This window comes from Gammaproteobacteria bacterium, assembly GCA_041395725.1.
In the GTDB taxonomy this organism is placed as follows: Bacteria; Pseudomonadota; Gammaproteobacteria; order Pseudomonadales; family Pseudohongiellaceae; genus NORP240.
Genome location: JAWKZW010000001.1, coordinates 4,879,672 through 4,937,342, shown reverse-complemented (window position 1 = coordinate 4,937,342; position 57,671 = coordinate 4,879,672). Strand labels below are relative to the sequence as shown.

The following is a 57,671-nucleotide window of genomic DNA, read 5'->3' as shown; positions in this document are numbered from 1 at the left end:
CCATGGGCCTGCTGATGGTGGTGCTGGTGGGCTTTGGCTATGCCCGGCCGGTGCCGACCAACCCACGTAAAATCAGGTACGGCTGGGGAAATGCCGCAGTTGCCGCGGCGGGGCCGCTGATGAATCTGTTGCTGGCGGTTCTGGCCATTAACACGCTGCAGTATTTTTATCTGAACGGCACGGCATTGACCGGACAGCAGAATCTGTTTCTGTCTCTGATGGCGCAGATCAACCTGCTGCTGATGCTGTTTAACCTGATTCCTTTCGGCCCCCTCGACGGGCACTACATCATGTCCTGGGCGCTGCCCCAGGGCCTGCGTCAGCGTTACGATTACTACAACGGCCGCTACGGCGCGCAGCTGTTCCTGGCTTTGATACTGCTGAGCCTGATTGGCGTGCCGATTTTCCGTTTTCTGATGGATTTCAGCCGGGCTTTGATGCCGTATCTGGTGTTTGTGGGGTGATGTATCCCTCGCTATTGCCAGTGCTTGAGGGAATAGAGGGAATTTCGATAACAACCTGCCTGAAATTCATTGTAAGAACGTGGTGTGGGTGCTCTTGATGCGGTTTTACCGCACCCAGCTTCCATATGCCTGCCTTTGCCGCTGAAGAAATCTGTTTCTGACCTGGATCAGTTCTGGCTGGACAAAAACACGCTACCTTTGTTGCACAGGCTCCGTCCAGAGAAGTTCTGAGCACGCTGATTACAAACCTGCTTGACAGTGGTGCCCTCACGCAGGGTCAGCTGGGGTGATCGCGGCTGAGAATAAATTAGATCTGGCCAATAACGGCCTGGTTGGCCGGTTGGAACCCGGGTTGGAATGCTTTTCCCCTGTCAAACACGGGGTTCAGCTGCTCAAAAGCCGTACTGACACCAGGCCCTTTTTTAACTATCATGACCACGGTTCGGATTACGGAGCGCAACCATGAAAAACGTTTTCCTCGCAGTGTTTCTGGCAGTGGCTGTTCAACCAGTCCTGACCAGTGCCGATGTCGCTGTCCCGGGGACGAATGACAGGGAAAGCGCAAGGACAGGCGAAAGCGACGGCGTGATCAAAAATGCCGGCGTTGTAGAAAGCAAAGCTGCAATCGAAAATGCCTGGCTGGCATTCACCAACGCCAGAGGCGAGGCGGCGCTGATCCGGGGCGATGTGGAGCATCCCTCGGCCAATGACATCTTCCGGGTCATTCCCGATATCGACATGGATTCTCTCAACGAGGAGAAGCTGCAGCTGGGCACCGAGCTGTTTAATGACGGGCGCCTGTCCCGGGATGGCTCGTTGTCCTGTGCTTCCTGCCATATCGCGCTGCTGGGCGGGGTGGACCGCAGTCCGGTGTCGTTCGGTATTGGTCGCGCCATGGGTGAGCTGAACGCGCCTACCATCTTCAATGCCGCGCTGAATTTCCGCCAGTTCTGGGATGGCCGGGCGCTTACCCTGCAGGAACAGGCGCTGGGTCCGATCGAGAATCCGATAGAGCTTGGCCATGATCTCGACACCCTGATCGGCATGCTGGAAAGCATTCCAGAATACAAGCGTGCTTTCGACCGGCTCTATCCCGACGGTGTTACCGCGGCGAACCTGGGCGATGCCATCGCCTACTACGAAATCATAAACTTTACCGGGCTGGATTCGCCTTTTCTGAGCCAGTTCGATGCGCAGCATGAGCCACTGAACGCCAAGGCCCGCCGGGGTCAGCAGCGCTTCGTGGAAGTGGGTTGTGCCAGCTGTCATAACGGGGTCAATCTGGGAGGTAATTCTTACCAGCAACTGGGCGTGGCAGAAACCTGGTACGGGGACGACAGGCCGGCACTCGAAGCGGACGACGGGTTGTTCGGGCGCTCCGGTCGCGAGCAGGACCGTCACGTTTTCAAGGTGCCGACTCTGCACAACGTGGCCGCCACCGGCCCCTGGTTTCATGACGGCAGCATCACTTCTCTGCAACAGGCGGTGGACCAGATGGCCCGCCACCAACTGGGCCGTTACCTGGATAATAGCGATATCGATGAGATCGCCGCCTTCCTGCGCTCGCTGGGCGACAGTCAGAGCCTGATTGGCGACTGTGCCGTGAGCGGGACTTATTCAGCCACCATGGACTGCAGTGTCAGCCACCGGGGTTCGGGTGTAACTCAGGATGATGCCCCGGTGCTGGTCACTCTGCCGGACCCGACCGTGCTGGCCAGGCAGCATCAGCAGGCCTACGCCGAGGCCCTGGATCGCGCGGTCACCGCACCGACACGCATTGCCGCCGAGATGCAGCGTGTCCGTTCGGGTCAGGTTGCCCATTATGATTTTGTACAGTACGAGCACATTGAGATGCTGCGTCATGCGCGGGCCCTGTCGTTCCCACCGGCGAACCTGGAGCTGGAGCAGCGCAGGGAGCTGCTGGCACAGGCCGAACAGTTACAGCAGACTGCCGGGGAATACGAGTTCATCATTGCTGACTTTCTTCGCAGCCAGGCAGTCAGCAGCAGCGCCAGGGCTAATATTCAGGACCTTCTGCGGATTATGGCTATCGATGCCGATGAGAAGACGGTGTCGCTCCTGGGGCGAGCAGAGCAGAGCTTGCTGACGTTCTATGGGATGCCAGACCCGACTACGCAAAAGGATTTCGAAAGCGCAACCCGGGCACTTAGCCAGTTTGATCTGAACCCGCAGCAGCTTTCAGAGCTTCAGCTGCATGTTCGGTTACTGCTGGAAAACCTGCCCATGACCCGGGGCTGAACTGTTAAAACGCCGGATGGAAGAGAGGCTTGCTGCAATGTGTCTCGACGGCAAACTGGTCGAATGGCCGACGCATTGGGTGACCTAGCCAGAATTTGCCTGCGGTTTGGTGCACTTCCCGACAAAAGCTAACGCCCCCAATCCGTAGTCAACGTACACAAGGCTGAAGTTTGAGCCATCGGGATGAATGGATAGCGTCGCTTCGCCAAAAATAATATCAGTCGCCCTGCACACGACATAACCCCTATTTGTCTGGCAGGCGCCGCTGAAGCCCGGTAGGTCAGAGCGGCGCCATCCCTTGTCGGTATCAACCACCCAGTTCTGTTGCTCGAAATCATTGCTCTCATCGTCAGAGGTGGCCACTCCATACTGATCGATAGAGACTCCCGCCCTGTCCTCGCAAAAGTAGACCTCTGCATTCGCCGTAGCAGAGAAGAAAATAACAGTGATAATAGCTGTCAGGCGCCCTGGTTTATTTCGATACATGTTTAAAATCCGCTGTGTATTGCGAAAGAAATTTGTTCTACCCAGAGTAATACGATAAGGGCAGGATTTGGATTAGGTTCCTGCAGCAGGCGAATGCGCCGCCGACCTGAGGCCGGGGTTGATTCTGCCAGAAAACACAAAAATGCTAGCGGTTTGTCCGCGCCGATATCCTGCAACGTTAGGGTAACTCTGTGACCTTTTGCACGGTGGCAGACTTTATACTGAAAGCGTTGTGGTTGGCGTGGGGAAGGTCTCAGTGTTACTGAGCCTTTGTCTGCATCCAAAATGACCGAAGTACCGTCGGTAACGAGATCACACCAGTCCACGGAGCCTCTTGTCAAAATGTTATGGAACCACTGGCGAATTACTGCAGAGGTTCCTTATGTATAAGGGGGGGCGCAATCCGGACGAAGGCTATTGGCCAGCTAACGCTAACCAGGATTCAGTGATAATGTCGGACCATTGCTGGATACCCTGCTCATCAGTTATCTGATCCTGGCGAAGCTCCAGCATGATGCTGGGGATGCCTCTGTTCTCGCCCTGGACCGGAATTGTATAGTCACAGTCGATCTCGATCTCATAGGGTTCGTTGTCCCCTACCGGGCCGGCAGTACCGTGCTGTGCCTTGTTTTCCGGCCTGGAACCAAGCAGGTTTTTCAAGACCTTGACCCAGCGTCTTCCCAGTGCGGCATCGCGGCGGTAACAGACACCAATCGGCCAGGGGCGGTCTATGCCAGAAAGGGAGGGGGTGAAGCTGTGAATGCTCAGCAGCAGACGAGTCTGCCCCGCCGATTGACTTAATCTGGAGGCAATGGCTGCCTGGTAGGGTTCAAACAAGGCCTGACGTCGGTATGCGGCTTCCTGCTCAGTCAGATTGCAGTTACCGGGTATGATAATGCCCGCACCGGATTCTGGAATCGATTCCGGGTCTGATGGCCAGCGATTGCAATCGATGACCAGGCGTGAGTAATTGCTGAGAAATAGCGGCGCGTCGAACCTGGCTGACAGCTGGCGCGCAAACAGGGCAGCCCCCGGGTCCCACCCAATATGGCTGGCGAGTTGTTGACTGGACAATCCCAGATCGCCAAGACTGGCAGGAACGCGATTCGATGCGTGGTCACAGACCAGGACGAGATTGCCCTGACCGTTGGGGTTGACGAGTTCGAAGGGTCCGGGTTCCGCCAAAGCCAATAAGGATTGCGATCCTGCCATCAGGTCTCGGGAAGTTCATCAGCCCGGACCAGAAAGCTCTTCAGTAGTGTGTCACCAAAGCTATTGCTGAGGGAAACATCAGTGGCATCACGACCTTGAGCGATAAGGATGCGACCGATCAGGCGTTTATTGTTGCGCGGATCAAAAACATGCCACTCACCATCCAGATAGGCTTCGAACCAGGCAGCAAAGTCCATCTCGCCATAGGGTGGCGGCTGACCAATATCGCTCAGGTAGCCCATGCAATAGCGCGCCGGAATGTTCATGCAGCGACAAAAGGTGACTGCCAGGTGAGTGTAGTCACGACACACACCCTTCCTGCTCGCATAGACCTGCGCTGCGGTCATAGTGTTACTGGCGTGTTCGTAACCAAACTCAATATGGTTATGTACGAAGTCACAGATTGCCTGTACCCGTTGCCAGCCTGTGGGGCCGTTTCCAAACAGACGCCAGGCTTCATTAGACAAAATGTCGGTCTCGCAATACCGACTTCCCAGCAGATAGACCAGGGTTTCTTCGGGCAGAGTCTGTACCGGGTATTGTTTTGCGGCGGGAGAGATTTTGTCAGGTTCGCCATCATCATAGATCACCGCGTCGTTGGAAATCGTGGTGTCGCCTGCCGGCAGCATGAGTCTGGTTACCCAGTTACCATAGAGGTCGCGGTACGCGCTCATGGGTATAGGCGGATCAGTCATGATCTGATCCGGCGAAAGAAGATAGGCTGCCCGAGACGAATGTACATTTAGCGTAAGAATCATGGCCGTGGCCTGGGTGCAACTGTAAACCATTTCATAGCCGATCCGAATCTTCATAGCGGTCCTCAAGGGTTAATCGTTGTCTTGCTGTCACCAGGCGACTCTTCTTTTCTTCTCATTTCTTTTCTTCCCTCGTCTCTTCTCTTCTTTTTTCTTCTTTGAGTCTAACCTGCTTTTTACTTTTCTACATGTAATCTGGATTCATCATGGGCCAGCGGATTCAGTGTTGGCGGTCATGCCTTTAAGGAATTTGAAAAGATCACTGTCTGTAGAGAGTACGATAGTGGTGCTTTCGCCTATGATAGAAGGATAGGCTGCCATGGTGCGGGTGAATTCAAAAAACTCTACAGCCTGCGGGCTTTTATTGTATGCGCTGGCGTAAATTTCTGTTGCCTTGGCATCCGCCAGACCTCGTATCTCTTCGACCTGCCGGTAGGCTTCGGATTGGATTTTGTTCAGATCCCGTACCCGGTTTCCCAGTATTCTTGCGGCCTCACCATTGCCTTCGGACAAATACCGTTCGGCAATCTGTCTGCGCTCGCTGATCATCCGATCATAGATTTTAGGTCGGACGCTTTCGTTGTAGTTGATACGTTTGAACCTGATGTCGAGTAGTTCAATGCCAAACACAGCAACCTTCTCAGCGGCGGCAGTAAATATCTCCTGTTCAACCAATTGTCGCCCTTTCTCAATGGGAACCAATGCGCCAATATTGGCACCTTGATTCGCTGAAGGTGCGACAGATTCATCTGAAGCTGTTGAGTCAATGAGCGGCAGGCGGTCTTTCGTCGTGCGGATAATTTCAATCAGTTCGTGCTTGGCCACGGCGTTTCGGGTTTCGCTGCCAAGGATGTCGTCCAGCCGTGACTGGGCGCTGCGCTCATCACGCAGGCGTAAAAAATACTGTAAGGGATCAACTATCCGCCAGCGGGCAAACAAATCCACCGAAATATACAGTTTGTCTTTGGTGGGCATGTCAGAAGGGGCGCCATCCCACTCCAATACCCGCTTATCGATAGGATTGACTTCCTGAACAAATGGGATTTTGAACTTGAGGCCAGCTTCAGTGACTGGTTCACCCACTGGTTTACCGAATTGGGTTACGATAACCTGCTCGACTTCATCAACGGTATAAATGGAACTTATCAGTACATATCCGCCTGCCAGCGCCAGCAGCGCCGCAGCAAACCAGGTATAGGTTTTCATAGATGCGGTCCATTTTGTCCATTAAGGTTGAGCAGAGGTAAAAGGCCTTGCATGGCATCATCCAGCAGGACCTTGGATTGTATTTTTGGCAGGACATTTTGCATTGTCTCAATGTAGATGCGACGGCGGGTAACCTCCGGGGCTTTGCGGTACTCAGCGAACAACGCATTGAATCGCGCCACGTCACCTTCTGCTTCATTGATACGCTTAAGACGATAACCATCCGCCTCACGGATGCGTTGATCTTTTTCGCCTTCGGCCAGCGGAATCACCCGGTTGTATTCCCGCCGCGCCTCATTAATCAGCTTTTCCTTTGATTGTTGCGCTTGGTTCACTTCGTTGAAGGACTCCTGCACAGGTTTGGGTGGGTTTATGTTCTTCAGCTGTACCTGATCAATTCTGATTCCCATCACGTACTTGGTGGACAGTTCCTGCATTTTGATCAATGCTTCCACCTCGATCTCCTGCCGGCCAATAGTAATAACTTCATCCACGGTTCTATCGCCGACCACTTCACGCATTACCGATTCCGAGACATAACGCAGTGTTTCACCGGGTTCGCGAACTTCGAACAGAAACTTCACCGGATCTGAAATGCGATACTGAACTACCCATTCCACTAAAGCGGCATTGAGGTCGCCTGTGACCATCTGGGTTTCTCTCTCGTCGTCGCGTGCGCCCTGGTTGGGGTCGCGAGCGCCCGGTGTGGCAAAGCCGAATTCCTGCTTCAGCTGTCTCTCAACCGGCACGATTGTCGCGTTATCAACGCCGAACGGGAGTTTGAAGTGCAGCCCTGGCGGCACTTCTTTCAGATACATGCCAAAACGCTGTACAACTCCCACAGAATCACTCGGCACTGTATAGTAAGCAGACCAGGCTGCCAGCGCGACAGCAATCAGGATGAACAGGGCAGCTGCCCGGATTGGGCTAGCGCCGGGGGTTAGTTGTTTCAGGGATAGCAATTTGCGCCTGATTAGCAAGGTAATATCGGGTGGTGCTGGAGTCTGGGACCCCCAGGAGCCTCCAGAATCATCGTTATCTGGAGATGGCATGGTGTTCAGCCTTTTTGTAGGAATAGACGAAACTGTCTATCAATAGCTTATATGGGGGTTGCCAAGGGTTTTTTCAAGAAGGCTATCCAGGTGAGTTGCCTTAACAGGAATACCTGACCTGCCAGTTCAGCGGGTTTATTAGGGCTATTGGCCTACCTGACAACATACTGGAGAAAATGCAGACGACATCTTAGGGTTAGAGAGATAGGTTGATGCCATGCCCATCTACCCAAAGGGGGCCTACCCATAGGGGGCTGGCGCGCTTATTGATTCAATTTCACTCGCTGCTGTTGAGTTGTAGCCGAGGGTTATAAAAATGGCACTTTATTCAGCACGACTTTCCAAGGGCAGGATACTGGCCTGGAAACAGTGCCCCAAGCGCCTCTACCTGGAAGTGTTTCAGCCGGAGCTGGCCGCCAAAGATGAGCAGAGGCAGTACTGGTTCGCCCAGGGGCATGAGGTAGGGGTGGCGGCCCGCGCTCTGCTCCCTGGTGGCATCCTGATCGGTGGTGATGAAACCCTCGGGCTCGAGATGGCAGAGCGGCAAACTCGAGAGTTGCTGGCCGGGCCGCATCCTGTGCCGTTGTTTGAGGCGACTTTCAGGGTTCAGGACGTGTTGATTCGGGCTGACATCGTTTTGCCTGGCGAAAACGGGCTGCTGCTGCGTGAAGTGAAGTCAGCGGCGAAGCTGAAGGCCTATCACGTTCCCGACTGTGCGGTGCAGGCCTGGGTGATGGTTCAGGCCGGCTATGCACCGGCTCAAGTCGAGCTGGCCCATATCGACACGTCCTTCCGTTACGAGGAGGAGGGGGTATACGACGGCCTCATCGCCTGCCAGGACATCACCGGGCAGGTGGCGGATCTGCAGCCACTGGTTCCTGACTGGGTAGCAGGTGCCCGGCAAACCCTGCTCGGGCCGATGCCGGATATCAAGCCCGGTTTACAGTGTGTTGAGCCGTTTGATTGCCCGTTCATGGACCATTGCTGGCAGCGGGTACCCGAGTATCCGGTGGAGACTCTGCCGGGCGGGGGAAGGGTGATAGGCGAAATCCGAGAGCAGGGCATAATAGACATTCGCGACATACCTGATGGCGTGCTGAGCAAGCCCTTGCAGCTGCGAGTTCGGGATGTCGTCAAAAGCGGCCAGGTGTTCCTGGACCCGAATGCCAAACAGATACTGGCGAACCTGCCTTACCCACGTTATTACCTGGATTTCGAGACCATCGGTTTCGCCGTGCCCATCTGGCTGCAGACCAGGCCCTTCGAGCCATTGCCGTTCCAGTGGTCCTGCCATATCGAGCGACAGCCTGGCGAGCTGGAGCATAAGGACTTTCTGGACGTCAGCGGCGCACCGCCCATGCGGGCCTTTGCCGAGCAGCTGCTGGGAATGCTGGGCGGGTATGGCACGATTTTCATGTACAGCAACTACGAGCGAACCGTCATCGCGGCCCTGATGCGGCGCTATCCGGATCTGGCGGACCAGCTGGCACCCTTGCTGGACCGTCTTTTCGATTTACAGAAAGTGGCCAAACAATATTACTACCACCCGGCCATGCAAGGCCGCTGGTCGATCAAGACCGTTATGCCGACCATTGCCCCGGAGCTGGACTACAACCAGCTGGTTGGCGTGCGCAACGGCACAGAGGCGCAGATGGCATACCGGGAATTTATTGCGCCCGCAACGACAGAGGCGAGGAAGCGGGAGCTGGAGCAGCGACTGTTGGCTTACTGCGAGATGGACACTCTGGCGATGGTGAAGATTGCCCACTATTTTCAGTTTGTAGGTTCCACGGCGCATTAGCGTAAGATAGTTCTTTTCAGAATCTGGTCCGTCAAATGTTATTGTATGCTGGCCAGGGTATAGACGAGGAAAGCCGATGAGACGACTTTGGATAATAGCGACTATCGTCGTTGCGATGATGGTTATCGTACAAAACTTGCCGAGGGTTTCGGAGGCGCAGCAGGCTGTCGGACCCGTCTACCAGGTGGATCCTTTCTGGCCTCAGATGCCGGAGCAATGGGCGCTTGGCCAGGTGGCTGGTGTTGCCGTTGATTCACGTGACCATGTGTGGATCATCCAACGGCCCTGGTCGCTTGGGAGCGACGAGCAAGCGGGTAATCCTGAGGCGTTGTGTTGCCGGGCCGCACCGCCAGTGTTGGAATTCTCACCGGAGGGCGAATTTCTGCAGGGCTGGGGTGGGCCGGGAGAAGGGTATGAATGGCCGGCAGACGAACACGGCATCCATATCGATCAAAACGACAATGTCTGGATCTCATCGGCGGGGGGGCCGCGCCTGCGCGAGCGGACCGAGAATCAATTACTCAAGTTCTCCAGAAATGGAACGTTCCTTCTGCAAATCGGGAGTCGCGGAGCCAGTAAAGGCAGCCTGGACACCGAGAACCTCAATAATGCAGCGGACATGTATGTGCATCCCGCGACCAACGAGCTATTCGTTGCCGACGGATACGTGAATCGCCGCGTAGCGGTATTTGATGCCAATGACGGCCAGTTCAAGCGGTTGTGGGGAGCCTACGGGAATCCGCCTGACGACTCGGCGCCGAATACGCCACTGTACGAAGGGGAAGGCGCACAACAGTTTAATACCGTGCACGGCATCCGTGTTTCAACCGATGGGCTGGTCTATGTTGCAGACCGGCGTAACAATCGCGTGCAGGTATTCCAGCTTGATGGCACCTTCGTTCGTGAAATTTTCATTGAACGGTCTACGCGCCTGCTGGGCACTGCCTTCTCGATTGCTTTTTCACCTGACCCCGCACAGCAATACCTGTATCTCGCCGATGCGGGCAACGGCCGTATTCGCCTGTTCGATCGTTTGACTCTGGAGGAAGTCAGCAGCTTCGGCCGGATCGGCAGGTATGCGGGGCAGTTTGTGTTTTTGCACAACGTGGCGGTAGATTCACGGGGCAACGTCTACACGGCGGAGGTGGGCGGTGGACGCCGGGTCCAGAAATTCATCAGGAATTAGGGAGCCTGATTAAGCCCAGGGCATTGCCACGAAGCAGAACTTGTTTAACTTGCGTATCTGTTAAATACGTATCTGTTAAGGGCTTGATTTTACCTGACGTCAAGGTCCGTTTTGATTGAGAGCAGAAAGAAGCTGACAGTCATAAACTAAGGAGACTCTGATTAACTCCCTCAGAGCGTTGTGGGAGTTAATCAGCGTCTCCTTAGACTTTTTTCTGTCTTTCCGATTATTTTTACTGGGAAGGGCAGTAGAAATCACTTTATTTCGGTGGGATACTTCCGTCAAAACGGAGGTTGTACCCCCCTGTAGATGAACGCCGGAGATACCGGAGTCTTTGCGTGCCGGCGGTTTTAAGAGTTGGTCCTTCCCGGTTTTCTTTTACAGTAACGAAGCTGGGGAACCACCACACATTCATGTTGAGTGAGATCGAAGTGTGGAAAATTTTGGCTATCGCCCGTTTCTCTGACGAAGTCCACCAGGTTCTCAGCAACTGAAAATCGAAAAATGCAGTCTCTGATATTAGAGCACAGAGGAACTTTATTGGAGGCGTGGGATGAGTACTTTAAAAGTTGAGGTTCAGCCTGTAGCCAACGAACTGGAATTTACCGATTCAGAAATGCTCGTTACCTTGGTTGGCGGGCGAACGATTTCCATTCCGCTGACCTGGTTCTCATCACTGTCTAATGCTTCAAAAATCAATAAACTCAGAAATCAATAAACCCAGGAGGAACATCATGTTCAGAGTCATAGCTGCTGCTGCCCTTTCCACCGCATTACTTGCCTATCAGCCCGAGACATCCATCACCTTCGCTGCTGAAGCAGTCCAGCAGCCCGCTGCGCCGGAATACATGAATCCGAATCCACGTGCGCCATATTCAGAAGGCGTCCGCTACGGCGGCCTGATCTTCCTAGCCGGTAAAACAGGTGGGCCTGGAGAGCCCGGAGTGCAGGCCGAAACACGACGCGCTCTGGAATCAATTCAGGACGCACTCGAGCGCTTCGGCTCGTCGATGGATCGAGTGGTTAAATGTACGGTATTTTTGGTCGACATGGCAGAATGGAGTGCCATGAATGAGGTTTACGCCGAATTCTTCCCGGAAAACAAACCTGCCCGAACGGCCGTCGGCATCAGTTTGGGTGGAGACACCCGTGTAGAGATCGAGTGCATTGCAGCGGCGTGAGAAGTCAATGAGGTCGAATAATAGTACAACTAATGTGTCACTTAACTTGTAATGAATAAAACAGATTTTGATAATTGGGTTGAAGCGTATATTGACTTATTCGACAACAACGATGCTCCAGATGAACACCACCCTTCTTATTGGGCAGTTGAACAATTTGTTGATTTAGAAGCTGATAATCCAGAAGATTGCTGGGCTGCGATATTAAGCATTGTAGCTAAAGAACCTTCCCCAAGAATTCTGGCGAATCTTGCATTAGGTCCAATGGAAGAATTGCTCGAGCTACATGGAAAGGACTATATAGATCGAATTGAAAGTGAAGCCGCGCGTAATCCGGATTTCCGAAATATGCTTCATAGTCTTTGGGAAATCACCAATGAAGATATATGGGGAAGAATCCTAAGGGCGCGGTTAGATGGATAGTGCTCACGAAATGCAACAATTTAATCTAGCTTAACTAAATGCGCATTTTACATTTTTCCGCTGCTTACAGCCTGATTTTATTACTGGTGTCTGTTTCCGTCCGAGCCGCTGAGGAAGCGTATCCCGCTGTGGCTCCGAACGTCAGTTTCGATGCCGTGTTTGCGCTACCTTACCGGGACAGCGATCACCGGATCAGCTATGGCCCTGACCCTCTGCAATTCGGGCAGCTGTGGTTACCGCAAGGGAAAAACCAAGGAGATAGCCGCGGTCTGCTGGTGTTCATCCATGGCGGCTGCTGGCTGAACGAGTACGGGATCGATCATGCCCAGGCGGTCAGTGCCGCGCTGGCGGCGGAAGGCTATGGGGTCTGGGCGCTGGAATACCGGCGCACCGGCGACCCTGGTGGCGGCTGGCCCGGCAGCTTTGAGGATGTGATCGCCGGTATCAACCACGTGAGCGAACTGGCCCGCTACGGTGTCGATAGTGAAAGAGTGGCGCTACTGGGGCATTCCGCCGGTGGGCATCTGGCGGTGCTGGCCGGTGCCCGTGAGGAGCTGCTGACAGTGCAGCCCGACCTGGTGGTGGGCCTGGCGGCGATTACCGATGTGGTCAGTTACGCCCGGGGCGGAAACAGTTGTGAGCAGGCAACGCCGGCCTTCATGGGCGGCAGCCCGGAGCAGCGGACTGAAGCCTATTCTGAAGCCAACCCCGTCAGCCACGGCGTGCACCCGGCCACTATTCTGCTGCAGGGTAATGTCGACCAGATCGTAGCGCTGTCCCAGGCGAGCCTGCCGGCTGCGGAGACTCGTCTCAGTGAGGGCGCGGGACACTTCGATTGGGTGCATCCGGGCACTTCGGCGTTCCAGGATCTGTTGCAGATCCTGGCAGGTGAGTGGTAAGTGAGTCCGGAGCAGATCAGTCAGCTGGATGCCACCGATGGCTTGGCCCACAAACGTGCGCTGTTCAGCCTGCCCGAGGGCGTCATCTACCTGAATGGCAACTCACTGGGGGCGTTACCACAGAGCGTACCGCCACACCTGGACAAGGCAACGAACCGCCAATGGGGCGATGACCTGATCAGCAGCTGGAACAAACACGGCTGGATCGATCTGCCGCAGCGGGTAGGGGAGAAGATTGCTCCCTTGCTTGGCGCTGCCGGTGGCCAGGTGATCTGCTGTGACTCTATCTCGCTGAACCTCTTCAAACTGCTGGCCAGCGGCCTGCAACTGCAACCAGGCCGAATCCGGGTGTTGTCCCAAAAAGATAATTTTCCCACCGATCTGTATGTGGCCCAGGGCCTGCAGCAGTTGCTGGGGGCCTCCCGTTGCCAACTGCAACTGGTGGCAGCAGACCAGCTCGTCGACGCGCTGAATGATGAGGTTGCTGTGCTGATGCTCAGCCACGTCAACTTTCGCGACGGTGCCATGCACGACATGGCCGGGCTTACCCGTATCGCCCATGAGCGGGGAGCGCTGGTGATCTGGGATCTGGCACACAGCGCCGGCGTATTACCACTGCAGCTGGATGGCTGGGACGTCGACTTCGCGGTGGGCTGCGGCTACAAGTTTCTTAACGGCGGGCCCGGGGCGCCGGCCTTCGTCTATGTTAATCGCAAGCATCACGACAGGTTCACCCAGCCATTATGCGGCTGGATGGGACACAAGGCACCTTTTGAGTTTGCTATCGACTACGAGCCCGCCGGGGGTGTCAATCAGTTCCTGACCGGCACGCCATCGATCCTGTCCCTGACGGCCCTGGACGCCGCCCTGGATGTATTCGCCGATGTGGACAGGGGTTTGCTGCGGCAAAAATCCATCGCCCTGGGTGAGTGTTTTCTGGCGCTGGTGGAGCAGCAGCCGGTGCTGGCAGAGTTGCGATTGGTTTCACCCCGGCAGGTTGACAAACGTGGCAGTCAGCTTTCGTTTGCTCATTCAGAAGCCTATGCCATCTGCCGGGCCTGGGTAGACGCAGGCGTTGTCGCCGATTTCCGTAGCCCGGACCTGCTACGGGTTGGTTTCTCGCCACTGCTATTAAGTTTTGCCGAAATTGAGAAGGCGGTACGCCTGCTGGCAGAAGTGGTGGAGAATGAGACATTCCGTGCAACCAGGTATCAGCAGCGCCTGAAAGTGACCTGAGGCGGTTGCGTCTAAAAGGCTGCGGGTTGCGCTTCAAGCCGCCATTGTGAGATTCAGAGTCACTTGCGGTCCGGATCGTGTCTCGTACCAGGCGTGTATCTCAGGCAACCATCCCCTGCAGCCATCTCCGGCGTCAATCCTCGTCGTCCATCAGACCGCGCCAGTACCCGGGGCTTGAGGCCTACACGCCAGGCTAAGTTTTACAAACTGTTACAGCTCCGGGGTCCAGGCCGCGGGCTGATTGAATTGGTCCGACCTCTGGTTTATGCTTGAGGGCCATTTTTCAAATAATGAGAGTTGTGACATGAATAACCCGAAAATAATAAGATCAGCCTGCCTGGCACTCTGCATGGCGCCCGCCCTGGCGTTTGCACAGGCTGATATGGAGCCGGTCAACGACCTGCCCAATCCTTACATCACCCAATCCGGTTTTTTCAAGCTGCCAGCAGGGCGTGAGTGGGGCTCCTCGAGCACCGTGGAGATTCATCCTGATGGCGAAAGCATCTGGGTTGCCGAGCGCTGTGGCGGCAATGCCAACGCCTGCATTCAGAATCCTGATGTAGACCCCATCATGCTGTTCGACAAGGACGGTAATCTGGTACGCAGCTTTGGTGCCGGCTATATCACCTGGCCACACGGCATCGAAGTCGACCACGAAGGCAATGTCTGGGTTGCCGACGCGCGCGGCACTGATCAGATGCAAGGCTATACCGGTGAGCCGTACGGTCACCAGGTGCACAAGTTCAGCCCGACCGGTATTCACCTGATGGCGCTGGGTACCAAAGGTGGTGGGCAGAACGAAGAATATTTCTACACCCCCAACGACGTACTGGTAGCGCCGGACGGCTCGATCTTTGTTGGTGAGGGTCACACCAGTGCCGAGGGTAGCGTAAACCGGATGCATAAGTTCGACGCTGACGGCAACCACCTGTTCTCCTGGGGGGAATGGGGCGAAGGTCCGGGCCAGTTCCGCCAGCCTCACGGTCTCGCCATGGATTCCAAGGGTCGTCTGTTCGTCGCTGACCGTGGCAACAACCGCATTCAGATCTTCGACCAGCAAGGCAACCTGATCGACATCTGGTATCAATTCAGCCGTAACAGCGGTGTGTTTATCGATGAGCATGATGTGCTGTATGCCGCCGATTCCGAATCAGGCTCGGTAAACCCGGCTCATGGCGACTGGTTACGCGGTATCCGCGTCGGCAGCGCAATCACCGGTGAAGTGGAATTCTTTATTCCCGATCCGCAGCCGGACTGCCGCGGTACCTGCACAGCCGAAGGCGTCGTTGCTGACAAGCACGGCAACATCTTCGGTGCCGAAGTGGGTCCTGTTGGTGGTATCAAGCGCTACGTGCGAGGCGTCAAATAAGCCGGGTCTGAAAGACTTCGAGTGAAAAAAAAACCCGGCCACTTTCAAAGTGGCCGGGTTTTTTATTGCGCTTTAAACAGCCTGGGTCGGCAGATTCCCGGTTCAATTCCTCTGGTCACGTTCAGGTCTGCGCCTACGCCTCCGTCACGCGGCGCGCGGGATCGGATTCCGCCAGCACAGGACTCATGTGGCCGGTGTGGATATAGTCTGCCGCCAGTTTACCGGCCATGGGCCCACGTCCGAAGCCAGACGAGGCCAGACCGCTGACGATAAACAGCTTCTCGCGCAAAGGGATGCGGCCAATAAGCGGCGCGCCATCCAGTGAGAAAGGCATCAGCCCGGACCAGGTGCGGGCGATGGGCAGGCCTGCCACCAGCGGGATCACCTCCGCCGCGTGACCGCGGTTCACCTCGATACCATCGGGATTCGGGCCCGTTACATAGCCCAGACTTTCGCGATCGCCACCGAAGATGATCTCCCCGTTCCTGCGTTGCCGACCGTACAGATGACGCGTGGTACGGCGGCCATTCCTGTGTGTGCAGTTTGGTGGTGTCACGCTATCGGCGCCGTTGTCCAGGCTCCAGTCATAGGCGGACTCAGATGAGCCGATGGTGTTGAAAACCCGCATGGGCAGGGACGCGGTCGCCCACATCTGTCCGCGTACTGGAACGATAGGTATGTTCAGGTCCAGCATCCTGCCCACCGGACCACACCAGGCGCCGGTGGCCAGCACCAGGGTCTGGCAGCGGTACTCGGCGGTGTCGGTGCGAACCGCATAGCCGGAGTTCAAGGCTTCTATCGTCACCACATTCTGCCCGGTAAGGACAGTGGCACCGGCGACCTGGGCGGCGTGCGCGAAAGCGCGGGTAGACTTCACTGGGTCCGCCTGGCCACGCTGGGGGGCATGCACATAGCCGAGCAGGTCACCGCTGGCTTCCGGCTCTATCGCGCGGGCCTCCCGTGGCGACAACAGGTCGACGTCGTAGCCCCCGGCCCGCAGTTCCGCCACCCGATCCTGCTGGTATTCATACTGTGCCTCGTTGTGAATCCCGGTCAGCGTGCCGGACAGGCGAAATTCCATGTCATAACCCAGGTCGATCTGCATGCGCTTGAAGATCTCGACCCCGCCCGCTGTCAGGTAGGACAGCAGGTCCGGGTTGTTACCCCAGCCGTTGCCACCGACGCCGCCCATGTTTTGCCCCGACGCTTCCGAGGCGATCTCGCCGCGTTCCAGCAAAACCACATCGCGACCGTGCTCGGCCAGATGCAGGGCCGTGGAAGATCCGGCGATGCCACCACCGATGATGAGGACGTCAGTGTCGGTTGCACCACCCTGGGCGGCCAGGCGTCCGGGCAGCAGCCCGGCAGCGGCGAGGGATCCGAGGCCGATGATGGCGCGACGACGGCTGGTGAGGGTTTTGTCATCGTTTTGGTAGTTTGTCATAACCGGTGTTATCCAAAGGGCGTGAAGAAGTAGGGATTGAATGATGGTGACGGTTTCAGGGTGAGGGTTTGATGATAAAGAGGGTTGGAGTAAAAATACAGGGGGTTATAGGTTGGGGTGTGGCAGTTGCTCGAGCCCATCTTGATCAAATTACACCAAGTGCCTTGCTCGTAGCGCTATCTTCACAGGTAGCGCTGGCAGTGGCCTGATTCCGCACAATTGAAATGGTCGGCGTTGTCTCACTCTGACTTTGTGCTGCCGCACGGGGTTTATTCTGCACTGTGCCAGGGCGGGGTAATCTGGATCCTGTTTTAGCTCTTATTTTAGTTCTTGTTGTGGTTCTTTTCAGGTTGTTTTCAGTTGGCGTTCTTTATAGAGACCGCACCACGCCGGGGGAACCTGCTCCTTCGCAACTTGCACCCCTCCGGTGTTCCCTCCCTCGGTCGGGAGCCCTGAAAAACGGTCTCCCTCGGTCAGTCGGTGCTGCGTTTTGATTGCTCCGTCATCAGGTTCCCCCGGCGTGGTGCTCAGTGCGAGATTCAAATCTTGGTGCATTGCTGCAAGGCCGCAACAGCCCTTCCTTAACACCTTTACGTATACAGCGATTTGCAACCAATTGCGTCACCTTCGAGCCCACTGCCGGCCGCGCCGCTCGAAGCCACAACGTGTGCCCCCTATCTCCTCCCGCTCAAAAAGCTGCCAATAACCCGTGACCAACAACACCTCTGTCCGGCAGGACATTCAAACAGAGACACGGCCAGATGGACGCCTCGCTTGCGTTTCAGATAACCTTCTGTTTGTGGGTTGTCAGTGTGCTATTCATGGTCTGTCTATGGGCAATCTACGACTATCTATGGGCTATTGAAAGGCTACTGAATGTCTGTTTGCTGAAATGCCGAATACAAAGGGGAAAAAGACTCGATGATTGATTTAAGGAGTGACACCGTAACCCAACCCAGTGCGGCGATGCGAGAGCGCATGGCGGCAGCCCCCGTCGGCGATGACGTGTTCGGCGATGACCCCACAGTTAATGAGCTGGAAGCGAAAGTCGCGTCCCTGGCCGGAAAAGAGGCGGCACTGCTGTTACCGTCTGGTACTCAGAGCAACCTGGTTGCCCTGCTAGCTCATTGCCAACGGGGTGAGGAATACCTCGTAGGGCAGGATTATCACACCTATCTGTACGAGGCCGGCGGCGGTGCGGTGTTTGGCAGCGTACAACCGCAACCGATTTCCGTGGAGCCTGATGGCAGCCTGGACCTGCAACTGGTCAAATCGCGCATCAAGCCGGACGACTCCCATTTCGCCCGCAGTAAACTGCTGGTGCTGGAGAACACCCATAATGGCAAGGTATTGAGCCTTGACTACCTGGGGAGGGCATTTCAGTTCACGCGCGATCACGGCCTGTCCCTGCATCTGGATGGTGCGCGGGTATTTAATGCGGCGACTAGCCTGGGTGTTACCGTGGCAGAGATCGCGCTTTACGCCGACAGCATTTCGATCTGCTGTTCCAAGGGGCTTGGTGCACCGGTCGGCTCGTTACTCTGTGGTCCGGCACCCTTCATTAAGGCGGCCCGGCGCTGGCGCAAGATGGCCGGCGGGGGCTTGCGACAGGCGGGTATTCTGGCCGCCGCTATCGACTACGCGCTGGATAACAATGTCGAGCGCCTGCCGGTCGACCATGCTAACGCCAGACGGCTGACCGAAGGACTTGAGCAGATTGATGAGATCAGGATACGCAGCAGTGGCACCAATATGGTTTTCATCGAATTACCCAGTCAGGTACTTGGCGAGGAACTGGCCAGGCACCTGGCTCAGAAGGGTGTAAGGATTCTTGGCGGGCAGAAAGTTCGCCTGGTGACGCATCTGGATGTTGGTGTAGAGGATATTGATCGGGTGGTGGGGTTGATTCGGGCATTTTTTGAATTGAAGAGGTGAGGAGGAGGGTGGGAGAGGCTTCGGCAGGGCGCTGTCTTTTAAGAGTTTGTTGGTAAGGGTTTGTTGGTAAGAGTTCGGTCGTCCCTTCCAGGGCGCTGAGGTACTGAACTTAATCCATGACATTGAAAATCAAATCCAAGCTTTTGGAATATAAAACATTTAAGTCCAGCTTTCCCGTGTGCGCGATGATCACATCGCCGTAGAAACAAGAAGCCAGATGGATCAGGGTATCCATGTGGTCGACGGCAGGGTCGATTTCAGTCAGATGCTGTAACAGCATCTCGTTACCCGAGGGGATAGTTGCTTCATACAACGCCGGAGAATCGGGATACAGTAAAGTTCTGTCTGCCGGCTCGATGTCGTTTGCGGTAGGGGCTATCTCGCTGGTGGCCAGGTAAGAGATGAAATTGACAAACAGCTCAGGATGCCTGTCGACCTGAGCCGCCGTGTGACTGAAGACGCGACGAATTGCCGCTTCCCCGGTGAGGGGTGCGTTGAGCTGCAAATCCATCAGATCAAGCGTCCAGATCCCCATCATGTAACGCAGTATGTCTTCCTTTTTCTGGAAGTAGTTGAAAAAAGTCATCTCTGTAATCGCCGCTCTCGAAGCGATGGATTTCACTTTCAAAGACCGGAAACTAGTTTCACTGCTCAGCTCATAGACGGCACTGAGTATGTCCAGTCGGGTCTGTGCTTTGTGAAGAGCGCGTTTACCCAGCTTGATCATGCTTGAGAAAATCCCTGTAACCAATTGAAAATAAGAATTAAAAATATAAATATTATAGCCAACTAAAAGATATTGACAAGCCCTCTGGCCGCGACTAAACTTTTAGTCAACTAAAAATAAATGATTCCCTGTGGAAAGGTGGTTTGTAGTGATTGAAAAGTACCGTTACCCGTTTCGCTTCTATTTCTTCAGTGCCGCCATACCCTGGCTTTTCTGGCTTACTGCCGCCTTCCTGAGCTGGCAGGAAAAAGCCGGTGAGTACGGAACCTATATCGCTGTACTCGGTATAGCCGGGCTCTGCTGCCCGCTGCTGGTAGCAGCGTATTACATACAGAAAGACAACGCGACAGTGTCTGACGTATTGGGGCGCGTTTTCAATTTTGGCTCAACACGTGCCATTTATCTGCTGATCGCTGTATTTCTGATGCCTGTCAGCATTCTGTTGGCAATGGCAATTTCGGTTTTGTTTGGGTATGACGCCAACCAGTTTGTGATTACTGGTCACGCCACGTTCACTTCCGGCGTACTGCCGGTCTGGTTCATATTGATCTTTGCACCAGTCCTCGAGGAACTGGCCTGGCATTCCTATGGCACCGATTGTCTAAGACAAAAATTCTCGTTATTTGCCACGTCGATGATCTTTGGCGTCTACTGGACACTCTGGCATCTGCCACTGGGGCTGATACAAGGCTACTACCACAGCAATCTGGTATTGGAAGGCGCAATCTACAGCATCAATTTTCTGTTGAGCCTGTTCCCGTTCGTACTGCTCATGAACTGGCTTTATTACAAAACCAACCGAAATATTCTGGTCGCGGTAGTACTGCATATGGGTGCGAACGTGTTCAACGAGATATTTGCTACCCACCCGGACAGCAAGGTCATTCAGACAGGGCTGCTGTGTGTGCTGACTGTTTACCTGCTGGTTAAAGACAGAGAGTTTTTCTTTGACAGGGCTTACGATGAAGCTGAGGTTGCCAATCTGTAGTTGGCTGATTTATAGCACGAAGTTAACTAAAGACACGCCTGATCGATTGCCGCTGCTATTGGGTATGATCGGGAGGATATGATCGAGGGATGCCAACTTCTGCTGCCAGCCTGGCTTCAAGTGAAGTTTGTCGATGGCCTACTGCTCTTCTGAATACCTACAGAACCAATGAAAGAATCTCCTGCCCTGCTGCTGCATGAATCGACCTTCAATGCGAGTATCCGCTATCAGCGCATGCTTGCCCAGGGCGCTGTCAATTCTAGCGTGTTGCTGTCGCGGGCATTGGCCGGCCAATCGGTTGATTCTCTCTCGGCAGAGTCTGGTCGGTTGGTGGCCTACAGATGAACCAGGCTGCTGGATAATCTGCTGGCGATCCCGGGCCCAGTTCGAGCTTGCGTCGTGTTCAGCTGGTTGGGACTTTCAGATCATTTGCGGCTCTCCAACAGTTTTGTCGAAAACCTGTCAGGCTGGCAACGGGAGTTCTCATCCGGGACGCAATTTCTGCCAGATAGATCGGCATGTCTTGCATAACCAAATTAACAGTCAGCTCTATCTCTCTGTTTCTTTCCGAATAAAAATCAAACGATCGGTCAAGATGGCTGGTATTTTGCTTGCCGATCCTTTTATCGTTCTTCATCGCTGCTGTGAGTTAGTGTGATGCAATACCCATATATAATCTGTGGACTTGCTATCCTGCCTGCGCATGTCAGAGGCAGAGGTTCTGGCCCACAATTCATAAATCCCGACCAGGGGGAGGTATTGCAGATGAAGCTAACACGCGTTCTATTCCCGACCTTTTTCATAGCAGGCCTGCTTTGCGCGGGCACGGCTGACGCCGAAGACCTTACCGTTAATCGCCTTCTCGCCTCGCAGTGTGCCCAGTGCCATGGCACTGATGGGAAATCTGCTGGTGGCATTGAGGGACTCGAAGATGAGAGTTACAAGGATCTCTATGAAGACCTGATGGATATGCGTTCAGAAGACCGACCCGAGACCATCATGGATCATCAGGCACTTGGCTATACCGAAGACCAGATCGACCGGATTGCTTACTACTTCGGATTGCTGGCAGGCAAGGCGGATGAGGCACCGGAATTTGAAGACTGAGCATGCAGGGTGTAATAAATATTTATTTCGAAGTCTGGCAACGGGATGTTTGCCAGGAGATTACCAGGGAGTGTAAATCATGAACATGAACCGCAGACAGGCACTGGCAGCAATCGGCGCTGTGAGTGCGTCAACTCTTATTCCTTCAACCAGGGCTGCAGCAGCAAACCCACGCGTGTTAGTGATCGGTGGTGGATTCGCGGGATCGACGGCTGCAAAATACCTTCGCAAATGGAGCGGCGGTAATATCGATGTCAGACTGATCGACCCTCAGGCCACACATACTTCTTGTGTGATGAGTAACCTTGTACTTAATCGCCAGCTTAAGCTATCGGATTTAAGGTTTTCCCATGACCTCTTGGCTCAAAACTACGGCGTGGAAGTCGTCAAAGACAGAGTGGTTGAGATTGATCCCGTCGGGCACAGAGTGCGGCTGAATCAAGGTGGATGGGAGAACTACGACAAGTTAATCATAGCTACCGGAATCGCTTTCAAGAAACCGCAAGGGACTGATTTCAGGCTGACACCTCATGCGTGGATTGCAGGCGGGCAGACTAACAAGCTGGCGAAAATGGTTGAAACCCTCGGTGCAGGTTCCACTTTTGTGATGACGGTCCCGAAGGCACCTTATCGCTGTCCCCCGGGGCCTTATGAGCGTGCCTGCCTGGTCGCGGACCATTTCAAACGCAATGGCTTTGACGGTGGAGAAAGCCGCGTGATCGTACTTGATGAAAATCCGTGGATTCAGGCTGAAAAGCATACTTTTGAAAAAGCTTTTTCCGGCCTCTATGCCAATATCATCGAGTACATCCCGAATGCCGAGATAGTGGCGGTCAGATCAGAATTGGGTATCGTTGAAACCAGCCTCGGTGATTTTGCCGGTGATGTAATAAACCCGATCCCGCGCCACCGGGCCCATGGCTTCGTGAGAAAGTCCGGCCTGACCGACAACACTGGCTGGGCAATGGTCGATCCGGTGACTTACGAGTCCACTGCACCTGACGGGCAGGATGTTTACGTCATCGGCGACGCGCAGAATACCAAGCAGCCGAAGTCTGGCCACATGGCAAATTCACAAGCCAAGATATGCGCCGATGCCATCTTGCGTGACTTTACTGGTGGGTCAAACTACACAGATGAGCGGCTCGCCAATATCACCACGAATTCTGCCTGCTACAGCCCCATTACCTATGATGAGGCGTCCTGGCTAACCGCAAACTTCGCCTATGATCGGGAGTCCGGTGGAATGACGCTGACCAACATCGGTGAGGCAGAGAATTGGAGTCGAGAGAACTTCAAGCGCATGTTTGGATGGGCCAATAACCTGTTTTCAGACAGCTTTATGTAAGTTCCGAATTTGGACCAACCACACATGCCTCACAATGCCAGGGACGGCTTTGGTACTGTGCTCACCCGGTCAGAGCCGAATGGGGTGATTACAGAAATTTCCTGGCAAGACCGCTAAGTCCCCCGAGCGAGTCCAGCAGCGATCCACCTCTGCTGGACTTATCAACCATCTCCGGCAATATCTCTTTCAGCCCATCAAGTAATGAGCCTTCATCTGTTCCCAATCTTTGCGCGGCATCCGCGACCTGGCCACCACCGAGCACTTCCTTCACCTGGTTTATTGAGATTGCGCCGTTCTCTCCGTCTCCCAGCCATGAATCGGCAATATTTCCAAGCCCCTTTTCTTTTAATCCATTGACCAAACCATTGAGGTCGAGTGAATCCCCGGATCCAACCAGCTTGCCTATCACGCTTTTGACTAGATCGGCATTCTGCCCGCTATTTCCTAACCTGCTTCCCAGAGCCTTTACCGCGATATCCATGATGTCCATAATTGGTTCTCTTGTTTGAAATTGTGATTGCCAGCGCGGCATATTAACATTGGACCAGTGGTTTCACACCAGCACATAGCGCAGACCAAATTTGCCAGATTAACGTATTAGGTCGATCATCTGCCTGACGCCTGACACCTTGGCGTCCGTGGGCTTTTGTGTCTCGATGGCAGGGATTTTACGGGTGCAGAGTCGACGGCTGGTCAGGTGGAATGTTAGGTCGCAGTGACCTCATTCGAGTTGCAATGATGCCCGCGCGAGCGGCCCATTCTGGAGAACAGAGGGTTGTCTCTGGCTTCCTGCGTTTTTTCTATGAAATATGAAAGACAGGGAGTTAACTATTTGTACTAGCGTGGCCTTGTGTTGCCAGAGTTTTCTCTCATAATACACAGCCATGACAGTACCCAACCTTGGCAAGACCTCCAGCAATCGATTCGGCAAGGGTTCAGGCCGGCCAGCCATCCGTCTGGGGAGGTTGCTGGGTGGCCTTGTTCTGGTCGGAACTGTGGTGCTGAGCGCCTGGTTTGTGTGGATCGATTTCAAAGTCCGCCGGGATTTTGAGACCCTGCAGTGGGCGCTGCCTGCCCGCCTGTATGCACGACCGGTTGAACTGTATGTCGGTGCCCCGGTCACTACTGATGACCTGATTGATACCGTGCAGCGACTCGGGTATCGACTGGTTGACTCGATCAGTGGCCCTGGTGAATACAGCCAGGGTGACGGCGTTGTGCGGTTATGGACCCGCGGCTTCGATTTCTGGGATGGAACAGAGCCCAGTGTGCAGGTGGAGGTCGATGTGCTCGGCCGGCGTGTTTACCGGCTCAGCAACATCGCCGATGGCGAGGACGTGCCCCTGATGCGGCTTGAGCCGGTAGAAATCGCCCAGATCAACCCGGATACGGGTGAAGACCGACTTCCCTTATCGTTACCCGCTGTGCCGCCCGATCTTGTCAATGCGGTGGTGGCCGTTGAGGACCGGCGTTTCTATGACCATTTCGGGGTGGATCTCATCGGCATCGCGCGAGCGTTTGTGACTAATATCCGCGCGGGCGGCATCGTTCAGGGTGGCAGCACGCTGACGCAACAACTGATCAAGAATCTCTACCTCACCCAGGAGCGCACGTTTCGCCGCAAAATCGAAGAGGCCCTGATGGCGCTGGCGCTGGAAATACATTTCAGCAAGGAAGAGATTCTTACCGCGTACCTCAATGAAGTGTTCCTCGGCCAGGACGGCAATCGTGCCATTCACGGGTTTTCTCTGGCGGCGGAATACTACTTTGGCCGCCCACTGACAGAGCTGCCGCTGGATGATCTGGCCCTGCTGGCCGGCCTGCCGCGCGGGGCATCCTATTACAATCCCCGGCGCAATCCGCAGCGGGCATTGGAGCGTCGCAATGTCGTGCTGGCCCGGATGCTGAGCCAGGGGTATATCACCCAGGCCCGGTATGATCAGGCGAGCGGGGCGCCATTAAGGGTATCCGAGCGTTCCACCCAGCGCGGTAGAGGTTACCCGGCCTTTATGGAACTGGTGCGCAGCGACCTGGCCAGGGATTATGACGCCGAGGCCCTGCAGACCGAAGGGCTGCGCATATTCACCACCCTGGATCTGCGGGTACAGAACACCCTGGAAGCTACGCTGGATGACGCTGTGGCTGCCGTGGAAGTGCCGTCGGCCTCCGGCGCGCCACCGACCCTGCCGCTGGAAGCGGCCGTGGTCATCACCGACGCCGTCACCGGCGAAATCCGCGCCGTAGCCGGCAGTCGTCGCCCGGGTTATAACGGCTTCAACCGCGCCACGCAGGCGCTGCGCCAGATCGGGTCGCTGGTAAAGCCGGCCGTTGCGCTGGCGGCTCTGGAAAGCGGAGAGTTCACCCTGGCCTCCGTGCTTGACGACTCGCCCGTCAGCATCGAACTGGACAACGGCGATATCTGGTCGCCGCAGAACTACGACAACCAGATGCACGGTGATGTTTACCTGTACGATGCGCTGCAGCGCTCGCTGAACCTGGCCACCGTCGATCTGGGAATGCAGGTGGGGGTGCCCGGGGTGATAAGTACCCTGCGCAGGCTGGGCTTCGACGGTGACGTGCAGCCATACCCCTCAGTGCTGCTGGGGGCGGTCAATATGACGCCGCTGCAGGTAGCGGGCATGTATCAGACCCTGGCCAGCAATGGCTTCCGCTCACCGTTGCGGGCTGTGGAGGCGGTGACCACCGGTTCCGGGGAGCGCCTGGTGCGTTACGGCATCGCGACCGAGCAAGTGGCAGACCCGGCCTCCATGTTCCAGCTCGAATGGGCCATGCAGGGGGTCTTTGAGCGTGGCACCGCACGTAACATGCTCAGCCGACTGGATCGTCACCTGCCACTGTCTGGTAAGACAGGCACCACCAACGACTTGCGTGACAGCTGGTTTGCCGGCTACGGTGGCGACCTGGTTGGCGTGGTATGGCTGGGCTATGACGACAACCGGGAAACCGGGCTGACCGGTTCCTCGGGCGCGTTGCGGGTGTGGACTGATATCATGAACAACCTGGACCTGGAGCGTCGCCAGCTGGTGGCACCGGCGGATATCACCTGGCAGCGTGTATCGGCTCAGCCAGCCAGCACCGAGTCGGCTCGCAACTGCCAGTCCCCGCTGATGCTGCCGTTTCGTGAGGGGCAGGCCCCGACTCTGCCCGTGGATTGCGAGAACAGCGAATCGTTGATCGAGCGCGTGTTTGATCGTTTCAGGAATCTGTGACTATGTCGTTACGACTGTCCGTCTTGCTGTCCTTGAGCATTCTGTCGGCTTGCGCCACCTACAACACGGGCAGCAGGAGCGTCGTCGCCCCGGTCTCCACCAGTTCACCTGAGGTACTGCGAGAGTCAACTTCCCCTGCCGAGCAGCAACCCTCGCCAGGAACAATTCCCGGGCCGGTCCAGGATCAGCCGCTACCGGGACAGGATCCTTCCGCAGTTTCCGGGCGCACTCCCGTGCCGCCGACGCCGGCATCGACTCTGCTGGCATCCGTAGACGATGCCATCGCGGCCGGTGACCTGGAGCGGGCGGCCGCGCTCAGTGAACGGGCGCTGCGGATTGCGCCCAGAGACGCCTATCTGTGGTATCGGCTGGCCACTATCCGCTACCAGCAGGAGCAGTACAACGATGCCGAGGGTGTTGCCCGCCGGGCGCTGAGCTTCGCCGGCAATGACCAGGGCCTGACGCAGGATATAAACCTGCTGCTGTCCCGCATCAGCCAGGCTGGCCGGTAAAAACGCGAGCTGAAGAAAATCAAGCACACCAGCCTGATTGAACCGGATCCCGAATTTCACAGTAAGAGTACATCATGAGACTCGTTGTTTTTGATATGGACGGCACTCTGCTGAACGCCCGCTCAGAGGTATCCGCGTTCACCGCCGAAACCCTGGTGCTCATGCGTGCAGCGGGCATCCCTTATACGGTGGCAACCGGCAGGACGCTGCAGGCAGCGCGGGGGCCTATCGAGCGGCACCGGTTTGCGCTGCCGCACATCCTTAAAAACGGCGCAATGATCTGGTGCCCTGAGCGGCAGGACTACAGCCACAGGCACCTGTTGACCCAGCAGGAAGTCTGGCACGTGATGGCAGCCATGACTCTGCAGGAAATCACGCCCTTTGTCTTCACTCTCGAGACTGATGGGCGTCACGCTGTGTATCACGGCACCCTCAAAAATGAAGCGGAAGGCAACCTTGCCCAGTTGTTCGAGGACGAACGGCATCTCCCGGTAGAGCCGCTGCGCAATATGCCCGACACGGCACATGTCATCGCCCTCAGCGGCATGGGGCCCGCCGGCGCCGTGCAATCGGTGATCGACCTGATTGCCGATGAAGAAGATCTGGTGGCCTATACCGGCACGGCCATTCAGGAACAGAATCTGCGCTGGATGGATATCCACCACAGCCGCGGCAGCAAGGGCAGCGGTATCACTACCCTGCGCGACGAATTCGGCTATGACGAGATCATTGTTTTCGGTGACGGGGAAAACGATCTGAGCATGTTCGCCGTGGCCACCGAGTCCTATGCCACCGCCAACGCGCATGCTGACCTCAAAGAGCAGGCGACAGACGTCATTGGTCATCATGATGAAGATGGTGTGGCACATTTTTTACGGAAGCGGTTCGGGCTTTCGGGGTAGAGCGTTCAGTCGGCAATGGAAGCAGGCAGGGTTGCGTCTTAACCAGATTTTCCAGGTTTGACGATGTCATCCTTTGACCCAGCGAGTAAAATCAGGGGTTGACCCACTACGCTGTTTACAAATGGGTTTTCCTCACCCAGCTTGCGGGCAAAGTCAGCCTGCTCGCATAGTGTTGGGTTTATCGTGCGGCCGAGTTGCGTCTCCGTTTCAGCTAACAGCGTGACCACTTCGGAATAGGATAGCGCATCGCCGACGATCATCAGGTCGATATCGCTGGTAGTGCTTCTGATTGCCGATCTGAGTGACGATCAACAGGTTCACCCCGGCGAGCTATTCCAGTTCTCGCTGCACCGGGCCAATGCCCTGTCTGTTATTTGGAGTGTTTCGTTCCTATAAAGGGAGCGACAGCAACCTTTTATGGAACGATCAAGCAGTAATGGGGACACTAATGGGGGACACTAATAGTTTAATAGCTTAACAACTATCTTTTTTCTTCAAGTTGAATTCCTGAGCTTTCTTCTTGCGGGTTTCTTAAACTATTAAACTATCAGTGTCCCCAAGTTTCCTGGCAATGGAGCACCTTTTTCCCATTACTGGTAAGTGCGACCGTTGTGGCGCAACCAACCAGCCACGTGCCGTCCCTGAGGATCTTTATGGGTCCAGTGAATGACTCCACCCTGCGCGTTCCATTCGTACTCGCCGAAGAAATCCACCCGATCACCAGGGGCGATGGACGCGACTCGAGGTGCCAGGTCGATGTTGTGTGCAACTAACAGGGTCTGCCCGGACATCAGGGTAAGGATGAAACGCTGATGACGGCTGCCATTGTTGTCATCGGTCAGCACCCGCGATACAACACCATTGCCTTCAACCTGGAGATTGCTGGTGCGTTGGCTGTATGCGTCGCCGAGAATTCTGCTGCTGTCGGTAGCAGACGAATTAACCTCGCCGGGCGATGAGGCAAATTCATTCAAGCCGGCGTCAAAAGGCACGCCTGGGGCGGTTATCTGGCCCCAGGCATAGACAGCCAGCAGAATCGCGCCACTGATCCAAAGTTTGTTCATGGGTATGCACCCTGGCTAAATCTCAGGGGGGCAGTGTCGCAGAATCGTCAAGGGGTGAATGTTAGCTGGCTCACGGAAACCCCACTATGTTGATGGGATAGTAACAGCCCACGCTAACAGGAAAATTCGAACGCACGAAGCATGGACACTTCTCTCATCCTCACTCTGGTCATTCCCTATTTGAAAACCCTGCTGCCGATGGGCCTCCTGGTTTTTGTTATCAGAAGCCCATGGTTTAAGGGCTATATGGGTGAGTTGCTCGTCCGCTGGTTGGCGCGGATGCGACTGCCGCGGGATACCTATATTCCGCTGCATAACGTAACCCTGCCGACGCCTGATGGTACCACTCAGATCGATCATATCTATGTGTCGCGATATGGGGTGTTTGTGATCGAGACCAAGAACATGAGGGGTTGGATATTCGGCAGCGAACAACAGGCGCAATGGACTCAGAAGATCTACCGCAAGCCATTCAGGTTCCAGAATCCGCTGCGCCAGAATTATAAACACCTGAAGGCACTGGAGGCAGCCCTGGATATTCCTGCAGATCGATTGCATTCAGTGATTGCCTTCGTTGGTAATTGTGACTTTAAGACCGAAATGCCTGCAAATGTGACTTATGGGCGCCAATACATTGATTACATTCAATCATTCAAGGAGCCGGTCTTTTCCGAAGAAGAAATCAGTGCAATCGTGGAGAGGATTCAAGCCAGCCGCTTCACACCCTCAATGGTAACTCATAAGCAGCATGTCACCCAGTTAAAGGCTCGATCTAATCCTCGTGCGGACCGGTTATGTCCTGCCTGTGGTAAGCAACTCGTGGTAAGGACCGTCAAGCGCGGTGTTCGCGCTGGGGAACAGTTCTGGGGATGCAGTGGTTACCCGGCGTGCCGGGTAACGCAGCAATTAGTGGCTGGTGTGCCGGCTAATTGAGTGAATCTGATAACCCATCGCTTGATATCCCTTCTCACGTTTACTGAACATGAGTAATGGGGGACACTAATAGTTTAATAGCTTAACGACTAAATAATTTTTTCCAGGTTGAATGCCTGAGCTTTCTTCTTGTGGGTTCTTAAACTATTAAACTATTAGTGTCCCCAAGTCTTTTTAAACTATTAGTGTCCCCAAGTCTCACTTTCGTCTCGGTTTCGCTCTTCCTGTTGGCACGGCATTCCGTGGGTCTTCCGGCCACGGATGTTTTGGGTAGCGCCCCTTCATTTCCTTTCTGACGTCCTGGTAGGATGTATCCCAGAAGCCGGCCAGATCCTGAGTGACCTGTACTGGTCTGCCGGCGGGGGATAGCAGATGGACAGTGACTGGTACCTGGCCATTGAGGACAGTGGGTGTATCAACGCATCCAAACATTTCCTGTAGCTTTACTGCCAGTACCGGCGGTGTTGCGGTGTAATCAAGCGCGTAACTGGAACCGGAAGGCACCTGCAGACGTTGCGGCGCCAGAACGTTCAGTTGTTGATTCTGTTCCCATGTCAGCAACGAAGTAAGAATTGACTTCAAATCAAGTTTCTTAAAATGGCTTAGCAGGTTGATGGGTTCGAGATACGGCCCGAGCCAATCGTTCAGGGAAGCTGACAGATGTTCGTCGGACACCTGAGGCCAGTCCGTATTTCCAGTAGTGGTCCGGACCAGTTCGACGCGCGCCTGCCATTGTCGAAGTTCCCTGGTAAAAGGTAAGATTTCCAGTCCTGAAGTTTGAACAGTTTTTATGAGGGCTTCCTGCTTGGCGTCAGCCGGAACCTCAGTGAGTTGGCTGCGGCTTAGAACCAGTGCGCCGATCTGTTGTCTTTCTTCGGCAATGAATCGCTTTGTTTTACTGTCCCACTCGACGACGGTGTTGATTGTAATCTGGTCCGCAAGTAACGAATCAAACAGGGTTGCATCTAAAGCAGCAGCCGAGTGAATTGTGTCGCCTTTTGATTTCGCCCTGCCGCCGGCTTCAGCGACGGCCAGCCATTTCGATTCGCCAAGACTATGGTTTTCTGCGATGCTTACCCCCCGGCCGTTCGCTAGTTGAAAACCACCGGCGTGTCGACGCCTGGCAATTCGATCAGGGTAGGCGCAGGCGATGAGATATCCTGCTACCTGATCGTGCTTTATCTGCCCCGCGTCCGGCTCAATTGCCAGGCCGTTGATTTGCGCTCTGAATTGTTCGGCGAGTTGATGGCTACGACGAAACCAGCCACGGTGCTGGTTAGGGCATGTCGATTGTTCCGTCAGGATATCGAGTCTGTCATTCATATCAGGCGTGTCCCGACCCAATGGATCGCGATCGGAGAGGATGCTCGCAAGAAGGCTGGCAGTGTCTGCCCGCCCAATCGATTGACCGCATATAAGCATGTGCGCAAGACGGGGGTGCACGGCAAGGCCAGCCATCTGAGTGCCGTGATCGGTTAGCCGTAGGCCGTTATCAGTGTCGACTATCGCGCCGAGCTTGATCAGCAACGATACTGCCTGCAGCCAGGGACCGCGACCGGGTGGGTCCATCCAGGCGAGTTCGTCGGGGTCATTGATGCCCCATTGCAGAAGTTGCAGCGCAACCGGGGCGAGGTCGGCGTTCAGTATCTCCGGCGTTGCATGAGGCGCCATCTGATCCTGCTGGCTTTTTGACCAGAGACGATAACATTTTCCTGGACGCAATCTCCCGGCGCGACCCATTCTCTGGGTGCTCGATGCCTGGGAAATCCTGCGGGTATGCAGACGGGTCATGCCCGATGTCGGGTCGAACACGGGTTCCCGGGCCAGACCAGAGTCGATAACAACATCCACACCTTCGATAGTTAGGCTGGTTTCCGCTATGTTGGTTGCAAGCACGACTTTGCGTTCACCATGGTTTGCTACCGGAGCGATGGCTGCCTGTTGTTCTTCCAGGGAAAGGTTGCCATAGAGAGCTCGCAGCTGCACGTCGCGGATTCTTCGACTCTGCAGTGCTATGGCAAGCGAGTCTTCCACTCGCCTGATTTCGCCCTGGCCAGGCAGGAATACCAGAATGCTGCTGTCGGGATTGTCAGCCAATGCCCCTAATATTGCCGTAACAGTCTTGTCCTGGATGGAGTCTTTCGGCTGGCTGGATTTTCCGTAGACGATGTCTACCGGGTATTGTTTTCCTTCGCTGCGCACAACGGGCGCCCCGGTGAGTTCTTCCAGTTTATGGCTGTCCAGCGTAGCCGACATGATAAGCAGTTTAAGCGGATCGTCCTCTCTGAACAGCGATCTTCCCTTCAGGCACAAGGCAAGGGCCAGATCCGCGTCCAGGCTACGTTCATGAAACTCGTCGAAAATAACCAGCCCCACATCGACAAGAGAGGGATCCTCCTGAAGCATGCGGGTGAGGATGCCTTCTGTAATCACTTCGATTTTTGTGGAAGACGAAACCCTGGTATCAAGGCGCATGCGATAGCCCACGGTCTGGCCCACCGATTCGCCAAGCAGGTCCGCCATCCGGTGCGCCGCAGCGCGGGTTGCAATGCGGCGTGGCTCCAGTATCAGGATTTTTCTGTTGCCCAGCTAGGGTTCAGCTGCCAGTGCCAGAGGAACAAGCGTGGTTTTTCCGGCGCCGGGCGGCGCCTGCAGAATTGCTTCGTGGTGGCGGTTGAGAGTCGACTTCAACTCTTCGAGGACTTCGGTAACCGGCAGATGATTGTTGGAGGGAAGCAAAGGCATGGTCTTGTCAGGGGAGACGGGGTCGCCCATTAGTATAGCGCAGATTGAGCCTGTTTCTGTCCTGCGCCCTGTTTTGACTATCAGTGAAAACTTAGTAAAGTTCATTTCAGCCTCATTGAGCGATGGGTGAGGCTGCCCCATTTCGTAGAATTGAATCCAGGAGTCAGCATGTCAGAAGCAATCCAACAGCAGAGTGGTAAAGCCAAATATTCCGTCGAAGAAATACGTGCTCGAAGGAAACGTGATTGTGCGCTGGGCTATCGATTGTTTGCAGCGCAGAGATGGGGCGACCTGGGTGATGGTCACATCAGCGCACGAGATCCTGAAAGAACGGATTGTTTCTGGATGTTACGCTATGGTGTTTCTTATCACGCGGCGATGGTATCTGATCTCGTTTTAGTTGGCCCGAATGGTGAGCTTGTTGAAGGTGAGGGGTTTATCAATATTGCTGGCTACTTTATCCATCATCCTATTCTCGAAGCACGGCCCGATTTAATCAGCGCAGCTCACGTCCACACTGGCTGGGGCACACCGTTCTCAGCTGAAGCAAGAAGGATAGAGCCGATCTCGCAGGAATCCTGTATTTTTTTCGAAGACCATGCGCTGTGGGAAGACGAAGAAGTACAGGTTCAAAGTGTTGCAGCGGGGCGCCGGATTGCTGCCGCCCTGGGTCAGAACAGCGCGATAATTCTTAGAAATCACGGTTTGTTAACCGGCGGTGATAGCGTCGCTGAAGCGGTAGGGAGTTTCGTTTATATGGAACGCGTTGCAGAAGTTCACATGAAGGCGCGCAATCCAAAACCAATCTTCGCAGAAGCAGCCCGGTTTGCCAAAGAAGATCTGATTAAGTCAGGCGCGGGACGTGCCGCCTTTGCAAGCATGTTGAAACGTTACATTCCTGATCCGGGAATCGTAAACTGAAATATCAGGGCATTCCCATTATTTCTTTTCCGGCCATCTGATATCCGGAAAGGCCTCCCTCAGCCACTTCGCAAAGTTCCGCTTTTGCTTGAACTTCTCGAGCATTTCCGCGGCCAGGACAACGAATGCACCGTACAATTTTTTCGGCAGATGCTGCCTGCAGGATTTGAGGATGTCGATTGCGGTTTTATAGCTCTGATTATTGCCCTGCCTGACATGGAACGCAGCGACTCTGAAGTACAGCGGCAGTGTCCGGTCGGGGAATTTGTCGTTGGCCTGGGCAATGTGCAGCAGCAAGTCAGGATGAAGCGCCTCCGACTCGGCAAGTGCCAGGGCCTCCTCGGCCTGATCGGAGAATAGATGAATTTCCGCCGCGGTATTCAGTGCCGCCTGTTTCTTTGCCGGACGATCGGCTGCCTGTGATTGAATATCCCGCAGCTTCGTTAACGCACTTTTTCTGATGGCATTTTCCCTGCCCGCGCCAGGCACACTGACAATGGCCTGGTAACGTTGCAGGCTGGGGTCTTCGAGGAATTGCCGCCAGCGGGTTTTCAGCACGGCGTCGTAATCGCCGCCGTGGGACCAGATGGCGATCTGGTTTTCCTCCAGCGCCGCCTGGCTGTGATAAGGTTTGTTGCTGTCTTTTTCTGCCTTCCGGCGCCAATACAGCGCCTTGTCTGCCTGGTCGTTTTCCAGGCACAGCGCTGAAAGTTCCAGATAATCTCTGAATCCGGTTGCGGTTTTTATCTTAAGGGCGATCCGGGCTTCGATGTCGTCGGTTAGTTCCGCCTCCTTCAGCAACGGCTGCTGCAGGCGCCAATAGGCAAACTTCTGGTCCCAGTCGTCGCTGGCAAGGGGCGGCAGCTTGTCCCATTCGCGGCGGATGATGGCGATGAATTGCTTCCGGCCTTCGGTGCCCAGCACTTCCGCGTAATCATCCGGAATAGCGGGATAGAGATCGATGACAGGCTCCGTATAAAGCCCATAGAGATAGCCAGCCAGCCTTTCGGGCGACATGTCACTTCGCTGCAGGGTTTCCAGATGCAATGACGTCAGCAATGCCACCGCAGGAAACCGAAAGCCGCCGGAGTCGTCGATGGTTTCCAGAGCCCGCTCGATGCGCGCCATGGCGTAGTCGATCAGTTGGAGTGCCTTGTCGGGCGAGAGCGTCTTTAACTGTGGTGCGAGAGTCTCCAGGACACTTTCCACCGACTGGAAATAATTGCGTACCTGGGCATAGCGAAAAAGATGCCTGTTGTAGGGGATGGCTGCGGTGATCTGCTTTTTGATGGCCTTATCGTCGAACGAGCCGGCAGCAATGTCCGCCTGAACGCGCAGGGCGTTCAGTCGTGGCCGGTCGCAGGCCAATAATTCCAGCGTCAGATCCACCAGGGCCTGTTTCTCCCAGGTCAGAAGGTAGGCGGGCAGCCGGTCTTTCCCGCTGCTTTTTTTCAGTTGGTCCTGCTGCTCGAGCTCGTCCCGGTAGGCCATGGCCGTGGCCACGCAGTGTTTGCAGAAGTCGAAGTTCTCCGAGGCGGGGCAATCGCAGGAGCCTTCGAAGACGGCGGCGGTGTGCCGCAACGTGACACGCCAGGTCTCGGTGCCTTCCACCAGCGCGGTGATGGTCCTGCCGCGGCGCTTGAACTCGGCCACGTGTCCCTGTTCGTAGTAGGCTTTGCCTCGTTTGAAGGCGCCAGGACCGGCCAGTTTTTCAAGGAGATTGTCGGTGATGGCCTTCATGGGGCGCAGGATGATGTTTTCATTTATTCGGGCAATATAGCACAAGTAAAAGTGATGCTGAGTTTCGTTTGTGCATTGGCGTAGACAAAACGCTATCCACTTGATGAAGGAGTTCCACGGCGTTTATCAAGCAAGGCTTCCAGGATTTGCTGCGCGCCTTTCAGCAGGAACTGGTCAGCATGGGTTGAGACGCAGCGGTAAGTGCTTTTTACTATAGTCCCGCATTTACTGGCACTCAGTTTGATGGTGCTGCACTACCCTGGGTTTGAGAAAAGCAGCCGGGTATTGAGAAGTATGGCCGTCAAAATGTTAGCTATCAGAGAAATGGCCGCTGCTCGGTTGAGGTCAGGATATGCGGCTAAATATCAGGAAATATTGCCAATTCCGGCCATTTATCTCATAATCCGGTCAGATTCAGGAAAATGTGAACACTATGCCCACGCCACTGGGGTACAGCCATCTTGTTAATCGCTACTACCTGCGGGTTTTACCGCTCGCGCAGGAAGCTTCGATTGCCACGGATATAAAGGGGCGGGAGATCCGCCAGCAAGGCGGCAAGCATATCGCCCTGTTTGAGCCCAAATACCAACCGGAAGACAGCCTGAAGGGTCATCTGCAATTTGCTCTTCGCTACGAAGGGGTCAATCTGCAGATACTGGCGCAACTATTTGCAAAAACCGGAGAGCAGGACCTTACAGATTGGATCAGTAATAGTCCGGAATCTCGTTACGCACGAACAGCCTGTTTTCTCTATGAGTGGCTTACCGGAAAATCACTACAGGTACAGGATCCGGTTCCATCGCGAGCGAGCTACGTTAAGATCGCCGATCCGGCTCTGCAGCTGGCATTTCCTCAAGGAGAAAAAAACAGTAGGTTCCGTGTCCAGAACAATCTGCCCGGAACACGTAACTTCTGCCCGCTGGTGCGCATGACAAATTATCTGCAAGGGATGATAAGCGCAGATTTGCGCCGTACTACAGCGATGACTCTCGAACGGTACGACCAGGGTCTACTCCGACGAGCAGCAGCATACCTGTATCTGAAAGAGACCCAGTCCTCGTTTGAAGTCGAACGCGAAAAGCCGACGCCACAAAAGGCACAGCGATTCGCGGATTTATTGCGACAGGCAGACACCCAGGAACCTTTGACAATGGAACGGTTGGTGAAATTGCAGCAGGTGGTTGTTGACCCGCGCTTTCACGAATTCACCTGGCGTACACAACAAAATTGGCTCGGGAAAGATTTAGGATACCGACAGCAAGTGGATTTTGTCCCGCCACGCCCCCAGGACGTACCAGGTTTGATGGCAGGGTTGCTTGCCATGGCAACCGAATATCAGAACCTGGGTAATGGACGCATACTGTCCAGCCCTGACCCGGTCATTATGGCGGCAGCAATAGCCTTCGGTTTTATCTACATCCATCCATTTATGGATGGTAACGGGAGAATCCACCGGTATCTGATTCACGACGTGTTGGCAAAAGCCGGTTTCACGCCTCGTGGTATTGTCCTGCCGGTATCCGCCGTGATCCTGTCAAACCTCGACGAATACATTGCGACACTGGAGCAATTCTCAAAACCAGTCAATCAATTGACTGACTTCGACCCCACGCAGCCAGAACTATCAGCATCTGGAAATGACTCAGGTTTTTTCTGCTACCCTGATCTGACAGCCCAGGCGGAATTTCTCTATAAAGCGTTAGAACGAACCGTTGCAGAAGATCTGCAGTCAGAAATCGACTATTTGTTAGGTTTTGATCGTGCTGCAAAAGCCTTGAATGCGTTCCTGGATTGGCCCGCGCATAGCATGGAGCTGTTTATCAGAGTTGTTCGAGAAAACGATGGCACCTTGTCGGCCAACAAGCGCAAAAGCCACTTTGCGTGGATGCGCGATGAGGAGATTCACGAGGCTGAGAGCCTGGTACAGGATGCCTTTGTAAAATAGGTATGCGAAAAATCGACCCGCTTTACATCTAAAAATAAGCGAAACAAGCAGTCCTGGCAGATAAATTTTGGTGGAGCAGGGAGGCTCTGAACTGGTAGTAAAAATTTTTGAATTGTATGAGAAAGGTCTCGGTGGTACTGGCCCTGTGTTGATTGTTGTGTTTCCTGAACGTGTGTATAGCTATTTTAGTCAGCCCTTGACAAACCGAACCCCTACCAACAAGCCCAAATGTCTACTTTAGGAACGTCCCCTTGATGGGGAAGCAGGCGTCTTGAGTTCTTCTTTCAGGTAGTTTTTAGGGAAAGTCACTTTTGCCGTGGTATTAGTTGCTGTAGAAGTGCTAGCCGTAACCTTATGAATTATAAGCGGAATAATCCTGGCTACGGCATATGAATTTGCCATTTAACTTACTCCATGCCCCATAAAAGGGGTTTTCAGGAGTAAGTTAAATGGCAAATTCATATATCTATCGTACGAAAGGTTAGTTCGTGACAACTAAGTTTGCAGATTATTAATTATAGTTCTAGGGTAAGGCATTTTTCTTAACGGGGAGAATTTTTATGACATTAGTAAATATACCTTCTGCTGAAGGACATGATCCAGAAGCAGTACGCAAAACTAGCGAGGTCGTGCAGGACTTGGTAGGTATATGCCATGGTTCCGCTGTTCCATATATTCGCCAAGTGTTAGAGACAGATCTTGTTACACAAGAAGCCTCTCGCTTATTTGAGATAGCTAGGGTAAATCTTAGTGAAATTCTAGAAAATCCTATTGATCTCGAAGAAGGTGAAGAAGAGTACTTGGCCTTGTCCTTGCGAAAAATATCTTCGTTAAGTAGTAATGCGCAAATTAGTGATGAAGATGTGTTTCATTATAGTACTGAATTTGCAAGTGTCCTAATTAGAACGTGGCTGGATGAGTTGCTAGATGTAGTATCTTCTTCCACTAAGCTGAGGTTGGATTCGTCGCTCATCCCGATTGAAGAACACGCAAGGTTCAAGTTTATGCGAAGCTTGCAAGATTCAGTTTGTGTTTATGGAATAGACGGTGATCAGGTTTTAAGCATATTAAGTGGATTGGCATCGACGTTAGCGTCAACAAATTTAACTTATGAAATCTTTGAGGACCTAATAATCGTATTCCCTTTTGAATCAGCAGATGGCATTCAGGCCATGAATAAAAATGAATATGAATGCTTTGTCCACTCTAAGGATGACATCGCTGGCGAAGTTGCTAAAGCTTGGCTTAATGCAATTCACCATAACCAAAGGAGCTTTAAGCAAGGTAATACTTTGGTCATTAACAATTATCTTGTACCAAATGATTTAAATTTGAAAGCTGAATTTATTGAGATTTGTGAAAGGCTGATGAAAAACTATCCATTTCTCGGGGATTCATGGCCAATAGGAATAGAAGGGTTTGAGAATAATGTTGTCTATCTAATTTTGAGCAATGTGAGGAGATCTTTGCAGCATGTTTTAAATAGAGATGGGCGTATTGTTGTATTAGATCAATACAATAATCAGTATATAGAACTGCATAACAACAGGGTAAATAGAAGCACCATTGTTGCAACAGTACTCGAGCATAGAAAAAAGGAATTGCCCCAAAGGCCTGACTTGCCTAGTTACGATATATTAGGTTGCTTTAGTACTGCCGTCGCAGCAGTAACAGACTTACAGCAAATCCAATCTGTAGAAGCGCCAACTCAAATTAATTATCAGGGTGAGATGTGAATTATCTCGTAAAGGACTTGTCCGTGACTGCTATTAATTGGTACGAATTTATATTCTCCAATTCCATTGTTTCTAGCCGCAATGAATCGTTGTACTGCAACAGTACCTGGAAAATTTTCAACAGAGTAAAATGCCAACAATTGTGCTTGTTGGGCATAAGGGCCTGCTTTACCGCTAAAATTTCTTTGACTTAGCGAGCCAATAACTAATTGACATTGGCCTTCTTTGAGAGGTGGATATAAGCAATTCGAAACATTCCCAGGCAACATGCCAAGTGGGGGGAATATTGAGTGTGTGTGCCCGCTGAGTACTAGTTGAAAATGAGGATTTCGAATTCCCCCAATGCCGCCAGACAAATACTCTGCCACTCTAACGTCGTTGACTAAGCTCATGCTAAATCTCGGCTTCTTGGCCGGAAAATGCACAGGATGATGTGTTAGCGCTATCCTTATATGCTTGTTAAGTTCGCTACCTTGGGAACTTTGTACTAGGTTGTGTAAAGTTGTAAGTTGAGCTTCAGGCAATGGATTGCCGTTGTGTTTTTTCCAGTACATGTCCTCTTCAACTCTACCTAAAGCTGCAATATTTTCGTGCCAAGGGAGATGGACTACCGAGTTTAGATTAAATAACTGAAGTTCAGAGTTCGAGTTTGGAATTCTAAAAATATAGGGGCCTTCTGGGAATTCAGTTTTAAAGTAACTATTTCTAAAGACTTCCCGTCTTGTGGCAAGTGTTGAAGGTAGTGTTCCAAAAGGATGTTGTCCGGGCCAAGAGTCATGGTTGCCATATATTTGAATCAGCTTGTCCGCACTAATAATGTCCCTAAAATTATTCAATGACTGTTGAGCTAGAATTAGGGAGTTATCATCGCCCCAGTTTGACATATCCCCGGTATCAACAATCCACTTGACAACATTCGGGAAGTACTCATTAACCTTAGAGTCTAAGAACTTTTCAAACTCTTCAATTGCTTTTGGATCTGATTCAGCGATCCCATCATCATGATTCTCAGGGGAAAAATGTCTGTAGACAATACTTCCCAATCTATTTAACCTCGTATCATCAGCGCTGTAATCCTTTGATACGACATGCATATCTGAAACATGCACAATTAGTAAAAATGGATCAGAATACTTAGGTATTGAATTCATGGTTTGTACTTTTCTTTTACAATCTGAGTAAAACTGTCACCAAAAATGGATTGAAGTTTTTTGCTCAGTTTTTTCCTTAATCTACTAATCCTTTGTCGTTCAAGCGTCGAGTAGGGATGGTCATCTTTTCTAGCTTCGATTGTAGTTAGAAGAAGATCTTGGTCTTCTTTAGGCAATGATTCTATAAGTTTCACAGTTTCGATTAGTATTCTACTTGCTGATAAATGTCTCTCGTTGTTCGATAAGCTTGACTGGGACTCAAGGTTTTCAACGTCGTAGTTTGAAATCCACCGGTTACGTGATCTCAGAAAGTCAATTGCTCTACGTTTAGCAATTAAGTATGCCAGTCTAGAAAAATGACTTTCGCTTTTACTTCCAATATTGCTATTGGGTGGGTCATACCATTCGCTTGGTAACTCCGTTGAGTTTTTATCAACATAACTTAAGATATCGGCGATAGATTCATGAGCTAAGTCGTCTATATCTGCGCCTAAATTAGGGAAATGCAGCAGCAAATAGGTGCGAATATTTTCACGCGTCTTGGGTACTTGAGAAGCCACCCAAGTTTCCTTTAAGTCAGCATTTGACAAGTAATTTTTCCCGGTCGCCGTCAATCCAAATTATTAGTTTGAATTCTATGTGAATGGATTATTCTATTCGAATGTCAATTAAAGTTGATCTATTCATGGGGCTATTTCGTCAAGCATTGCTTATTCTAAGAATCAAGAGTATAGGTACGTTCGGCAATATTCCCACCAATTCTATGGTATTTCAACAAGTTTGCGGATCAAGTCAATTCTTAAAGAAAAATATTTTCACTATAATATTACTGATATAATAAGACTTGAACCGCTCAGTTAATCTGCTGAGTTTTCCGCACTTTTAGTCTTATCAATTTCTGGGTTGTTGGAATTTATGTTGCATTAATTCATTGCCAGGATAGTCATCCAACTAAACTGGTTTATAGCTGCCATCTCTCGAATCCTTTCTATAAAAATTGATATTCGCTGTTCGCGAACAGCGAATAGAAAATAGCGCTGTTTTGAGTTATGGCAAGCCCATTTCCACCAGTACAGCGCTGATGTTCTGTTGCTTTAACTCGACTGACCCTGGTGAGATCAGCGGCAGGCATGGGTTGGGCTCTGAGCAGTATCAATCCGCCAGTGATGACCAAGGGCCGCCGGCTGGCCAGTGTTGTTGATAGTCAGTGTCAGCGTTCGCTGCCGAGATGACTGGAAGTAGAAAATCTCGAAGTGACGTCACTACGTCGTCCAGGCGGAGCGCTTCGAGTTTATTTTTTCTGACGAACGCCTGCCACTGCATTTGCTTCTGTTCGTCTTGCGCAAAACTGTCGGTCAGACCGAAGGGTGCCTCTGCGCGCAGCTCTGTCCCACGTCGATCGAAGGTCGCCCGAATCGCTTGTCGCAAAGTGTCGCCGTCAAATTCGCTGTGCCGCGACAGGATCCAGAGGTCGAAATAGTCTTTCATTCGGCTGTTGGCAATGCCGAGAGAGGCCAATGCTTGCAGCTTTTCTGCCACCACGGTGTAGCGCGGATAAACGCGCAATTTCGGAGCCGTGAACTCCGCGAGCATCACGGGATACTGGACCTCCTCCGGTCCTGGAGTCACGGCGTCGCCGAAACCAATGTCAATCTGGATCGGGCAGCGTGCGCCATCGATCAGTCCGAGCAGGGTGACACGAACGCCGCCGTAGTTGGCCTCCTTGCGTATCTCTGCTGCATGGACAGTCTCTGAAAGAAATGTCACCCCGTCGTCAGTGTCTAGCGAGCAGATATCCTTGAAGACGGCCTCAAGTCGCGGCAAATCGGCTGGACCAAAGCCCAGGAAGTCCGCATCCCGTGTTGGCCGGTGTGGGATGTCGAACCACAAGTCGAACAGCAGCGCGCCTTTCAACACGAACTGGTCAGCATGGGATGAGACGCTGAGTCGATACAGCAACCGCTCAAGGGCGTAACGGGTCAAGACCAGATTGAAGTCTTGCCGTGTCTCGCGGGCGCGGTTGAGCAGGCGAGCGCGAACTGACGCAGCCGTGTTGCGCTGATTCATGGCAGGCTTTCCATATAGGGACGCATGACATTCGCCACCCGGCACAGTGTGGCATAGCGCCAGAGTTCGTCCATGCTCACGCGCTTGGCTCGCCATGCCTCCTGTAGCGCTTCCATCGCGACATCGAGACCGACCTTGTTGCGGAACTTGAAACAGTCAGCCACGGTGCGGGCGACGTTGGTTACCCGAACGGTCACACCGTCGATCTGGTGCTCTTCGATGCCTTCGGTCAGTGCGGCCCCCGAGAAGCGCACGATACGCAGTGGAGGATAGTCCATCTTAGGTGCTCGCGCCTTGTTTGGAATCGCCAGCCAGACTTCGAATGGTGACTGCGTGGTCAGGTTGTGTACCCGCAGCGCCGACAGAAGGCAGACAATGGCCTGCGGATGTTTGCGTGCCACTTCGGCCAGCATGCCATGTTCGGACACCTTGCGATCAGGAAGGGCATAAAGACCGCGGCTCACGCGGGTGAGCAGCCCCTGCCGGACCAGCCGTGTGAGAGCGATACTGGGCAGACCCAGCGCATCGAGATCGCGAGGGCGTATGAGGCCGCGTTGCGCTGCAAGTTCCAGGATTGTCTGGTATGAGCTTTCCATGGCCGCATGATGTTGCATATCGTAGGTAAAAGTCAATATATACCTACATAATGCAACATTCTAGATAGCAGAATCAAGCAGTGAAAATGTTGAGATAGCAAGAGCCCAACTCTCCGGTTAACTGATTGAATTAGGTGGAATCATACTTTAATTAGAATTTATGATGTGTAGCAGCTTGTTGCATAAAGGATTGTTGCACTTGCTTCTAAAAATACGCTAAGTAGTATGTTGCGAGCTGTCCTTTTAGGAAGTTTGTAGTGCCAGTTTGAGTGTCTCAGCTGGTTCCCGTTGCAGATGATCTTTTGGATCTCTCCGGGTGACCAAATTAACAGCTGGAGGCACTATGTCTAAATCTAGAAAATCCCTTAAAAAATTCCGAACGATCGCCTTTCATAACCAGGGAGGCCGCTGTTTCTACTGTGAATCGCCGATGTGGTTGGAGAACCCATCTGCGTTTGCGGAACAGTACTGCATCTCAATGAATCGGGCGCACCAACTCCGGTGCACCGGAGAGCACCTGGTTGCACATTCCGCTGGTGGTGTCGCAAATACTAAGAATATTGCCGCTGTTTGTTATTTCTGTAACCGGAAGCGCCATCAGAGAAAGACAAATAAATCACCTGAGCAATACAGATCATTTGTGCGATTGCGTCTGGCAAAAGGGCGCTGGAACACGAGATTACTGATCTAATCGGAACATTGACCTAATTTGACTCAGCTCACGGAAATGCCCTGATAATAGTGGGATTCTGGCGCATTATTGCGGCTATGCATTAATGCGAGTATGGCAACGGCCAATTCTCTGCTGATTCCAATGCTCTTAACAAGCCTGAGGTTTCTTATACCCTTGTATATTTTTTTAGTTGTCATTAAATCTAGCTGGAGCACATTGTGAAATCTAGGAACTTAGCTACAACTTCGGTAATTATCGTTACGAATTACACGATAGCAAAAGACCCTTCTGGAAAGTATCTGCATAGTTTCACGCCCGAGAATACTCAAACGCGATATCAGTTTCTTGCTAATCGAGAACCACTTTTAGAAGAAGGAGAGAGATATAATATTGGCTATGAAGTTGTTGGTGGCATCAATTGGGTGGATATATCAGCAATCTCGAAAGCGGACGAAGTTCAACCAAGAGTGAGTCACTATTTCGCACGTACTGTTGGTGAGCAGATCCGCTCTGTTGAAACTGAAAAATCGAACTCTCGCGTTATTCATAATGCAAACGACGGTCCTTATCTGGGGAAGAAATATGCCTGGCGTGTTTATGGCATGGCAGTAGCACGAAATACATTTGATACGTATATGGATGCCATTCGCCATCCGAGCGTATCTTGCGTCACCGATGGAACCCCGTCTATTGCATATAAAGATTCTGGAATTGATAGCGCTATGGATGAGCTTATTCAGTCGTGCATCAAAGTAGGCCATACAGGCAATAGATTTTCTTCAACACTGCTACCCAAGAAAAAGTGGTTTCAAGTAAAAGGCTTGTCAGCAATAACGGATAAAAAATGATACTTACCAAACGCAGGTAGTTCAGCAGCTTCGCGGATCGGAGTTTCTTTGTCTGGCTAATTAGTGAAAAAGGACCTATATAAAATCTACAAGCTCATTCGTCAGCGCGCGGATCGAGATCCCGCGAGTCGAATAAAGAACGAGATGGCATTGCTCGCTAAGGATTTAGTAAAGGGCGGCTACTCAGTCGAAAAGATGCTGGAATTATCGAATGACTTGTATTTACTTGAAAAACAGCTTCCTAGGATCGGGAAGTACTTTTCCATTGAAATATACAGCGCACTGCAAGGCAACAACTTTATCATTAACGTGCCTTACCCCATTGCGCATGCATGGGGGGAAAGTCCAAATAGCGTTGGATACCTATACGTAGCTACCTCGAAAGCCAAGCCTAATCAGGTAAAGTTAGGCGCAACCACTCTTACTCCTCGAAAGCGGTTAGATAAGTATAGTCACCGATACGGGTACGAAGTCGAATTGTTCTGGCAGATGAAGGTGCGTATGCCATTTAAGTTGGAAAAAATTGTTGCTTCCAAGGTCGCCGGCTCCAGGGTATCAGGGTTAACGGATGGTGACTCTAATGAATGGTATCATTTGACTCCCGACAAATTGCTGCTAGAAGTCGAGACGGAGCTAAAACCTCCACATCTGATGATATGAAACTCTTAGTTCGATTCTAATGTACACTCGACTAGTCGGGCACCGGAAAATAAATTCCTCCCCAGTCCTCGTCAGTAAACATAATTTCGATGACAATCGGCAATAGCTCCCCGAGCAAGCGCTTGCCGTCAACCACTTGGCTTCTATTTACTTGGCTTGGGTAAGTTGCACCACCATGTAGAAGTTGATTCCTTAAGACATAGAGCCTGTCTAGGATGATGCTGAGTAGGAGTGGGGTATCATCATTTGCCAAAGCGTGTAATGCTAATTTTTTGCCCTGGTCGAAACTTTCTTGCCAAGAATTATCCTGTCCGTTCTGCACCGATGTCCAAAATGGCGAGAAGACGTACTTATTGTCTATCAGCATTCTTACAAACTGACTATATTTTGACCAAAGCAGACTGTGAATTCGTTTTTCAGTATCATGTTAGCTGATCTTTTCGGAAAATACTCTGAATAGCTCCCTTTTCTCTCTTGTCATTCTGGCTTTCTTCGATGCCATAGCACGCATTGAATGCGATCCACAGCGCGACAAGGGTTATATCATCATCATCAGAGTAGTTTTCTGCACATTTTAGCCAGCTGATCGCGCGATGTAGCCTCACCGCGTGATCTGACGAAAGTTTTTCTCGAACGGCGCGTAACGCATCTCGCAATTGATCGGCATTCATGGCAGCGTTTTCCCGTTATCGTTGCAATTAATGGCGCTTCTAGGTTAATCAAAGCTTAACTCTTTGAAAAATAACTATAAAATAATCTATCTGCCTCCTATCCCGCCGAATTGATAATAGATACAATAACTTAGCTTGGCCAGCAAAAGTAGCTCGCCAGAAATAACAATATTTACAAAACTTACACACAATGGATGTTTTCCAATATAGAAACTCGGTAATTGAAGACTACCGGTCGTTCACAACAAGCTTCACCACCATAAAAGCCCCCGACATCGCGGCCTTTGTGCAGCAGAATTATGATGATGGCCACTATTGGCCCGCTCCACTCATCCAACTGAATCCTGCTTACGTCGCTGGGGATAGTGTCGAGACGCTTGTCGACAATGGAGACCTGCATCCTAAATGCGCAGACATTTTTAGATTTGGGCGAGATAGCTCTGGGGGGCGTGGGTCATCTGCTCAGTTACATAAGCACCAACAAGACGCGTTAAAGATTGCGCAACGGCAAGAAAGTTACGTGCTTACAACAGGTACAGGATCTGGCAAATCGCTAAGTTATATCCTCCCCATCGTTGATGCTGTAATAAAGCAAAAGGAATCTGATCCAAGTCCCTCAATTAAAGCAATCATCATCTATCCAATGAATGCATTGGTTAATTCCCAGCTAGAGGAGTTGGATAAATATTTAGGGCATTACGGAAACAATAAGCCTGCAACGTACGGCCGTTATACCGGCCAGGAAAGTCAGGACGAACGCCATGCAATGGCAGCAATGCCTCCGGATATTATTCTCACTAACTTCATGATGCTTGAGCTGTTAATGACTCGACAGGATGAAGTTGATCGCACAGTGATGGCCGCCGCAAAGGGCTTGAGATTTCTTGTCCTGGATGAGCTGCATACCTATCGCGGAAGGCAGGGTGCGGATGTCGCGATGTTAGTGCGCCGAGTAAGAGAGGCATTGAATTCCGATGTGCAATGCATTGGAACATCAGCAACCATGGCGAGCGAAGGATCAAGGAGTGAGCGCAACCGTATAGTCGCAAGTGTGGCTACTAAGTTATTCGGAGCTCCCGTTAAGCCAGATAATGTAATTACAGAAACCCTCCAGCGGCAGACACCTGGGAGCGACAAGAAACCTGATAAAGACATATTAGTAACCGCTCTCAACAGGCCACTGCCTCCCGGGAGTGCATTCAAGGAGTTGCGGGAACATCCTATCTCAGCGTGGATTGAACTTGAACTAGGACTGATGCGTGAAGAGGACTTGTGGGTAAGAGCGAAGCCCAAGAATCTTAAGCAAGCGGCTAACCAATTAGCCATCGAGAGTGGTGCTGATGAGGAAAAATGCGAGGGCTTTCTGAAGGAATTTTTGCTCGCCGCCTATCGGTGCAGGGATAACAATAATAAACCTCTTTTCGCTTTTCGGTTACACCAATTCATTTCAGGCGCAAGTAATGTTTACTCTACACTTTCTCCCGAAGGCGAGCGCCAATTAGATTTAAGTGGCCAGGTTTATGTCCCGGGGTCGGATAAACAACAGCAGTATTATGCATTACATTTTTGCAGGCACTGTGGGCAGGAATATCATCCAATATGGTATGAATCCGAAGAGGGCAACTCCTTTCTATCGCCTCGTGATATCGATGAGCGCGACAATAACGAGGAGGAATCCCATTGGGGGTTCTTCATGTTTGATCCTAATTTGAATTGGGCTGAAAACCTGCTGGAGAATTATCCAGAGAACTGGTTGGAACTTAAGAACGGAGACGTTCGTATCAAAAGCTCGTTCAAGAAACACAAACCAGTTTCGGTCAGTGTAAATCCTAGCGGCGTCGTGTCCCCATCCGGTGTCCCGGGTTGGTTCTTGCCAGGAAGCTTTAGATTGTGCTTGAACTGTAAGGCGTCGCATGCAGCTCGTGGGAAAGACACAACTAGGCTTACATCGTTAAGTAGGGAAGGCCGCTCGTCGGCTACTACTGTTCTGACAATTTCAGCATTGCGTTATATGCTGGAAAGAGATTCTGATCTCCAGGAAGACGCAAAGAAGCTACTCGGATTCACCGATAATCGTCAGGATGCCTCGTTGCAAGCCGGACATTTCAACGACTTCGTCCAGGTACTATTGCTTCGTTCCGCATTACTTGCAGCCGTAAAGTCAGCCTCTGGCGGTTATCTAACTGACAGTAACCTCTCGCAGGCCGTGTTTAAGAGCTTAGGGTTTGATAGTGACCGTGGAGACTATCTGGAATCTCCTGATATGGAGGGACCAGGCCTTAAAAGGGCGGAAGAAGCGATGCGCAATGTCCTGGCGTATCGATTGTATTTCGATCTTAGGCGAGGCTGGCGCTACAACAATCCAAATCTAGAGCAGTTAGGTCTTCTGAAAATCAGTTATGAAGGACTGGATGAGCTGTGTGATAACGATAGGAAGTGGGAAAACTTGCCACTCCCAGAACTAAAGAATGTTTCAAATAAATATCGATACCGCGCGTTAAAGGCAATTTTGGATGTCATGCGCCGGGGTTTATGCATAAAAAGCCGCTACTTGGACTTCAATCAGCAGGAACAGTACCGCAATCAAAGCTTTCAGTATTTAAAAGAACCGTGGGCATTCACGGAAGACGAACAGCTGCAATCGAGTTGCACATTGCTGCTCGGCAGCAAGCCGCAAGGGCAAAGCAACAATCCTAACCTAGTTACCGCATCCAGTCGTTCAGCATTGGGGCTACTGCTACGAAGGAGCTCCATTTGGGGTGAAGACCTCAACAAGCTACCGGCTATCAAGGATGACAATTACCCGGACCTCATTACTAGCTTAATTAAAGTGTTGGAGAGTTATGGTCTCGTTGAGGAAGAGGATTTTGGTGGAGGTCTGAAAGGCTACCAGCTTCTAGGTGAATTCTTGCAATGGGAGCCTGGCGATGGGAAGCCTGACAGGGATGACCCCACAAGCCCTTATAACGCGGACAACGATTACTTTCATCAGATATATGCGACTGTCGCAGACTTGCTGCAGCTAGGGCGACGAACATTGTTTGCCTTGCAGAGCAGAGAGCATACAGCGCAAGTTGAACCTGCTGATCGTGAAGAAAGAGAGCGGCAATTTCGCAGTGCGAAGTTAAGAACTCTTTTCTGCTCACCTACCATGGAACTTGGGGTAGACATAGCATCATTGAACACAGTGTACATGCGTAACGTGCCACCAACGCCTGCAAATTATGCCCAGCGCTCAGGTCGAGCTGGCCGATCTGGCCAGCCAGCATTGGTCATTACTTATTGTGCAGCTCTAAGCCCCCATGACCAATATTTCTTCAGTGATCCGTCTCGCATGGTCCACGGTCATGTCAATGCGCCGACGTTGGATCTTGCTAATGAAGATCTCGTTTCCAGCCACTTGCATGCGATTTGGTTGAATGAGACACACAAGAAACTGCCATCGACTGTGAACGCAATGCTTGATATGAGCCAACCTGTCAGTATGCCGCTTTTGGACGAGTACCAGCTAGCAATGGATGATGAAAGTGTGCAAAGGCAAGCTAGTTCAAGAGGGCACGCCCTTCTCTCAATGCTGAGTGATGAATTGAATCAAGCTCGCGGTGTGTGGTTGAGTAATGATGGGGAGCTTAGTGACTCAGCACAAGACTGGCTGGAACGAAAAATTAAGTCGGCATTTCGACATTTCAATGAGGCTTTGAATCGATGGCGTGATCTTTATGCGTCCACAAACGAGCAGCGTGAGAAGGCACATCAAATTAATTCCAATCCTGCTGCAAGTGAGAAAGAGCGGAAGGCAGCGGAGCGTCGCTATAACGAAGCGAACATGCAAATGGGCCTGCTATTAAACGCTGATAGCGTGACGAACTCTGACTTCTCTACCTATCGGTATCTGGCGAGTCAGGGATTTTTGCCCGGTTACAATTTTCCTCGACTTCCGCTTCTCGCCTATATCCATGGTAGGCGAGGAAGAATAGGTAGAGACAGCTTCCTGGCTAGGTCCAGGTTCTTAGCCATTTCAGAGTTTGGGCCTCTCAGTCTGATTTATCATGAGGGGAGCCAATATCGAGTAAAGCGCGTCATGTTTGGGGTGCGTGAGAATCAGAGTATTGAGCAGCAGGGTCTCACCAAGACAGAAGTAAGACTATGCCCCAATTGCGGCTATGGTCAGTTCGGTGCCCAGTTAGAAAATGAGCTGTGTAACTCTTGTGGTTCTTTGGTAGAGGGCGGGATGCGGATTAGCAATCTCTACCGTATTGAAAACGTTAGTACACAGCGCGTGCTTCGCATAACCTGTGATGAAGAAGAAAGGTTACGCCAGGGATATGAGATGCAAACGACTATACAGTTTGCGGAGGCGGACAATGAATTGAGGCGTGTATCGGGCGAAATAGTCAGCAACGATAACCAGGTTTTGATGGAGTTGCAGTACGGCCCGGCGGCTACAGTTTGGCGCATGAATTTGGGGTGGCGCCGACGCAAAGAGAAGTCAATATATGGCTTTAATATCGACACAGTTACTGGGCAATGGAGCAAAGACCTTAATCAGGCGCCAGAAGAACAAAATGATGAAGCAGCCGTGGCGGACGAACGCTACATTGAAAGAATCACACCTTACGTAGAAGATCGCCGCAACATTCTCATTCTAAGGCCCGCTGAGACTCTTAGCGAAGAAGTTCTTACCTCTCTCCAGTATGCGTTAAAACGTGGAATCGAAGAAGAGTTCCAGATTGAAGAGTCGGAGCTGATGTCTGAGCCGTTGCCGAACAGGAGCGAGCGAAATGCCATCTTGTTTTATGAGTCTGCAGAGGGCGGAGCAGGCGTGTTGACCCGGTTGGTGAATGATTCTACCGCGCTGTCTCGGGTTGCCAATCGTGCGCTGCAAATCTGCCATTATCAGCAGTCAGAAAGTGGCGAGTACATAGACAGCAAAGCTGATTGTGAAGCTGGTTGCTATCGCTGCCTTTTAAGCTATTACAATCAAATGGATCACGAGATACTGGATCGCAAGATACCTGAACTTAAAGCATTACTAATTGCAATGTGTTCGGCTTCATTAAATACTTCAAGTGGTCGGCGCGGCTATGAGGAGCAAGAGAAACACCTGGACAGATTCGTCGGCAGTTCATTAGAGAAAGCCTTTCTTGACTATTTGAAAGAGAATAAACATCGGCTTCCAGACGACGCGCAGAAAACAATTGATAAATTTAAAACTCGCCCGGATTTTATTTACCGAGAAAACGATGTAGTCATTTATATCGACGGTCCACATCACGAGTACCCGGAGCAGAAGAAAATAGACGATGCAACAACGCGGCAGTTGGAGGAGGCTGGCCTAACAGTAATCCGTTTTCCAAAAGAGCAAAGTATGTGGTCAGATATCATCGGGCGCTATCCCGATATTTTTGGTGCACGCTCATGAGTGGGGCAGAATTCTCACCAGGTTCAATCGTCACTGCCCGTGGTAGAGAATGGGTCGTTTTGCCAGAAAGCGAGGCTGAAGTCCTTTATCTGCGACCGTTGGGTTCAGGAGAAGATACCCCCACAGTACTAATACCAGCGCTTGAGCCGTCACCAGTGTCTTCAGCGACCTTTCCTGATCCGGACCCATCTAAGGCTGGCACACAGTCGGCGGGGCTACTGCTACGGGATGCGCTGATGCTCAAGCTAAGGGCGGGTGCTGGGCCTTATCGAAGTTTTGGCAATATTGCTGTTGAGCCGAGGGCTTACCAGTTAGTACCGTTGATGATGGCCCTTAAACAGCCCACTATTCGGTTGTTAATTGCGGATGACGTCGGAATCGGCAAGACCATCGAGGCCGGTCTTATTGCGCGAGAAATGCTTGATCGGGGTGAAATCACTCATCTTTCTGTGCTCTGCCCGCCTCATCTGTGTGAGCAATGGCAAAAAGAACTTCTCAATAGGTTTCATATCAATGCGGAGGTCGTTCGGTCAAGTACGGCACCTCGGCTTGAGCGTGGTCTGCCTGCAGGGAGCTCGGTCTTTAGCGAATACCCGTTTACTGTGGTATCGCTCGATTACATTAAGAGCAAGGTTCGCAGGGATGCCTTCGCTGAACAATGTCCGGAATTTATTATAGTCGATGAAGCACACACCTGTTCGCGATCCGGGCAGGGGCGCCAACAGCGCTATGAGCTGCTAAAACAGTTGTCTGAAGACAAATTTCGCCACATGGTGTTACTAACAGCGACACCACACAGCGGGGATGAGCATGCTTTCTATAACTTGTTGGGACTACTGCAGGATGACTTTCTTAATCTACGAGAAGACATGAGGGCCGATCATCCGCTAAGGCAAAAATTGGCACACCATTTTGTTCAGCGTCGCCGCGAAGATATCAAAGAATGGCAGGAAGGAAATCTTTTTCCAGAACGTTTCGTCGCTGAGGATACTTATAAGCTTAGTGGGGATTGGAACAATATTTTTCAGGAAGTTCTTGATTATGCCCGTGAGCTAGTTGAGCGAGAAGAGGGGGCTCAGCTGAAAGTGCGCATGAACTGGTGGGCAGCGCTTGCCCTCCTGCGCTGTATCTCATCGTCTCCCCATGCTGCCATTCGCGCATTGAATACTCGCCTCGATAACGCTATTGGGAAGTCCGATGAGATCGTCACTGACCAGGAATTGCAGGACGCCCTAGAGCAACAGGGCAACGCTTCAGTCATGGACGGCGTGAATGATGATCTAACCTTCGATGATGTTGAACCAGGTGCGGCTCAGCAAGAGGACATTGAGCGGCTTAATCAGCTAATCAACAGAGCAAAGAAGTTGAAAAGCAGTGGCGACCCGAAACTTCAATCGCTAATCCGAAATTTAAAACTATTATTGGAAGAAGGCTATAAACCCGTAATATTTTGCCGCTATATCGCCACGGCCGAGTACATTACCGAAGAGCTGGCAGCTAAATTCAAAAGCCACGAGGTAATATACGTTACTGGCAACCTGACATCCGCAGAACGAGAGACAAAGATCGAAGGTCTTAAAGAATCGGACAAAGAGCCAATCTTGGTAGCTACAGATTGCTTGTCTGAAGGCATCAACTTGCAAGATCAGTTCACTGCGATCATCCACTATGACCTTAGCTGGAACCCCACTCGGCATGAGCAGCGAGAGGGGCGTGTAGACCGGTTTGGTCAGAAGGCCGAATCAGTCAAGGCTCTATTATTGTATGGTGAAGACAATCCGGTGGATGGTGCCGTCTTACAAGTCATTATTCGTAAAGCTGAGGCAATCAGAAAGGCGCTTGGTGTTTCTGTACCAATGCCTGAAGATGACAATCGGGTTACCCAGGCGATTCTGAATACAGTATTACTTAGAAAGGATGGCGCTGGTCAGCAGACAACACTTTACTTATTTGATGGCATTGACGAAGTGCAAGAGATGGAAGCTGCCTGGGAATCAGCTCGAGAGAAGGCACGAAAAAACAGGACCGTATTTGCACAACAACGCTTGTCACCAGAGCAGGTTATGCCGGAATGGGAGAAAGCCTTCTCCGTTTTAGGGTCGGAGGAGGACGTAAGGCGCTTTGTAATCAACGCTTGTGAACGCTTAGGCGCACCACTGAGTCGATTAAGTAAAGGCGGTTATCAGCTGCCGATTAAACATTTAACAAGAGCTGTCCTAGAGCGTCTTGAAACCGCCGGATTTTCCCATCTAAATCGCATCGATTTTGCCTACCCCTCAGCCGCCGGCTGCGAGTTTGTTAGCAGAACTCATCCTCTGGTCAGTCATTTGGCAGACTATCTTGCCGAGCAGGCCATGACAGGCGAAGAAACCGACTTGATCGCGCGCGTAGGAGTAATCAAGACAGCGGATGTTGCCAAAAAGACCACAATATTTTTGTTACGCCTGCGTTCACGCCTGACCATCAAGCGAACTGCAGACTCAGACGCTGCAGGTCGCGACATGCTCTCCGAAGAGGCAATGGCTGTCGCCTATGTTGGTGATGAAATGCAGATACTGGACAAAAAACAAGTGGTTGAACTTATGCAAGCGACTCCTGGGAAAAACCTTACTCCCGAAGCAAGGGAGAGAGAGTTAATTTCCGCGCTGGAAGGGCTGAGCATGAAGAAGCCAGAGTTTGCTCAGCTTGCGGGAAAGCGCGCACAAGAAGTCCTGGAAGACCACCGACGGGCCCGCGACGCGGCTGAAGCAAAAGGAACTTACTCTGTAAAGCCTCAACTGCCTGTAGATGTCATGGGCATCTATATTCTGTTACCCGATGCCGGACTGTTATAGGAGTTTATTGTGCCAGAGGCATTGCTTTTAAAGAACCTAAAAGCGGCGGACAGGTCAGCTTTTCTCGACAGCTTATTTCACTACTATGTAGAGCTAAGTGGTCTAGGTGGTATGGCTAAACCGGATCTAGACGCACTGTTGGTTTACCTTTATGTCACCTATTGCTGTGGTAGGAAATTTGACGCCTTTCAGGTTAGCACAGATCTCAAAATTTCGGAGTCCAGGGCAAAGTCGCTTTGGGAAAAAGCTGAGCTCAAGTATTCCCAATACGAGGAAGGTGACGCGTGGGTGGAAATCCTGGAGATTATGGCGAACACGACCTTCGAGCTTGAGAGTATCGAAAAAGGTCAAATCTATTTCAAGTTGGACAATCCCTCGCTCTATCGTTTCTTTCAAAAGCGCGTTCGAGAGTACGGAACAGCGACCTACAACAAGTCGGCTGAAAGAGTCACGATCCCCTTAGCAACTTTGTTCAAAGTGCTAGAACGTATTGATGACTTATCCAAAACACAGTTTAAAACCAGGAATCTAGACGATATTACTAAAAATCGAGAAATTACGATCAGGCATATTGTTCAAAATTTAGACCCTGAGTTGCGCAAGAAAATAAAGAAGAAAAATGGAAAGCTGCTGGGTATAGAAGAATTACCTTCCCACCTCGCTTCCGCCTTGTCTGTTGCCGCCAATCTGGCAACGGTTTGGCCGATTATTGCTGCTTGCCTTTAGGAGTGGATAGTGAGGAAAACTGACACTCAGCAATTAGAATCCATTCGCATAGTCGGCGGCTTGATCAGCACGCCGGTATTGCAAGCCATTAGACATTATGAGCTGGATGGCCAACAGATTGGCGACTATGGCGTGGAGAAGGGTCTGAAACTCAATGACGAATTGAGTCGTTACTGGCGCATCGCACAATCTCGGTGGAATGAGTACCAGCGAGAACGACTAAGGGACGATGCCAATCAAAACCGATTGGCTCGCGACGAATGGCTACTACCACTACTTGAAAAAGTTCTCGGTTATCAAGTTACCAAATGTCAGCCAATTGCCCTCGGCAAAAGAGTCTTTCCCATCACTCACGTTGCGCATAGAGGCGCTGTACCTCTGGTGCTCTGCGGTGCTCAGTTTGACCTAGACAAAGGGGACGTAACTTTTGGCCACGAAGGGCGCAAGCGCTCACCCGCCGGCTTGGCGCAAGAGTACCTCAATGCTGAGGACGACTGTCTCTGGGCTATCGTCTCCAATGGCACCCACCTGCGCGTTCTCCGAGATAATCCTGCCATCACTCGACCCGCATTTATCGAGATCGATTTCGCGCGTATGTTTGAAGAGGACAACTACGCCGATTTCGCGACATTTTGGCTTCTCCTGCAAGCTTCCAGAAGTGAACCCAGGGCAGGACAGATCCACAACTGCTGGCTGGAGGTTTGGCGTAACAAGGGCCTCGATGAGGGCGAACGAGCGCTAGAGAACCTCCGATATGGTGTGGCCGATGCCCTTCGTATCCTCGGGTCGGGCTTCGTGATACACCCGGCAAATCAATCGCTAAGAGACAAAATTAGCAGTGGCGAGCTTTCTCTGGATAACTACTTTCAGCAGATTTTGCGCCTTGTTTACCGATTTTTGTTCCTGTTTACAGCTGAAGACCGTGATATTGCCTTGCTACCTATGGAGTTTGAAGGGCACAACTATAAGGCGGCCAGAGACCTTTATACAAAAGGCTACTCACTTACAAATCTCAGGGATCGATCTCGACTCAAGCGCCACCACGACCACTATAACGACGCCTGGCAGCTGTTGCTGGTTACCTTTCATGGCTTTGCTGAAGGGCAGCTACGACTTGCGCAGCCAGCATTGGGCGGCCTGTTTGCCAAAGAGCAGTGTGCAGACCTGGAAACATTGCAGTTGGATAACAAGACTCTGTTTGGGGCACTGCTAAAGCTTGCTTATTTCGAGCAGCAGAAGACACTGACACGTATTAACTACCGAGACATGGATACGGAAGAATTCGGCTCGGTGTACGAGTCACTGCTGGAATTGATCCCGCAGCTTTCCATGGAGGGGCAATGGCAGTTCAGCTTTCTGGGCGATGCTTCCGACGAAGAGGTAGCATCGGGTCACAGTCGCAAATTAACCGGCTCTTACTACACGCCAGATTCACTGGTTCAGGAGCTCATCAAGTCCGCTTTGGAGCCCGTTATTGCCGACCGTTTGGATGCGAATGTTGGCGATCCGAGAACAGCAATCCTGTCAATCTCTGTCTGCGACCCTGCTTGTGGGTCAGGGCATTTTCTATTGGCGGCTGCCCGCCGCCTGGCGGCTGAGCTGGCGCAAATTGAGGCGGGATCAGACCAACCCGCCGAAGCAGATTATCGACACGCGCTGAGGGAGGTGGTCAGTCATTGTATTTATGGGGTAGACCTTAATCCGCTTGCTCTGGAGCTCTGTAGAACGGCATTGTGGTTGGAAGCGCTAGAGCCGGGTAAGCCCCTGGGTTTCCTCGATGCCCATATCCAGTGTGGTAATTCATTGGTCGGCGTGCTTGATCCTTCTTTGTTGGAGAACGGCATACCTGACAAAGCGTTCGATGCTTTGACCGGTGATGACAAGGACACATGCCGGAGCCTAAAAGCCGCAAGCAGACAAGCCGGAAAAGACATCGCGGTTGCTATGCGTATGCAGGCACTGGATTTAGACTCGGTGGAATCGATGCCGGAAGACAACCTTGACCAGATTAAAGCCAAACAAGAAGCCTGGCTTAAGGCGCAGAAAAGTGACGCATTGCAAAAAGCGCGGCTGAAAGAAGACCTTTTTACAGCCGCCTTTTTTGCCACTAAGACAGAGGAAACGGCAAATCGATGTCCGACCAATGCCCACTTGCGCCAGGTTGTTGGCGGTGGGGCGCTGGAACCTGAAGTAAGCAAGTTCATTCAGCAGCTTGCCCATGAGAATCGTTTTTTCCACTGGCAATTGGCATTTCCTCAGGTTTTTGGCGATGGAGACAAATCTGGGTTTGACGTGATACTGGGCAATCCACCGTGGGAACGGATAAAGCTTCAGGAACAGGAGTTCTTTTCTAGTCGCAGTCTCGAAATAGCAAATGCCCCAAATGCTGCCGCACGAACCAAGTTGATCAAGAAGTTAAGTGACGGCTCTCCAGTAGAGCAGAAACTCTTTGAAGACTTTCAACGTGCCAAGAAAGCAGCCGAGTCCACCAGTCAGTTCGCACGCACTAGTGAGCGTTTCCCGTTGACTGGAAAGGGAGACGTCAACCTCTATGCACTATTCTCAGAACATTTTGCTAAATGCATCAATAGTGCGGGCCAAGCGGGCCTGATCGTACCCACAGGTATCGCCACTGACGATTCCACCAAGGCGTTTTTCGGCTGGTTGACGATAGAGAATCACCTGGTCAGCTTGTTTGACTTTGAGAATAGAGAAGCCTTGTTTGATGGGGTGCACAGAAGTTACAAATTTTGTTTACTGACTATCGGAAACAACGTTCCCCAAGCGGAGCTACAATTTTTCAACACGCGGGTTGCACATTTGGCCGATGAAGACAGGCGTTTTACATTGAGCGCTGATGATTTTGCGCTGATCAACCCCAACACTCTCACCTGCCCGGTGTTCAGATCTAAAAAGGATGCTGAGCTTACAAAAAAGCTCTACCGAGCTGCTCCGGTGCTGATACGCGAAGCAAGAGTGGAAAATGGAAGGCAAGTACCAGCGCAGAATCCATGGGGCGTGAAGTTTACCCGGCTATTTGATATGTCGAACGATAGCCCTCTTTTTCATACTTATCAGCAGATGCAAGAGCGTGACGCCAATGTTGATTATTCTGCAAGCCAGAGTCGTGAGGATGAATTTCTGCCCCTCTATGAAGCCAAGATGGTCCACCACTATGATCATCGTTGGGCAACCTACGAGACGGATGGCGAGACGA

General features: G+C 52.1%; 47 protein-coding genes and 1 pseudogene (2 of these 48 only partly in view). 29 read left to right on the top strand and 19 right to left on the bottom strand.

What is annotated here, in order from left to right:
* Both R3F50_21745 and R3F50_21740 read left to right on the top strand, forming a co-directional pair.
* A protein-coding gene (locus R3F50_21745) for a site-2 protease family protein (GenBank protein MEZ5492909.1) crosses the window boundary here: on the top strand, window positions 1-464 show its 3' portion. 175 nt of this gene lie to the left of the window's left edge; 464 of the gene's 639 nt are visible here — the last part of the coding sequence; its start codon lies off the left edge, out of view; its stop codon occupies window positions 462-464.
* Between the two features lie 462 nt (window positions 465-926).
* A complete protein-coding gene (locus tag R3F50_21740; GenBank protein ID MEZ5492908.1) occupies window positions 927-2,723 on the top strand; it encodes a cytochrome c peroxidase in 1,797 nt (598 codons plus the stop codon).
* Between the two features lie 84 nt (window positions 2,724-2,807).
* On the opposite strand, the gene R3F50_21735 is transcribed toward R3F50_21740, so the two are convergent.
* The 5 genes from R3F50_21735 to hflK form a co-directional block, all read right to left on the bottom strand.
* Window positions 2,808-3,209, bottom strand: coding sequence for a hypothetical protein (locus tag R3F50_21735; GenBank protein ID MEZ5492907.1), 402 nt, complete (start codon window positions 3,207-3,209; stop codon window positions 2,808-2,810).
* Between the two features lie 414 nt (window positions 3,210-3,623).
* The gene (locus R3F50_21730) at window positions 3,624-4,400 is read right to left on the bottom strand and encodes an N-formylglutamate amidohydrolase (GenBank protein MEZ5492906.1); all 777 of its coding nucleotides are present in this window, start codon (window positions 4,398-4,400) and stop codon (window positions 3,624-3,626) included.
* 20 nt (window positions 4,401-4,420) lie between these two features.
* Entirely contained in the window at window positions 4,421-5,233 is an 813-nt protein-coding gene (locus R3F50_21725) for a transglutaminase family protein (protein MEZ5492905.1), read from the bottom strand.
* Window positions 5,234-5,380: 147 nt separating this feature from the next.
* A complete protein-coding gene (gene hflC / locus R3F50_21720) occupies window positions 5,381-6,382 on the bottom strand; it encodes a protease modulator HflC (protein ID MEZ5492904.1) in 1,002 nt (333 codons plus the stop codon).
* Window positions 6,379-7,434 (bottom strand): FtsH protease activity modulator HflK, encoded by a 1,056-nt coding sequence (gene hflK, locus R3F50_21715; protein ID MEZ5492903.1) that lies wholly within the window; start codon window positions 7,432-7,434, stop codon window positions 6,379-6,381. The genes hflC and hflK overlap by 4 nt, the downstream gene beginning before the upstream one ends.
* Before the next feature lie 316 nt (window positions 7,435-7,750).
* Here hflK and R3F50_21710 point away from each other — a divergent pair, with 316 nt between their 5' ends.
* The 9 genes from R3F50_21710 (at window position 7,751) to R3F50_21670 (ending at window position 15,529) form a co-directional block, all read left to right on the top strand.
* Window positions 7,751-9,235: a DUF2779 domain-containing protein gene (locus tag R3F50_21710; protein ID MEZ5492902.1), complete on the top strand. Its 1,485-nt coding sequence runs from the start codon at window positions 7,751-7,753 to the stop codon at window positions 9,233-9,235.
* 76 nt (window positions 9,236-9,311) lie between these two features.
* Window positions 9,312-10,421 carry a hypothetical protein gene (locus tag R3F50_21705; GenBank protein MEZ5492901.1) on the top strand — a complete coding sequence of 370 codons (1,110 nt, stop codon included), beginning with the start codon at window positions 9,312-9,314 and terminating at the stop codon, window positions 10,419-10,421.
* Between the two features lie 420 nt (window positions 10,422-10,841).
* Window positions 10,842-10,994, top strand: coding sequence for a DUF4160 domain-containing protein (locus R3F50_21700; protein ID MEZ5492900.1), 153 nt, complete (start codon window positions 10,842-10,844; stop codon window positions 10,992-10,994).
* Entirely contained in the window at window positions 10,975-11,139 is a 165-nt protein-coding gene (locus R3F50_21695) for a hypothetical protein (protein ID MEZ5492899.1), read from the top strand. The genes R3F50_21700 and R3F50_21695 overlap by 20 nt, the downstream gene beginning before the upstream one ends.
* Before the next feature lie 16 nt (window positions 11,140-11,155).
* Window positions 11,156-11,602: a RidA family protein gene (locus R3F50_21690; protein MEZ5492898.1), complete on the top strand. Its 447-nt coding sequence runs from the start codon at window positions 11,156-11,158 to the stop codon at window positions 11,600-11,602.
* 51 nt (window positions 11,603-11,653) lie between these two features.
* Complete coding sequence (locus R3F50_21685) at window positions 11,654-12,025, top strand: hypothetical protein (protein ID MEZ5492897.1); 372 nt, start codon at window positions 11,654-11,656, stop codon at window positions 12,023-12,025.
* Between the two features lie 38 nt (window positions 12,026-12,063).
* Window positions 12,064-12,924 (top strand): alpha/beta hydrolase, encoded by an 861-nt coding sequence (locus R3F50_21680; protein ID MEZ5492896.1) that lies wholly within the window; start codon window positions 12,064-12,066, stop codon window positions 12,922-12,924.
* Complete coding sequence (kynU, locus tag R3F50_21675) at window positions 12,925-14,160, top strand: kynureninase (GenBank protein ID MEZ5492895.1); 1,236 nt, start codon at window positions 12,925-12,927, stop codon at window positions 14,158-14,160.
* Between the two features lie 304 nt (window positions 14,161-14,464).
* Window positions 14,465-15,529, top strand: a complete 1,065-nt coding sequence (locus tag R3F50_21670) for a hypothetical protein (protein ID MEZ5492894.1) — start codon at window positions 14,465-14,467, stop codon at window positions 15,527-15,529.
* 133 nt (window positions 15,530-15,662) lie between these two features.
* Here R3F50_21670 and R3F50_21665 read toward each other — a convergent pair whose 3' ends face one another.
* Window positions 15,663-16,973: an FAD-dependent oxidoreductase gene (locus tag R3F50_21665; GenBank protein ID MEZ5492893.1), complete on the bottom strand. Its 1,311-nt coding sequence runs from the start codon at window positions 16,971-16,973 to the stop codon at window positions 15,663-15,665.
* A 921-nt stretch (window positions 16,974-17,894) separates the two neighbouring features.
* Between R3F50_21665 and ltaE the strand changes: the two genes are divergently transcribed.
* On the top strand, window positions 17,895-18,908 hold the full coding sequence (gene ltaE / locus R3F50_21660) for a low-specificity L-threonine aldolase (protein ID MEZ5492892.1): 1,014 nt from the start codon (window positions 17,895-17,897) through the stop codon (window positions 18,906-18,908).
* A gap of 109 nt (window positions 18,909-19,017) precedes the next feature.
* Here the strand turns inward: ltaE and R3F50_21655 are convergent, their stop codons facing one another.
* Entirely contained in the window at window positions 19,018-19,635 is a 618-nt protein-coding gene (locus R3F50_21655; protein ID MEZ5492891.1) for a TetR/AcrR family transcriptional regulator, read from the bottom strand.
* Between the two features lie 148 nt (window positions 19,636-19,783).
* On the opposite strand from R3F50_21655, the gene R3F50_21650 reads away from it, so the two are divergent.
* The gene (locus tag R3F50_21650; GenBank protein MEZ5492890.1) at window positions 19,784-20,623 is read left to right on the top strand and encodes a CPBP family intramembrane glutamic endopeptidase; all 840 of its coding nucleotides are present in this window, start codon (window positions 19,784-19,786) and stop codon (window positions 20,621-20,623) included.
* Window positions 20,624-20,791: 168 nt separating this feature from the next.
* Window positions 20,792-20,968 carry a hypothetical protein gene (locus R3F50_21645; protein ID MEZ5492889.1) on the top strand — a complete coding sequence of 59 codons (177 nt, stop codon included), beginning with the start codon at window positions 20,792-20,794 and terminating at the stop codon, window positions 20,966-20,968.
* 58 nt (window positions 20,969-21,026) lie between these two features.
* On the opposite strand, the gene R3F50_21640 is transcribed toward R3F50_21645, so the two are convergent.
* Window positions 21,027-21,260 (bottom strand): hypothetical protein, encoded by a 234-nt coding sequence (locus tag R3F50_21640; GenBank protein MEZ5492888.1) that lies wholly within the window; start codon window positions 21,258-21,260, stop codon window positions 21,027-21,029.
* Window positions 21,261-21,388: 128 nt separating this feature from the next.
* Here R3F50_21640 and R3F50_21635 point away from each other — a divergent pair, with 128 nt between their 5' ends.
* Together R3F50_21635 and R3F50_21630 are read left to right on the top strand one after the other, a co-directional pair.
* Window positions 21,389-21,730 (top strand): cytochrome C, encoded by a 342-nt coding sequence (locus tag R3F50_21635; GenBank protein MEZ5492887.1) that lies wholly within the window; start codon window positions 21,389-21,391, stop codon window positions 21,728-21,730.
* Between the two features lie 79 nt (window positions 21,731-21,809).
* A complete protein-coding gene (locus tag R3F50_21630) occupies window positions 21,810-23,078 on the top strand; it encodes an FAD/NAD(P)-binding oxidoreductase (GenBank protein ID MEZ5492886.1) in 1,269 nt (422 codons plus the stop codon).
* A gap of 88 nt (window positions 23,079-23,166) precedes the next feature.
* On the opposite strand, the gene R3F50_21625 is transcribed toward R3F50_21630, so the two are convergent.
* A complete protein-coding gene (locus R3F50_21625; GenBank protein ID MEZ5492885.1) occupies window positions 23,167-23,568 on the bottom strand; it encodes a YidB family protein in 402 nt (133 codons plus the stop codon).
* A 394-nt stretch (window positions 23,569-23,962) separates the two neighbouring features.
* Here R3F50_21625 and mrcB point away from each other — a divergent pair, with 394 nt between their 5' ends.
* The 3 genes from mrcB to R3F50_21610 all read left to right on the top strand — a co-directional run bounded on the left by mrcB (window position 23,963) and on the right by R3F50_21610 (window position 27,722).
* Entirely contained in the window at window positions 23,963-26,308 is a 2,346-nt protein-coding gene (gene mrcB, locus R3F50_21620) for a penicillin-binding protein 1B (GenBank protein MEZ5492884.1), read from the top strand.
* Between the two features lie 2 nt (window positions 26,309-26,310).
* Entirely contained in the window at window positions 26,311-26,820 is a 510-nt protein-coding gene (locus R3F50_21615) for a tetratricopeptide repeat protein (protein MEZ5492883.1), read from the top strand.
* Window positions 26,821-26,894: 74 nt separating this feature from the next.
* Window positions 26,895-27,722 carry an HAD family hydrolase gene (locus R3F50_21610; GenBank protein MEZ5492882.1) on the top strand — a complete coding sequence of 276 codons (828 nt, stop codon included), beginning with the start codon at window positions 26,895-26,897 and terminating at the stop codon, window positions 27,720-27,722.
* A gap of 38 nt (window positions 27,723-27,760) precedes the next feature.
* Here R3F50_21610 and R3F50_21605 read toward each other — a convergent pair whose 3' ends face one another.
* Window positions 27,761-27,982: a hypothetical protein gene (locus R3F50_21605; protein MEZ5492881.1), complete on the bottom strand. Its 222-nt coding sequence runs from the start codon at window positions 27,980-27,982 to the stop codon at window positions 27,761-27,763.
* Between the two features lie 330 nt (window positions 27,983-28,312).
* Window positions 28,313-28,792, bottom strand: coding sequence for a DUF3465 domain-containing protein (locus R3F50_21600; GenBank protein ID MEZ5492880.1), 480 nt, complete (start codon window positions 28,790-28,792; stop codon window positions 28,313-28,315).
* Between the two features lie 135 nt (window positions 28,793-28,927).
* On the opposite strand from R3F50_21600, the gene R3F50_21595 reads away from it, so the two are divergent.
* On the top strand, window positions 28,928-29,719 hold the full coding sequence (locus R3F50_21595; GenBank protein ID MEZ5492879.1) for an NERD domain-containing protein: 792 nt from the start codon (window positions 28,928-28,930) through the stop codon (window positions 29,717-29,719).
* Window positions 29,720-29,917: 198 nt separating this feature from the next.
* On the opposite strand, the pseudogene hrpB reads toward R3F50_21595, so the two are convergent.
* A pseudogene (hrpB, locus tag R3F50_21590) lies at window positions 29,918-32,464 on the bottom strand (ATP-dependent helicase HrpB).
* Between the two features lie 168 nt (window positions 32,465-32,632).
* Between hrpB and R3F50_21585 the strand changes: the two are divergent.
* Entirely contained in the window at window positions 32,633-33,385 is a 753-nt protein-coding gene (locus R3F50_21585; protein MEZ5492878.1) for a class II aldolase/adducin family protein, read from the top strand.
* 18 nt (window positions 33,386-33,403) lie between these two features.
* On the opposite strand, the gene R3F50_21580 is transcribed toward R3F50_21585, so the two are convergent.
* Window positions 33,404-35,170: a hypothetical protein gene (locus tag R3F50_21580; GenBank protein MEZ5492877.1), complete on the bottom strand. Its 1,767-nt coding sequence runs from the start codon at window positions 35,168-35,170 to the stop codon at window positions 33,404-33,406.
* A 388-nt stretch (window positions 35,171-35,558) separates the two neighbouring features.
* On the opposite strand from R3F50_21580, the gene R3F50_21575 reads away from it, so the two are divergent.
* Both R3F50_21575 and R3F50_21570 read left to right on the top strand, forming a co-directional pair.
* Window positions 35,559-37,070 carry a Fic family protein gene (locus R3F50_21575; protein MEZ5492876.1) on the top strand — a complete coding sequence of 504 codons (1,512 nt, stop codon included), beginning with the start codon at window positions 35,559-35,561 and terminating at the stop codon, window positions 37,068-37,070.
* A gap of 560 nt (window positions 37,071-37,630) precedes the next feature.
* Window positions 37,631-38,806, top strand: coding sequence for a hypothetical protein (locus tag R3F50_21570; protein MEZ5492875.1), 1,176 nt, complete (start codon window positions 37,631-37,633; stop codon window positions 38,804-38,806).
* Here R3F50_21570 and R3F50_21565 read toward each other — a convergent pair.
* The 4 genes from R3F50_21565 to R3F50_21550 form a co-directional block, all read right to left on the bottom strand.
* A complete protein-coding gene (locus tag R3F50_21565; protein ID MEZ5492874.1) occupies window positions 38,791-39,957 on the bottom strand; it encodes a metallophosphoesterase in 1,167 nt (388 codons plus the stop codon). The genes R3F50_21570 and R3F50_21565 overlap by 16 nt on opposite strands.
* Window positions 39,954-40,547 (bottom strand): hypothetical protein, encoded by a 594-nt coding sequence (locus tag R3F50_21560; GenBank protein ID MEZ5492873.1) that lies wholly within the window; start codon window positions 40,545-40,547, stop codon window positions 39,954-39,956. The genes R3F50_21565 and R3F50_21560 overlap by 4 nt, the downstream gene beginning before the upstream one ends.
* 562 nt (window positions 40,548-41,109) lie before the next feature.
* Entirely contained in the window at window positions 41,110-42,024 is a 915-nt protein-coding gene (locus tag R3F50_21555) for a nucleotidyl transferase AbiEii/AbiGii toxin family protein (GenBank protein ID MEZ5492872.1), read from the bottom strand.
* Window positions 42,021-42,620 carry a type IV toxin-antitoxin system AbiEi family antitoxin domain-containing protein gene (locus tag R3F50_21550; GenBank protein ID MEZ5492871.1) on the bottom strand — a complete coding sequence of 200 codons (600 nt, stop codon included), beginning with the start codon at window positions 42,618-42,620 and terminating at the stop codon, window positions 42,021-42,023. Before R3F50_21550 ends, R3F50_21555 begins: the two co-directional genes overlap by 4 nt.
* Window positions 42,621-43,511: 891 nt before the next feature.
* Between R3F50_21550 and R3F50_21545 the strand changes: the two genes are divergently transcribed.
* Window positions 43,512-44,141 carry a hypothetical protein gene (locus R3F50_21545; GenBank protein MEZ5492870.1) on the top strand — a complete coding sequence of 210 codons (630 nt, stop codon included), beginning with the start codon at window positions 43,512-43,514 and terminating at the stop codon, window positions 44,139-44,141.
* A gap of 63 nt (window positions 44,142-44,204) precedes the next feature.
* Window positions 44,205-44,801 (top strand): GIY-YIG nuclease family protein, encoded by a 597-nt coding sequence (locus R3F50_21540; GenBank protein ID MEZ5492869.1) that lies wholly within the window; start codon window positions 44,205-44,207, stop codon window positions 44,799-44,801.
* A 31-nt stretch (window positions 44,802-44,832) separates the two neighbouring features.
* Here the strand turns inward: R3F50_21540 and R3F50_21535 are convergent, their stop codons facing one another.
* Both R3F50_21535 and R3F50_21530 read right to left on the bottom strand, forming a co-directional pair.
* A complete protein-coding gene (locus tag R3F50_21535) occupies window positions 44,833-45,168 on the bottom strand; it encodes a hypothetical protein (protein MEZ5492868.1) in 336 nt (111 codons plus the stop codon).
* Window positions 45,169-45,223: 55 nt separating this feature from the next.
* Entirely contained in the window at window positions 45,224-45,472 is a 249-nt protein-coding gene (locus R3F50_21530; GenBank protein MEZ5492867.1) for a hypothetical protein, read from the bottom strand.
* Window positions 45,473-45,662: 190 nt separating this feature from the next.
* On the opposite strand from R3F50_21530, the gene R3F50_21525 reads away from it, so the two are divergent.
* From R3F50_21525 to R3F50_21510, 4 genes are all read left to right on the top strand, one after another.
* Window positions 45,663-50,894, top strand: coding sequence for a DEAD/DEAH box helicase (locus tag R3F50_21525; GenBank protein ID MEZ5492866.1), 5,232 nt, complete (start codon window positions 45,663-45,665; stop codon window positions 50,892-50,894).
* A gap of 236 nt (window positions 50,895-51,130) precedes the next feature.
* On the top strand, window positions 51,131-53,728 hold the full coding sequence (locus R3F50_21520) for a helicase-related protein (protein ID MEZ5492865.1): 2,598 nt from the start codon (window positions 51,131-51,133) through the stop codon (window positions 53,726-53,728).
* Window positions 53,729-53,737: 9 nt separating this feature from the next.
* A complete protein-coding gene (locus tag R3F50_21515; protein MEZ5492864.1) occupies window positions 53,738-54,454 on the top strand; it encodes a hypothetical protein in 717 nt (238 codons plus the stop codon).
* Window positions 54,455-54,463: 9 nt separating this feature from the next.
* A protein-coding gene (locus tag R3F50_21510; protein ID MEZ5492863.1) for an N-6 DNA methylase crosses the window boundary here: on the top strand, window positions 54,464-57,671 show its 5' portion. The gene runs 1,055 nt beyond the window's last position; the window shows 3,208 of its 4,263 coding nt (coding positions 1-3,208); its start codon is at window positions 54,464-54,466; the stop codon falls past the right edge of the window.

Excerpts from the sequence above, each read along its gene's own strand:
- R3F50_21740 (MEZ5492908.1), top strand. The coding sequence starts at position 927 with ATGAAAAACGTTTTCCTCGCAGTGTTTCTGGCAGTGGCTGTTCAACCA.
- R3F50_21735 (MEZ5492907.1), bottom strand. The coding sequence starts at position 3,209 with ATGTATCGAAATAAACCAGGGCGCCTGACAGCTATTATCACTGTTATT.
- R3F50_21725 (MEZ5492905.1), bottom strand. The coding sequence starts at position 5,233 with ATGAAGATTCGGATCGGCTATGAAATGGTTTACAGTTGCACCCAGGCC.
- hflC (MEZ5492904.1), bottom strand. The coding sequence starts at position 6,382 with ATGAAAACCTATACCTGGTTTGCTGCGGCGCTGCTGGCGCTGGCAGGC.
- hflK (MEZ5492903.1), bottom strand. The coding sequence starts at position 7,434 with ATGCCATCTCCAGATAACGATGATTCTGGAGGCTCCTGGGGGTCCCAG.
- R3F50_21710 (MEZ5492902.1), top strand. The coding sequence starts at position 7,751 with ATGGCACTTTATTCAGCACGACTTTCCAAGGGCAGGATACTGGCCTGG.
- R3F50_21705 (MEZ5492901.1), top strand. The coding sequence starts at position 9,312 with ATGAGACGACTTTGGATAATAGCGACTATCGTCGTTGCGATGATGGTT.
- R3F50_21695 (MEZ5492899.1), top strand. The coding sequence starts at position 10,975 with ATGAGTACTTTAAAAGTTGAGGTTCAGCCTGTAGCCAACGAACTGGAA.
- R3F50_21690 (MEZ5492898.1), top strand. The coding sequence starts at position 11,156 with ATGTTCAGAGTCATAGCTGCTGCTGCCCTTTCCACCGCATTACTTGCC.
- R3F50_21685 (MEZ5492897.1), top strand. The coding sequence starts at position 11,654 with ATGAATAAAACAGATTTTGATAATTGGGTTGAAGCGTATATTGACTTA.
- R3F50_21680 (MEZ5492896.1), top strand. The coding sequence starts at position 12,064 with ATGCGCATTTTACATTTTTCCGCTGCTTACAGCCTGATTTTATTACTG.
- R3F50_21670 (MEZ5492894.1), top strand. The coding sequence starts at position 14,465 with ATGAATAACCCGAAAATAATAAGATCAGCCTGCCTGGCACTCTGCATG.
- R3F50_21665 (MEZ5492893.1), bottom strand. The coding sequence starts at position 16,973 with ATGACAAACTACCAAAACGATGACAAAACCCTCACCAGCCGTCGTCGC.
- ltaE (MEZ5492892.1), top strand. The coding sequence starts at position 17,895 with ATGATTGATTTAAGGAGTGACACCGTAACCCAACCCAGTGCGGCGATG.
- R3F50_21655 (MEZ5492891.1), bottom strand. The coding sequence starts at position 19,635 with ATGATCAAGCTGGGTAAACGCGCTCTTCACAAAGCACAGACCCGACTG.
- R3F50_21645 (MEZ5492889.1), top strand. The coding sequence starts at position 20,792 with ATGAAAGAATCTCCTGCCCTGCTGCTGCATGAATCGACCTTCAATGCG.
- R3F50_21640 (MEZ5492888.1), bottom strand. The coding sequence starts at position 21,260 with ATGAAGAACGATAAAAGGATCGGCAAGCAAAATACCAGCCATCTTGAC.
- R3F50_21635 (MEZ5492887.1), top strand. The coding sequence starts at position 21,389 with ATGAAGCTAACACGCGTTCTATTCCCGACCTTTTTCATAGCAGGCCTG.
- R3F50_21630 (MEZ5492886.1), top strand. The coding sequence starts at position 21,810 with ATGAACATGAACCGCAGACAGGCACTGGCAGCAATCGGCGCTGTGAGT.
- R3F50_21625 (MEZ5492885.1), bottom strand. The coding sequence starts at position 23,568 with ATGGACATCATGGATATCGCGGTAAAGGCTCTGGGAAGCAGGTTAGGA.
- mrcB (MEZ5492884.1), top strand. The coding sequence starts at position 23,963 with ATGACAGTACCCAACCTTGGCAAGACCTCCAGCAATCGATTCGGCAAG.
- R3F50_21615 (MEZ5492883.1), top strand. The coding sequence starts at position 26,311 with ATGTCGTTACGACTGTCCGTCTTGCTGTCCTTGAGCATTCTGTCGGCT.
- R3F50_21610 (MEZ5492882.1), top strand. The coding sequence starts at position 26,895 with ATGAGACTCGTTGTTTTTGATATGGACGGCACTCTGCTGAACGCCCGC.
- R3F50_21605 (MEZ5492881.1), bottom strand. The coding sequence starts at position 27,982 with ATGATCGTCGGCGATGCGCTATCCTATTCCGAAGTGGTCACGCTGTTA.
- R3F50_21595 (MEZ5492879.1), top strand. The coding sequence starts at position 28,928 with ATGGACACTTCTCTCATCCTCACTCTGGTCATTCCCTATTTGAAAACC.
- R3F50_21585 (MEZ5492878.1), top strand. The coding sequence starts at position 32,633 with ATGTCAGAAGCAATCCAACAGCAGAGTGGTAAAGCCAAATATTCCGTC.
- R3F50_21575 (MEZ5492876.1), top strand. The coding sequence starts at position 35,559 with ATGCCCACGCCACTGGGGTACAGCCATCTTGTTAATCGCTACTACCTG.
- R3F50_21570 (MEZ5492875.1), top strand. The coding sequence starts at position 37,631 with ATGACATTAGTAAATATACCTTCTGCTGAAGGACATGATCCAGAAGCA.
- R3F50_21565 (MEZ5492874.1), bottom strand. The coding sequence starts at position 39,957 with ATGAATTCAATACCTAAGTATTCTGATCCATTTTTACTAATTGTGCAT.
- R3F50_21555 (MEZ5492872.1), bottom strand. The coding sequence starts at position 42,024 with ATGAATCAGCGCAACACGGCTGCGTCAGTTCGCGCTCGCCTGCTCAAC.
- R3F50_21550 (MEZ5492871.1), bottom strand. The coding sequence starts at position 42,620 with ATGGAAAGCTCATACCAGACAATCCTGGAACTTGCAGCGCAACGCGGC.
- R3F50_21535 (MEZ5492868.1), bottom strand. The coding sequence starts at position 45,168 with ATGCTGATAGACAATAAGTACGTCTTCTCGCCATTTTGGACATCGGTG.
- R3F50_21530 (MEZ5492867.1), bottom strand. The coding sequence starts at position 45,472 with ATGAATGCCGATCAATTGCGAGATGCGTTACGCGCCGTTCGAGAAAAA.
- R3F50_21525 (MEZ5492866.1), top strand. The coding sequence starts at position 45,663 with ATGGATGTTTTCCAATATAGAAACTCGGTAATTGAAGACTACCGGTCG.
- R3F50_21520 (MEZ5492865.1), top strand. The coding sequence starts at position 51,131 with ATGCTCAAGCTAAGGGCGGGTGCTGGGCCTTATCGAAGTTTTGGCAAT.